We start from the raw sequence: 55694 nt of genomic DNA, 5'->3' as shown, positions 1-55694 counted from the left end.
AAGAAACCACTTCTGTTTCTGGCCGATACAAACCGGCTTTGTGTCCCAACGCACCAAACGTTTCGGTAACTTGTAACGCAACCAGTTGCGGGTCGAAGCCAGGATGCGAACATCTTTTCGGCTTAAACCAACCTCTTCAAACAGCTCCCGGTACATCGCTTGTTCTGGGGACTCTCCGGGATTGATCCCGCCTTGCGGGAACTGCCAGGAGTGCTGACCATATCGCCGGGCCCACATCACCTGGCCCTGACGATTACAAATTACTATTCCTACGTTTGGGCGGTAGCCATCGTCATCAATCACCGGACTACCCCAAACTAAATCTGATATATGAATGATTGTTTCACACTACAGGGAGGCGGTAAACCACTCTCTTACAGGCCTGCAACCTAATAACATTTGAATAACTCACAATTTAGTGCGGAGTTATAAACAGATGCGGGCGACAGATACCATTTTTATTCACCTTTTCTGTGGATATAGTTGTGAAGAAGTGCGGAATTACCGATGAACAACCTTGTAGCCCGACGAGCCGCCAATTTACCCCGCTTATAATAAATCATTTAAATTCATATGATTATATTGAAATTAAAGGTATCCAGGGCGATAAACGTGACGATCATCACATCAAAGATCCTCCTGCTGATGAAAGATCGAACAGCGTCGGTTTTATCCACAGTTTGTGCCAATAAGTTAGGCACAATTTGTGTGAAAATTCGATTTTCATCGCACGTCAAGGCTGTAAATTGAAACAGTAGTGGCAGTTATTCCCAGTTATCCCATTTTTCTGTGGATAACATGGTGTAAGATCCTGTTTATTGTCAGTGACCAGAATTGCACAACCTGTTTTTTAGCCGCCGCGGGACGGATTATATTCTAAAAAAGATGATATAAATCATCCACATGGAATAGGTGCACAGAAAAAGGTAAACTCTGTCCACAAGGGATAAAATATCAGCTCATTTTTTAATCAAAAGGTCGTTAGCATGCATTCTCTCGCCCCACTGCTCTCTCCTCCCGTCAGTGAAGCCCAGTTGCTCCAGCAGGCGCAACGCCTGGCAGGCTATTCACTGGGCGAGCTGGCCGTGATGGCGGGGTTGACGATACCTAACGATCTAAAGCGTGATAAGGGCTGGATCGGCGTGTTGCTGGAACGCTGGCTGGGCGCAAGCGCGGGCAGTAAACCCGAGCAAGATTTTGCGGCGCTGGGGGTGGAACTGAAGACGATCCCCATCGATAGCCAGGGACGGCCGCTGGAAACCACCTTTGTCTGCGTTGCGCCGCTCACAGGTAACAGCGGAGTGACCTGGGAAACCAGCCACGTCAGGCATAAGCTGAAGCGGGTGTTGTGGGTACCCGTTGAGGGCGACAGGCAGATCCCGCTGGCTGAGCGTCGCGTTGGCGCCCCGCTGCTCTGGAGCCCGAATGAAGAAGAGGAGAGACAGCTTTCCCAGGACTGGGAAGAGCTGATGGACATGATTGTGCTGGGACAGGTTGAGCGTATCACCGCCCGGCATGGCGAAGTGCTGCAACTTCGTCCCAAAGCCGCCAACAGCAAAGCGCTCACTGAAGCGGTAGGCGCACAGGGCGAACCGATCCTGACGCTGCCGCGCGGTTTCTATCTTAAAAAGAATTTCACCGGGGCGCTGCTGGCACGCCACTTCCTGTTGAAAACATAGTTTTTTACCAATTTTGCGCTCCGGCTAACATAATCTCCTCCTTTTTAAGATTTCCCCCCTTTCACCTGTCGTAATATCAGGTTATTACTACACTATGATTTGATACGAGCCAGGTGAGGATGAGAACGATGAAAAAATGGGCAGTAATTATCTCAGCAGTCGGTTTAGCGTTTGCGGTATCGGGTTGCAGCAGCGACTATGTCATGTCAACGAAAGATGGTCGTATGATCCTGACCGATGGCAAACCCGAAGTCGACGACGATACCGGTCTGGTGAGTTACCGCGATCGCGAAGGCAATCAAATGCAGATTAATCGCGACGAAGTCTCCCAGATCATCGAGCGTTAAACAGATAAAGGTCAGTAGCTTGCTGGCCTTTTTGATTTTTTCCTTCCCCTTTTGCCTTCCCTCTGCCATGTTTATATTCCTTTGTCGGGAGGTTCCTGACGCAGTCTGTATGTCTAAAAAAGGAAACCGGCTATGCATTATCATCGTATCCCCCACAGCGCTCTGGAGATCAGCCAACTGGGGTTGGGCACCATGACATTTGGTGAACAAAACAGCGAAGCCGATGCCCATGCACAACTCGATTACGCCGTCAGCCAGGGCATTAACCTGATTGACGTTGCGGAGATGTACCCCGTTCCTCCCCGCCCGGAAACACAAGGTCTTACTGAAACGTATGTCGGCAACTGGCTGGCGAAACGCGGCAATCGCGAAAAGCTGGTCATCGCCTCCAAAGCCAGCGGCCCTTCCCGTAATAACGATGCCGGGATCCGCCCTAACCAGATCCTCGATCGCAAGAATATCCGTGCCGCGCTGGATGCCAGCCTCAAGCGCCTGCAAACCGACTATCTCGATCTTTATCAGGTGCACTGGCCGCAGCGTCCGACGAACTGCTTCGGTAAGCTTGGCTACACCTGGAACGAAAGTGCTCCGGCCGTTACCCTGCTGGAAACGCTGGAAGCGCTCACGGAGTGCCAGCGGGCGGGTAAGATCCGCTACATTGGCGTTTCCAACGAGACGGCGTTTGGCGTGATGCGCTATCTGCATTTGGCCGATAAACACGATCTGCCGCGCATCGTGACCATTCAGAACCCGTACAGCCTGCTGAACCGCAGTTATGAAGTGGGTCTGGCGGAGGTGACGCAGTACGAAGAGGTGGAGCTGCTCGCCTACTCTTGCCTGGGCTTCGGTACCCTGACGGGCAAATACCTGAACGGCGCGAAACCGGCTGGCGCGCGTAACACCCTTTTCAGCCGCTTCACCCGCTATAGTGGCGAGCAGACGCAAAAAGCCGTTGCGGCCTACGTGGATATCGCGAAACGTCACGGACTCGATCCGGCGCAGATGGCGCTGGCCTTCGTGCGTCGTCAGCCGTTTGTGGCGAGTACCCTGCTCGGCGCAACGACGATGGATCAGTTGAAAACCAATATTGAGAGTTTCCATCTGAACCTGAGTGAAGAGGTATTAGCGGAGATTGAAGCGGTGCATCAGGTTTATACCTACCCGGCACCGTAATAAAAGCAAAACGGCAACGTGCGTTGCCGTTTTTAGGGTTTTCACCCTCTCCCCGTGGGAGAGGGCCGGGGTGAGGGCATCAGGCCGCACAATTCAACGACGACGCTGCCAGACCCACAGCCCGCTAATCGCCAGCGCGAACAGCGCGCCGAATCCTACCCCGATTGCCACGACCGGCGCACCTGCTTTTACCGCCAGCGAGTAAATCCCCAGCATCAGTAACATCGCCATGTTTTCACCAAGGTTTTGTACCGCAATGGCGTTACCCGCCCCAACGGTCTGCTTGCCGCGCTCCTGCAACAGCGCGTTTAGCGGCACCACAAAGAAACCGCCTAACATGCCGATCAGCAACAGCAGGGCATAGGCAGGCAATAGGGCATGTTGCAGGGAGAAGAACAGAACGCCGACGCCAATCAGGATCCCCGCAGGCATGCAGCGCGCGACGGTTTCCAGCGTCACCAGTTTTGCCGCAGCCCCGGCCCCGACAACAATCCCGACGGCGACCATGGCATTCAGATAAGTCGGCGTGGCGTTGTCAGTAATGCCCAGCGCCACCGGCACCCACAGCACCAGCAGGAAACGCAGCGTAACGCCGGCCCCCCAGAACATGCTGGTGCCCATCAGCGAGAAGCGTGTTTCACCGTTACGCCACAGTACGCGGCAGGCGTTGAAGAAGCTGCCGGTCATTGGCCCGAAGCGCCAGGATTGCCCCGGACGCGCCACGGCCAGTTTGGGGATAAACAGGTTGGCGATCACCGCGCCACCGTACATCAGGGCGCAGATGCCAAGCGCGGCGAGCACATGCCAGTCTGCCAGTACGCCACCCGCCACCGAACCCAGCAGAATAGCCGCAATGGTGGAGGACTCCATCAGGCCGTTGGCCTTCACCAGCTTATCACCGGTGGTGAGCTCACCCAGAATACCGTACTTCGCCGGGGAGTAGGCTGCCGCACCAATGCCCACCAGCGTGTAGCCGACAAACGGGTTGATACCAAAGCAGATACTTGCCGCGCCCAGGAGCTTAAGGCTGTTGGCAAACATCATGACCCGACCTTTCGGGAAGCTGTCCGCCACCTGGCCGACAAACGGCGCAAATACGATGTAAGCACCCACAAACACCATCTGTAGGATCGGCTGGCTCCAGTCGGGATAAAACTCAGCTTTCAGCAATGCCAGCGTGGCAAACAGCAACGCGTTATCGCCGAACGCGGAAAGAAACTGGGCGGCGATAACCGCCATCATGCCTTTCGACCAGATTGAAGTGTTAGTGTGCACTGACTCACGCATTTTGCTGTTCTGCCTCTTCAACCATGCCCTTCAGGGTCACGAAATCGGGTTTACCGCTGCCCAGCACCGGTAACTGTTTGAGGTAACGAATATCGCGGGGGACCGCCAGCTCGGGGATACCGTGTTCGCGTGCATACCTGAGCAGCGCATCACGCTTCAGTTCACCGTCTGTCGTGAAGAGCACCAGCGCCTCGCCTTTACTGGCATCACTTTTCACCACGGTCGCATGCATTTTCTCCGCCGAGACTGCGGTCGCCAGCGTTTCGACCATTTCAAGAGAGACCATTTCCCCGGCGATTTTGGCGAAGCGTTTTGCACGTCCCTGGATCTGCACGAAGCCCTGATCGTCGAAGCGCACGATATCGCCCGTGTCGTACCAGCCCGTTTCAACCTCGCCATTGACGTTCTCGGCCGTCGGCGCCTCAAGCACGCCCGGGTTTTCCACACGCAGATAGCCGTTCATGACGTTCGGCCCTTTCAGCTGAAGACGTCCGCCGTCTTCAATACCCGGCACCGCCAGCAGACGCGCATCCAGCCCCGGCAGAATGCGGCCAACCGTTCCCGGTTTTGCCGCCATCGGAACGTTGATGGAGACCACCGGCGCGCACTCCGTCACGCCATAGCCTTCCAGAATGCGCAGGCCAAACTTGTCCTGCCAGATCTGGCGCGTGCTGTCCTGGAGTTTTTCCGCGCCCGCCACCACGTAGCGTACGCGGAAGAAATCATACGGGTTGGCGAAGCGCGCGTAGTTACCGAGGAAGGTGGACGTCCCGAACAGCACCGTGCAGTTACGGTCATAAACCAGTTCCGGCACAATGCGGTAGTGCAGCGGGCTTGGGTAGAGGAACACCTCGGCACCGGTCAGCAGCGGCGTAAAGAGACCCACGGTCAGACCAAATGAGTGGAACAGCGGCAGCGCTGACATAAAGCGATCGTTGGCGGTAAAGTCAGCAATAGTTTTAATCTGTTCGACGTTCGCCAGAATGCTTTTGTGGCTGTGAACCACACCTTTCGGGTTACCTTCAGAGCCAGAGGTAAAGAGGATAATGGCATCATCTTCCGGCTGCTGCTTAACCTGCGCCAGACGCGGCATCAGCAGGTGCGCGAAAATCCACAGCTTGTCAGCGGTCGTGACGTCTGCTTTCAGATCTTCCAGGAACACCCAGCGCACCTGCGTCAGCTGTTCCGGCAGGTGCCACAGCTTGCCTTTATCCAGGAACTGGCGGGAGGTAAAGATGGTGTTGATTTGTGCTGCGGTAATCGCGCTGGAGAGCCCTTTCACGCCCGCCGTGTAGTTCATCATCGCCGGAATGCGGCCCCGGGAGACGGCACCAAAGATTACCGCCGCGCTGATACCCGCGTTTGGCAGCATCAGGCCGATCTTTTCGCCCTGTTTACTGTACTTTTCCAGGATACGCCCGACAAACAGCGTTTTGGTCAACAGCTTACGGTAGGTATCCGGCGTAAAATTGATGTCTTCGATGCAGTTTTTCTTCGCACCGTAGCGATACTGCGCCGACAGCAACGATTCATACAGCGTTTCGCGCGGGCGAACGGCCATGCGCGCTTCCATCATAATCTGGTGCAGCATTTCCCCGGCGATTTTACGGCGGTCGCGCGCGCGCGGCGCCTCGGGCATCGGCAGTGACGTCGGCGGTAATATATGCAGGGTAATTTTCGGGAACAGACGCTGCTTCACCAGCCCTTTCAGACGGCTGAAAAAGGTCAGCTCAGCCCCGTCGATGCGTAGCGGCACGACGGTGGCCTGAGACTTCGCCGCGACAAAACCGGCCCCGTCGTAAATTTTCATCAGGGAGCCCGTCACTGAAATACGCCCTTCCGGGAAGATAACCACCGGGCGCCCCTGCCCAACCAGACGCACCAGATGTTTAATCATCATCGGTTTGGTTGGGTCGAGCGGGACAAAATCAATCAGCGGTTTGAGCCAGCGCATGTACCATTTTTCACTGATGGAGCTGTAAACCGCGAAGACGGGCCGCACGGGCAAAAACAGCGCCAGCAATACGCCATCAAGAAAAGAGACGTGATTCGGTGTGATAAGCACACGCTCGCCATAGAGTGCCTGCGTATCGCCAGTCACGCGGATGCGAAACAGGACACGAAACAGTGTGCGGAAGAACCCAAAAAGCATTTCAACTCCCTTTGCCAGCCAGTGTGAAAGGTATAAATGGTGGCAGATTACACGAGAAGTAGTGAGGGAGCGATAGCAAAAACAGAGGCGAAAAAAAACCTGCGCATCCGCGCAGGTTGGTGCAAGAGAAGAGTACGAAAACGTACCAGGAATTCTCACCAATCAATACCTCTGGGATCTTGATTGTGGCCTCCGGCGACAGGCTTCGCCAGCGGGAAAACGCAAGGGAATGAGCCGAAGTGCAACCAGGTGTGAATATTCTCTTTTGCTGTTACAGGTTGAACTTACAGGCAAAAAAAAACCTGCGTAAAACGCAGGTTGGTGTAAATCGTGTTAATCAACCGAAGTTGATTCCACCTATCAATACCTCTGGGATCTCGACTCTAGCAATTCACTACGCATCGTTGCTAACGGACAATCGCAACAGCCTGAGGCAAAGTGTAACTAAAGGTTCAGATTGACATTATTCAGACATGACTGGCTGTGTAACGATTACACCGCGAGGGATGTTCTGCTTCACGTTTGCAGAGGACGCTCACCCGCTCCCCTTGAATGCGCGCCGCTTTTCCGCAACACTAGTTAGTGTGTAAACGCTTACCCCAATAAGAAGGTATTGAATGGCGACAATTAAGGATGTGGCTCGTCTGGCCGGTGTTTCCGTCGCGACCGTCTCCCGCGTGATCAACAACTCCCCTAAAGCGAGTGATGCATCGCGCCAGGCCGTGCAGGACGCCATGGAAAACCTGAATTATCACCCTAACGCCAACGCGCGCGCCCTTGCCCAGCAGTCGACAGAAACCATCGGGCTGGTGGTCGGGGATGTATCCGATCCGTTTTTCGGTGCAATGGTCAAAGCCGTAGAACAAGCCTCTTATCACACCGGTAATTTCCTGCTGATTGGTAATGGCTACCACAATGAACAGAAAGAGCGCCAGGCCATTGAGCAACTGATCCGTCATCGCTGTGCGGCGCTGGTGGTCCATGCCAAAATGATCCCCGACGCCGAGCTGATCCATCTGATGAAACAGATGCCGGGGATGGTGATTATCAACCGTATTATTCCCGGTTTTGAAACCCGCTGCGTGGCGCTCGACGACCGTTACGGCGCATGGCTCGCAACCCGTCATCTGATCCAGCAGGGCCATACCCGAATTGGTTATCTGTGCTCCAACCACCCAATTTCCGATGCGGAAGATCGCCTTCAGGGCTATTACGACGCGCTGCGCGAAGCCGGTCTGCCGTGCAACGATCGTCTTGTGGCGTACGGAGAACCGGATGAGAGTGGCGGCGAGCAGGCGATGACGGAGCTGCTGGGCCGCGGGCGGAATTTCACCGCCGTGGCCAGCTATAACGACTCCATGGCCGCCGGCGCAATGGGCGTGCTGAATGATAACGGGATTGACGTCCCGGCAGAAATTTCGCTGATTGGCTTTGATGATGTGCTGGTGTCGCGCTACGTGCGCCCTCGCCTGACCACCGTGCGCTACCCGATTGTGACCATGGCAACGCAGGCGGCAGAACTGGCGTTAGCGCTGGCCGAGCATCGCCCGCCACCGGAAATTACCCACCTGTTCAGCCCAACCTTAGTGCGCCGTCACTCGGTGGTATCGCCCGCGGAAGCCGTGAGCGAACAGCGATAGAGATGGACGGTTTTATCCGGGTATTCCAGCGCATCGCCAATGTAGTGCCAGCCGTAACGTTCGTAGAAGTCGCGGCAGGCAGACCAGAGATGAAGCTCGTGATACCCGGCGCGTCGCGCGTAGCCGATAACATGCTGCTGAAGTTTTCCCGCCAGCCCGTTTCCCCGGGCGGCTTCATCGACATACAGCGCAGCCAGCCAGGGGTAGAGATCCTGCCGGGAAATTAAATCGCAACGCCACAACCCAACGGTGCCCAGCAGCTGGTCATCCTCAACGGCAATAAAGGTGAGCGGTAACTCGCCCGGCGTCAGGCTGTGCTCAACAATGCTCTGGAAAAAGGCACGCGGCATACCTTCACCAAACGCGTTCCAGATCCAGTCGATCACCCGCTGTGTAAACTGCGGCGCAGCGTGAAGCGGCAGTATATTCACACCAGCTTCCCCTGGAAAAGGGGGACCGATTCAAAGAGATAGCCGTCAAAATCGGGCGCGTCTTCGTCTGACAGCTCAAGCAAGCTCTTTTTGACGTTTTCAAGATGCTGGAACATCGCCTGCCACGCCCCCATCACGTCGCGGCGGCGGAGCGCAGCGAGGATGGTTTGCCTGTCGCCGAGCCATTTCAGCCGCCAGGCGCGGCTGGCGATGTGGCCATTAAACTGCTGCCACAGTGGGCTGCTGTCCATGTGATGCCAGACGCTTTCAACGGTCGCCAGCAGCATCTGGTTTTGTGTGGCCCCCGCCAGCACCAGGTGGAACATTTTGTTGTTGTCCTGGCTGCGATCGTCGGCGGCAATTGCCCGTTGCTCCTGCTCGATGATACGGCGCAGGTTGTCAATATCCGCCCGCGTCGCCATTTTTGCGGCAAAGGCGGCAATGTTGCTTTCAAGCAGCTGGCGCGCCTGAAGAATTTCAAACGGACCCACGTCACTGTTCAGAAAACGTTCTTCCTCGTTTTCATGCTCCTCCGGAATGCGCATCACGTACACGCCAGACCCCTGGCGAATATCCACCGTCCCCTGTAGCTCAAGCATCAGCAGCGCCTCGCGCACGATAGTGCGGCTCACGCCATACGTCTCGGCGATGTTGCGCTCCGGCGGCAGACGCGATCCCACGGGATAATGCCCCTGGATAATCTGCGCCCGTAAATCCTCGCCAATCTCCTGGTACTGTTTTTTTTCCGGCAGGATGACAGCCTTATCCACGTTTTCACCTGTGTTTTTCAGTTAATGCGCGGGCCGGACGTCCTCCCGGCCAGTTTGTGCGCTATTTTACCAGAAGGCTTACTTCCATTCATCGTCAACCCTGAGCGTCAGCACACGCTCATCGCGCAGCTGGCGAAACCAGGATGCCGATTTCTTTGCCCGCCGTGCGCGATGGTTTTCAAGGTCGATCTCAATAAGCCCGTAGCGGTTTTTAAACGCGTTCATCGGGGAGACGTTGTCGGTGAAGGCCCACAGCATATAGCCGTGGCAGTTAGCCCCCGCCTCCCGCGCCAGCAGCGTGTAATAAAGATGTTCGCTGAGAAACGCAATGCGGTATGCGTCATCGATAATGCCGTCGCGATTGCGAAACTGCGCTTCGTTCTCCACGCCCATCCCGCTTTCCGCCACAAACCATTCAATGTTGCGATAGTCGTTTTTAATCCGCATCGCCATGTCGTAAATAATGCGCGGGAGGATCTCCCAGCCGCGGGAGGTGTTCATCCTCCGCCCCGGCAGCTCGAACGGCTCGTAGTAGTACGCCGGGTGGAACGGCGTCTCCGGGTGCCAGGCGCGGGACGGGGCTTTGACGCGATGCGGGTAATAGAGGTTAATGCCCAGCTCGTCGACGGTGTTGTCGGCAATCAGCGCCAGCTCGTCAGCCGTGTATTCCCACTGCACCTGATGCTGCGCCAGCAGGGTAAAAAGCGCCTGCGGATAGCGCCCGTGCACCAGCGGGTCAAGAAAGACGCGGTTATAGAACAGATCGTACATCTCTGCCGCCCGCACGTCATGCGGCGCGCGCGAGCGCGGGTAGGTCACCTCCGGGTTGAGAATACAACCCACCGTGCCGTCATACCCTTTCTCGCGAAACAGCTTCACCACTTTCGCCGTCGCCAGCACCTTATGGTGGTTCCACTGCATCCAGGTGCTGGTGTTCTGCTCATAGGGCCAGCGCAGCGCGTCGAGGTAGACGCGCGTCTGGACCACAATCGGCTCGTTGAAGGTAAACCAGCGGGTGACTTTGCCGTGAAAGCGCTCAAACACCTTTTCCGCATAGCGAACGAACAGCTCGACGACGTGCTTCGACGCCCAGCCGCCGTAGGTCTCCAGCAGCACGCCCGGCAATTCGTAGTGTTCCAGGCAGATCATCGGCTCAATGCCCTGACGGTGCATTTCATCGAACAGCGCGTCGTAATAAGCGGCGTACTCTTCATCTACGGTGGCGTTTTCATAGTCGGTCAAAAAGCGCGACCAGTTGATCGAGGTGCGATAGTGGGTCAGTCCCGCCTGCTTCATCAGCGCCACGTCTTCGCGAAAGCGATTGATAAAGTCGGTTGCCACCGCCGGGCCGTAGCCGTTGTGCCAGACGTGACGATCGTTCTTGTACCAGAGATCGATCCACGAATCCTGCCCCGACTTTTTGCCGCTCCAGCCCTCGGTCTGCCAGGCCGATGCCGCCGCGCCCAGCATAAAATCTGGCGGTATGGTTATCTGTTTTATGCTCATCCTGTCCTCATGCGTTATCGGTGGCTTGTTGCAGTGCGGCCTGATCTGCGCGGCGTGAGGCAATTTTCACAAACGGCAGATAGATAATCACCGCGGTCACGATGCAGATAAACTGGGTGATCACCGCCCCCATGGAGCCCGCGGTTGACAGCCAGGCGTTGATCAGCGGCGGCGTGGTCCAGGGCACCATCACCACGGCTTTCCCGGCAAATCCGGTCACGGTGGCAAAGTAGCCAATCGAGCCCGTCACCAGCGGCGTGATGATGAACGGGATAGCCAGGATCGGGTTGAGCATGACTGGCATCCCGAAGATCACCGGCTCGTTGATGTTAAAAATACCCGGGCCGATGGAGAGCTTAGCGATCTCCTTCATCTCTTTACGTTTGGTGGCAATCATGACGGCTATCAGCAGGCCGATGGTCAGGCCGGAGCCGCCGATGCTCATATAGACGTCCCAGAACGGCATGGTGATGATGTTTGGCACCTCTTTGCCCTGCTCGAACGCGCTCATGTTAACGGTGATTGCCCCCAGCAGCAGCGGCTCGCGGATCGGCTTGATCATCTGGTTGCCGTGAATACCAATCACCCAGAACAGCTGGGCGACAAACATCAGCAGCAGGATCCCCGGCAGGCTTTGCACCACGCGCTCCAGCGGCTGTTGCACCACCTGGTAAACCGCGTCGTAGAGATACATTCCGGTAACCCGATGAAACACGAAGCCAAAGGTGGCGATGGCGGTGGTGGTGATAATGGCCGGGATCAGCGCAGAGAACGACGCGGCGACGTTCGGCGGCACCGTGTCTGGCATCCTGATTTTCAGCCCCTTGCGGTTTTCCAGCCAGCAGTAAATCTCCACTGACAGGATGGCGATAAACATGCCGAGGAACAGGCTGCGGGTATCCGAGAACTGGCGCAGCAGCACGTCTTTCACCACGTGCATCTCGCCGTCCACCAGCATTTCCACCGTGGTCGGCGTCACGCAGATAAAGCAGATCACCGCCAGCAGGCCGGGGAACAGGGACTTAATGCCGTTAATACGCCCCAGCTCAATGCCGATTAAAAACACCGCGCCGATGTTGAGAAAGTTGAGCGTGGCATAGTTCAGCGCGCTGGTGATCGGCTTTAACGCCGCCAGAAACGACAGCGACTGAAAGCTCGCCAGGCCGTTTTTCGGATCCAGCACCATATTGGAGATCAGTACCGAGAACGCCCCCACAATGATGACCGGCATTAAGGTAATAAACGCAGACTTGATCGCCTGGATATAGCGATAGCTGTTGAAGGTGGTGGCAAAACTGCCCAGAGCGTCGATCAGTTTTTCCTGAAATGCCATAGGGTAATACCTCAGTAAAAGGGCTTTTATTGAATAAGATGGACAGCCGGATACTATTGGTATGCCAAAAATAGCGTCCACAGGCGCTTTGTTCTGTGATTAAGCTCTCAATGAGGTAAGAGGTATTCCAGATTGCGATTTATCACCATTTTGGCATGCCAATGACAGGCATTTATCCCGCGGGCGAGGATCGTTACCGAAAAGCGTGATCGTTATGGGGTTTTGCCCTTCCCACGTCGCTTATGCGCCGGATGGTCTGTGTTAAACTGCAAACCATTACGTGGAAACAGGAATTTCGAATGGCAACAATGCTGGATGTCTCACTGCGTGCGGGCGTGTCGAAGGCCACCGTTTCGCGCGTGCTGAACGGCACAGGTCAGGTTAAAGAGAGCACGCGTCAGCAGGTATTTCGCGCGATGGAGGAGCTGGGCTATCGTCCGAACTTTCTCGCGCGTTCGCTGGCTAACCAGACCAGCAACAGCATTGGTCTGGTCGTCTCGACGTTCGACGGTTTTTACTTTGGTCGTTTGCTACAGCAGGCGTCACGGCAGACCGAAAAGCACGGAAAACAGCTGATTGTTACCGACGGTCACGACGCCCCTGAGCAGGAAGAACAGGCGGTGCAGATGCTCGCCGATCGCAAGTGCGACGCCATCGTGCTGTATACGCGTTACATGAGCGAAAAGACGATCCTGAAGCTGATCAACAGCGTGCAGACGCCGCTGGTGATCATTAACCGTGAAGTGAGCCAGGCGGCGGATCGCTGCGTCTTCTTTGAACAGCAGGACGCAGCCTTCAAAGCGGTGGATTACCTGATAAGCCAGGGCCACCGGGAGATCGCCTGTATCACCGTCCCGATCCACACGCCAACGGGTAAAGCGCGACTGATGGGCTACCGTAAGGCGCTGGAGAAGCACGGTATTCGTCTCGACGAGCGGCGGATTAAATACGGCGATGCAGGCATGACGCGGGGTTACGAGCTGTGCAAGGAGCTGATTGCGGAAAAGACATCGTTCAGCGCCCTGTTTGCCTGTAACGATGATATGGCCCTGGGCGCCTCCAAAGCATTACACCAGGCCGGGCTGAAGATCCCGCAGGATATTTCGCTGTTTGGTTTTGACGATGCCCCCAGCGCAAAGTGGCTGGAGCCTGCCCTGTCGTCGGTGTATCTGCCGATCGACAACATGATCGTCACGGCGATCGACCAGGCGATCCGGCTGGCAAAAAACCAGCCGGTTGAAGCGATCCCGCCGTTCACCGGCACCCTGGTGTTACGCGATTCGGTGACGACGGGGCCCTGGTTTAATCAGACCAGCTCTAACGCCAGCAGCTCCTGAATGGTCTGGCGACGGCGAATCAGCCGCGCCACGCCGTTATCAAACAGCACTTCCGGCAGCAGCGGGCGGCTATTGTAGTTGGAAGACATAGACGCCCCGTATGCACCGGTATCATGCAGCACCAGATAATCTCCCGGTTTTACCTCTGGCAGCGAACGGGTTTCGACTTTCCCGCCTTCCTGCTGAGTAAAGACGTCACCGGATTCACACAGCGGGCCGGCAACAACGGTCTCGATGCGCGGGGCGTTAACCAGATCGCGGCCATCGGCGGCAAGCGCGGTGATGTGATGATAGCTGCCGTACATGGACGGGCGCATCAGATCGTTGAAGCCAGCATCAATCAGCACAAAGTGACGGCTTCCCATCTCCTTCACGCTCCGCACCTGCGCCACCAGCACGCCGGCCTCGGCAACCAGGAAACGACCCGGCTCAATCTCCAGCTTCACCGCATGGCCCAGATGGGCGGCGATGCTGTCACGCGCGGCGCTCCACAGGCCGTAATAGTGATCCGTGTCGATCGCCTCTTCCCCTTCGCGGTAAGGAATCGAAAGCCCTCCCCCGGCGGAGATCGCCTCCAGATCCTGACCAAAATCGATAACCTGACGCACCATGGCGCCACAGACCTGCTCAAGATGGCCGTAATCCACGCCGGACCCGATATGCATGTGAATGCCCACCAGCTTGAGGTTGTAGCGTTGTAAAACCTCCAGCGCCGCAGGCATATCGGCATACCAGATCCCGTGCTTGCTGTTTTCGCCCCCGGTGTTGGTTTTCTGACTGTGACCGTGACCAAAGCCCGGGTTGATGCGCAGCCAGACGCGATGGCCAGGAGAGACCTGCCCAAGCTGTTCCAGCATATCCACCGAACCGGCATTGACCGGGATTTGCAGCTCATGCACGCGCGCCAGCGTGGCGTCGTCTATCAGGTCAGCGGTAAAGACGATCGCGTCGCTGTCGGCTTTCGGATCAAACCCGGCCGCCAGCGCACGTTCGATTTCACCCAGCGATACGGAGTCAACCTTCACGCCCTGCTCGCGCATCAGGCGCAGAATATGAATATTGGAGCAGGCCTTCTGCGCAAAACGCACCACGTCAAACTGATGCAGCGCGGCGATCTTCTCGCGGACAATCTGTGCATCGTAGACCCACACCGGACAGCCGAATTCGGCAGGCAGGCGCAGCAGGTTATCGGCGTTTAAATCGGTCTCAGTCTGGTTGAGTGGGCGTGGCATGGTCGTCTCCGGAAATCTGTTTTTTATCATTACGCCATAGCCTGAAGAGAATAAAAAATATCGTTTTATCTTGAGTCTATGCAAAAATGATATGGACTACGCTCAGCCATCAGGTGCCCTATGCCCGCCGTTAACCTACGCCATATCGAGATTTTTCATGCGGTAATGACCACCGGCAATCTCACTGAAGCCGCGCACATGCTGCACACTTCGCAGCCGACGGTCAGCCGCGAGCTGGCGCGTTTTGAGAAAGTGCTGGGGCTGAAGCTGTTTGAACGCACCCGCGGCAGGCTGCATCCAACGGTGCAGGGTTTACGTCTGTTTGAGGAGGTTCAGCGCTCCTGGTACGGGCTGGACAGGATCGTGAGCGCGGCAGAGAGCCTGAGGGAGTTCCGCCAGGGCGAGCTGTCCATCGTCTGCCTGCCGGTCTTTTCCCAGTCATTCCTGCCGGTACTGTTACAGCCGTTTCTGGCCCGCTATCCGGAGGTCAGCCTGACCATCGTGCCGCAGGAGTCGCCGCTGCTGGAGGAGTGGCTTTCGGCCCAGCGCCACGATCTGGGTCTGACCGAAACCCTCGTCACGCCAGCGGGAACGGAACGCACGGAGCTGCTGTCGCTGGATGAGGTCTGCGTGCTACCTGCCAGCCACCCGCTTGCCCACAAAGCGGAGCTGACGCCGGCGGATTTTCACGGTGAGAACTATATCAGCCTGTCGCAGACCGACAGCTACCGGCAGCTTCTGGATGGCCTGTTTGCCGAACATCAGGTGAAGCGGCGGATGGTGATGGAAACGCACAGTGCGGCGTCTATTTGCGCGATGGTGCGCGCGGGCGTGGGTATTTCGGTGGTGAACCCGCTCACGGCCATGGACTACGCCAGCAGCGGCGTGGTTCTGCGCCGTTTTAGCGTTTCCGTTCCCTTTACCGTGAGCCTGATCCGCCCGCTGCACCGGCCCGCCTCAGCGCTGGTTGATGCCTTTAGTGAACACCTGATTGCGCACGCGCGTCAGGTGGCGCTTCGCTTACCTGACCTGCAAAAACCACTATGACAGCATGAACTCCACCGCATCCGCGGCATGGATGGCGGCGGTATCGAAGACCGTTATCGGGCTTTGGTCTGCCGGCACCAGCAGGCCAATTTCGGTACAGCCGAAGATAACCCCTTCCGCCCCCTGCTGCGCCAGTTTCTCAATCACGCTGACGTACCATGCGCGCGACGTTTCGCTGAAGGTGCCCAGACACAGCTCATCAAAAATAATCTGGTTAATGCGCGCCCGGTCAGCCTCTTCAGGGATCAGGCTTTCAATCCCGAACTGGCTGCTCAGCCGCCCGCGGTAAAAATCCTGCTCCATGGTGTAGCGCGTCCCCAGCAGCGCCACGCGCGTCATGCCGGCGGCACGTATGGCACGCCCGGTGGCATCCGCGATATGTAAGAACGGCAGCGAACAGCGGTCTTCAATGTGCGACGCCACCTTATGCATGGTGTTGGTACACAGCAGAATACCCTGCGCGCCCGCACGCTCCAGCCCAAGCGCGGCGTCCGCCAGCATCTGCCCCGCTTTGTCCCACTCCCCGCTCGACTGGCAGGCTTCTATTTCATGGAAATCCACGCTGTGCAGCAGCAGGCTGGCCGAATGCAGACCGCCCAAACGCTGTTTGACGCCTTCATTAATCAGGCGGTAGTACGGGATCGTTGATTCCCAGCTCATGCCCCCTAACAGACCGATCGTTTTCATCTTTCCTCCTGTGCGTTTCACCCAGTGAAGCAAACTTGTGATCGCCTTTCCAGTTATTTGGCTAAACGTTTCCTTTTCGCCGCGGGTGCGATAAGTTAAATGAAACAATGTTTCATTACATAACAGGGCGAAAATATGTTTATTTTCCATAAAGAGACCACGCTTGAGGATCTGGGCAACGGCGTGACGCGTCGTATTCTGGCGCACGACGGCAGGATGATGGCGGTGGAAGTGAATTTCGAGCAAGGCGCGATTGGCCCGATGCATAACCACCCGCATGAGCAGCTCACCTACGTTCTCTCGGGGGAGTTTGAGTTCACCATCGGCGAGGAGAAGCATGTGGTGACCGCGGGCGACACCCTTTATAAAGCGCCGCACGTGATGCACGGCTGCGTTTGCCTGAAACCCGGCACCCTGCTGGATACCTTTACGCCGGTTCGCGAAGATTTCCTGAAATAAAAAAGGCGCTCAGTTGAGCGCCTTTTTTGATGTTATTCCGTAACCGGCTCAGGAAGTTGTTCCGGCAGCGGGTTGCGGGTGCTCATTGCCTCGCGCAGCAGCACGCTGCCACAGGCGAACAGTCCACCCAGAATACACGCCAGCAGCACGATCAGGGCTTTGCCCGGGCCATCTTTTTTCACCGGCATAGAAGGTGAAAGCTGGTATTTGAACGGCTCCAGGCTCACATCTTCGAAGGAAAGTTTTTGCAGCTGTGCCAGATAGTATTCGCGGTTCTGGAAATCGGCGTTCAGCTCAGAAACGTCCTTCAGATTTTTTTCAATCTGCAATTTCTGCGCAATCCCGTCCGCACCGAGGGCGACGGAATAATCCGGATCGTCTTTCACCGCCTGTCCATTGCTGTAGACCGGCTTTTTGATCCCTGCCGCGTTCGCCACTTCCAGCGAGTAGTTCAGGCGTTGCAGGTTGGTATTATGGATATTTGTCAGACGGACCCGATCCAGCTCCAGCTGCTGCTGAACCGTTTTGGTTCTCAGGATAAGCTGATCGCGAATGTTTTGCATGGTCTCCTGCTCGACGATGCGGGAGATGTACTGAATGTAACCCTTCAACACTTTCTGCGCGTCCTCTGCCGTTGGGGCAGTGAAGCTTAACGTCCAGGAGAGGTACGGTGCTTTATCGGCATTTTTTTCCTGCGTGTTATCAACGGCTTTCATCTTTTCGGCAATATTGACCACCGCGCGGTGCAGCTCCAGCGGGTCAACCTGAGCGCCATCGAGCTGAGCCATCACGTAAGGTGAGCTCTTCATGTACTCTTCAAGCAGAGACTGGGACTGAAACTTTTTGATAAACAGATTAAACACATCCGCACGGGTAATTTTCACGTCGACATCAAGCACCTGGAGCGCCACCATCATCTGGCGTAGCGAACTCCACTGCGTCTGTTCCGCGGGCGTAATGACCGCTTTACTGGTCCATTTTTGCGGTATCAGAAAGGCGATTGCCAGGCCGACCAGTGCAAATGCAAAGACAATGGTGATGATGCGTTTTTTTGCTGCCAGCAGGACGTCCAGCAGACCCAGAAGATCTATTTCTTTAGCGCTGACCGCCGGGGGAGCATAGTGAGGAAAGTTGAGATCCGTATGTTTTTTGAAATCCATCGCTGACATAACTGTTCTTCTTTTAAGGATGCAGTGAAATTCTGCCTGACTGGTTCCGGTGTAACAAATCATACAAGAATGTAAGAATTATCTGAATGACGAATTGGTACATCTGTAGACCTGCTATCAGATCTGGTAGTTAGCCACGCTGCGTGACTATTCTTATTCCCGCTCCCTTTTTGCTTCGTTATCTCTTCCTCATGGCCGGCGGCAAAGGTTCGTGAAAAGTCAAAAATGCCACCTCCCTCACTATATTGAAACAGCGTTTCGACGCCGATCACATTTCCACCATTAAGCGAATGACGCAGAAATAAATCGCAATAATATAAAATAAAACGATGTTTTAGTATCCAAGAACACCGGTTCAGCTCTTTTGAAACCAGAAACGCTTACAGCACAAAGAAAGACAAAAAAGCGTTAAAAAACAAACGTAGATTTCGCCGTTGCCAGACGTTGCACCCTGAATTTCAGCTCTCATGCCGCGCATCGCAGGCCTGGGAAAATGTAACAAAGCAGATTTCGTATTAAACCATTGATTGCCAGGTAGGTATGTATGAATGAAAACAAGCTGCTGGGGCTCGCATGGATATCACCCTACATCATCGGGCTGATACTCTTTACGGCATTCCCCTTCGTCTCATCGTTTTTCCTCAGCTTTACGGATTACGATTTGATGAGTCCGCCGGTGTTTAACGGCATTGAAAACTATCGCTACATGTTTACCGAAGACACGCTCTTCTGGAAATCCATGGGCGTGACCTTTGCCTATGTATTTTTAACCATCCCGTTAAAGCTCGCCTTTGCATTAGGAATTGCCTTTGTCCTGAACTTTAAATTACGCGGCATCGGCTTTTTCCGAACGGCCTACTATATTCCGTCGATCCTCGGCAGTTCCGTCGCCATTGCCGTATTGTGGCGCGCCTTATTTGCCATTGATGGTCTGCTGAACAGCTTTATCGGCGTATTTGGCTTTGATCCGGTGAACTGGCTGGGCGAGCCGTCGCTGGCGCTGATGTCCGTTACCCTGCTACGTGTCTGGCAGTTCGGTTCCGCGATGGTCATCTTCCTGGCCGCGCTGCAAAACGTTCCGCAGTCCCAGTATGAAGCGGCAATGATCGATGGCGCATCGAAATGGCAGATGTTCATGAAGGTGACCGTGCCGCTGATTACGCCGGTGATCTTCTTCAACTTCATCATGCAGACCACGCAGGCGTTCCAGGAATTTACCGGGCCGTACGTCATTACCGGCGGCGGGCCAACCTATTCGACCTATCTGTTCTCGCTCTACATCTACGACACCGCGTTCAAGTATTTCGATATGGGCTATGGCGCGGCGCTGGCGTGGGTCCTGTTCCTGGTGGTGGCCGTCTTCGCCGGTATCGCCTTTAAGTCGTCGAAATACTGGGTGTTCTACTCCGCCGATAAAGGAGGCAAAAATGGCTGATATTCAACAACTCTCCACGGCAAGAAGCGTCGCCGAACGCGAAGTGGCCCGCACGCTGCGCAGAGAGAAAATCAACGCCACCGTTCGCTATGTGATCCTGCTGGCTGTCGGCCTGCTGATGCTTTACCCGCTGGTGTGGATGTTCTCCGCGTCGTTCAAACCGAACCACGAGATCTTCACCACCCTGAGCCTATGGCCAGCCCACGCCACCTGGGATGGTTTCGTGAACGGCTGGAAAACCGGCACCGAGTACAACTTCGGCCATTACATGCTGAATACCTTTAAGTATGTGATCCCGAAAGTGATCCTGACCATTATCTCCTCCACCATCGTGGCGTACGGCTTTGCCCGCTTCGAGATCCCGTGGAAGAAGTTCTGGTTCGCCACGCTCATCACCACCATGCTGCTGCCCAGCACCGTGCTGCTGATCCCGCAGTACCTGATGTTCCGTGAAATGGGCATGCTCAACAGCTATATGCCGCTGTACCTGCCGCTGGCCTTCGCCACTCAGGGGTTCTTCGTCTTCATGCTGATCCAGTTCCTGCGCGGCGTCCCGCGTGACATGGAAGAGGCGGCGCAGATAGACGGCTGTAACTCCATTCAGGTGCTGTGGTACGTGGTGGTGCCGATCCTGAAACCGGCCATTATCTCCGTCGCCCTGTTCCAGTTCATGTGGTCCATGAACGACTTTATCGGGCCGCTGATTTACGTCTACAGCGTGGATAAATACCCCATCGCACTGGCGCTGAAAATGTCCATCGACGTCACCGAAGGCGCGCCGTGGAACGAAATTCTGGCAATGGCGAGCATCTCCATTCTGCCATCCATCATTGTCTTCTTCCTGGCACAGCGCTACTTCGTACAGGGCGTCACCAGCAGCGGAATTAAAGGTTAAGAGGGAAATACCATGGCTGAAGTTATTTTCAACAAGCTGGAAAAGGTCTACTCCAACGGCTTTAAAGCGGTACACGCTATCGATCTTAAAATTGCTGAAGGGGAATTCATGGTGATCGTCGGCCCATCCGGCTGCGCCAAATCCACGACCCTGCGCATGCTGGCGGGGCTGGAAACCATCAGCGGCGGCGAGGTGCGCATTGGCGACAAGATCGTGAACAACCTCGCGCCGAAAGAGCGCGGTATTGCAATGGTGTTCCAGAACTACGCCCTCTATCCGCACATGACGGTGCGCGAGAATCTGGCCTTTGGTCTCAAGCTGAGCAAACTGCCGAAAGATCAGATTGAGTCTCAGGTGAATGAAGCCGCCAAAATTCTTGAGCTGGAAGAGCTGCTCGACCGCCTGCCGCGCCAGCTTTCCGGCGGCCAGGCGCAGCGCGTGGCGGTAGGCCGTGCGATTGTGAAAAAGCCGGATGTGTTCCTGTTCGATGAGCCGCTTTCAAACCTCGACGCCAAACTGCGCGCTTCGATGCGTATCCGTATTTCTGACCTGCACAAGCAGTTGAAGAAGTCAGGAAAACCGGCGACCACCGTTTACGTGACCCACGACCAGACCGAAGCGATGACCATGGGCGACCGCATCTGCGTGATGAAGCTCGGCCATATTATGCAGGTGGACACGCCGGACAACCTCTACCACAAGCCGAAGAACATGTTCGTGGCGGGCTTTATCGGCGCGCCGGAGATGAATATACGCAAAAGCGTGCTGGTCGAAAAAGCGGGCCAGCTGCACATCGCCATTGGCGATGAAACCATGCCGCTGAACGCGGAGAAGCAGGAGAAAGTCGCGGCTTACGCGGGTCAGGAGATCTTCTACGGCGTGCGCCCGGAATTTGTGTCGCTCTCTGATGAGCCCTTCCCGAATGGCGGCTGTAGCGGGGAGATGGTGCGCGTGGAGAACATGGGCCACGAATTCTTTGTGTACCTGAAGGTCGCGGACTACGAACTGACCGCCCGAATCCCGTCCGATGAAGCTAAGCCAATGATTGATAAAGGGCTTTATCGTAAGGTGTATTTCACGTTTGAGATGAACAAGTGTCATATTTTTGACGCAAAAACTGAACAGAACCTCTCTCTCTGATGGAGTGATAAAAATGAAAAAAGTGCTTTTAAGCGCAGCAATCTCCGCGACCCTCGGCCTTACCGCTTTGCCATCGATGGCGCAGAATGTGGATTTACGGATGTCCTGGTGGGGCGGCAATGGCCGTCACCAGGTCACTCTGAAAGCGCTGGAAGAGTTCCATAAGCAGAACCCGGACATCAACGTGAAAGCGGAATACACCGGCTGGGACGGTCACCTCTCCCGTCTGACCACCCAGATTGCGGGCGGCACCGAGCCGGACGTGATGCAGACCAACTGGAACTGGCTGCCGATCTTCTCCAAAACCGGTGATGGCTTCTACGATCTGAACAAGATGAAGGACGTGATCGACCTGTCGCAGTTCGATCCCAAAGAGCTGCAAACCACCACCGTGGACGGCAAGCTGAACGGCATTCCGATCTCGGTGACGGCGCGCGTGTTCTACTTCAATGACGAAACCTGGAAAAAAGCGGGTATTGCGTACCCGAAAACCTGGGACGAGCTGATGGCGGCCGGTAAAACCTTCGAGAGCAAGCTCGGCAAGCAATACTATCCGGTGATCCTGGAGCACCAGGATACGCTGGCGCTGCTGAATTCGTACATGATCCAGAAGTACAACATTCCTGCGGTGGATGAGAAAACCAAAAAGTTCAGCTACACAAAGGAACAGTGGGTGGAGTTTTTCCAGACCTACAAAAAGCTGATCGACAGCCACGTCATGCCGGACACCAAATACTATGCCTCGTTCGGTAAGAGCAACATGTATGAGATGAAGCCGTGGATCCAGGGTGAATGGGGCGGCACCTACATGTGGAACTCCACCATCAACAAATATTCCGACAACCTGAAGCCACCGGCGAAACTGGAGCTCGGCAGCTACCCAATGCTGCCGGGAGCCACCGACGCGGGTCTGTTCTTCAAACCGGCGCAGATGCTGTCGATTGGTAAGACAACCAAAAACCCGGAAGCGGCAGCGAAGCTGATTAACTTCCTGCTCAACAGCAAAGAAGGGGTTGATACGCTGGGTCTTGAGCGCGGCGTGCCGTTGAGCAAAGTGGCGGTGCAGTATCTGACCGAAGACGGCACCATTAAAGAGGACGATCCATCCGTGGCGGGCCTGCGCCTGGCGCAGTCGCTGCCGGCGAAACTCACCGTCTCGCCATACTTTGACGACCCACAGATTGTGGCGCAGTTCGGTACTTCTTTGCAGTATATCGACTACGGGCAGAAAACCGTGGAAGAGACGGCCGCTGACTTCCAGCGTCAGGCGGAGCGTATTTTGAGACGTGCGATGCGGTAAATACAAAGCCGGGTGGCGGCTACGCCTTACCCGGCCTACAGGCTATCGTAGGCCCGGTAAGCGAAGCGCCACCGGGCAATGACATTACACGCCGATATTACGTAGTTTCTCCCCTCTCATCAGCTTGCGTTCAATATGCTCCAGGGTCACGCCTTTGGTTTCCGGAATCAGCCAGAAGGTCACGCCGATAAATGCCACGTTCAGCACTGTATAGAGCCAGAAGGTGCCTGCCGCGCCAATCGCATCCAGCAGCGTCAGGAAGGTCGCGCCAATGATCATGTTCGACACCCAGTTGGTGGTGGTGGAACAGGTGATACCAAAGTCACGGCATTTCAGCGGCTGAATTTCAGAGCACAGGATCCACACCACCGGCGCGGCGCTCATCGCGTAACCGGCGATGCACATCATGGTCATGCCGACGGAGAGCCAGGAGAGGCCGCTTGACGCCGTGCCGTTATCGAACTGCATCAGGCAGTAGCCGAGTATTAAGGTGCCGAGCGCCATCACGCTAAAGCCAATTTTCAGGGCCGGTTTACGTCCGGCCTTATCAACGGTGAACACCGCGATAAAGGTGGCGAACATAAAGGTCAGCCCTACCACCAGCGTGGCGATCATCTGCTGTTCGGTGGTGGTAAAACCGGCCATTTTAAAGATGCGTGGGGCGTAATACATGATGATGTTCATCCCCGTGAACTGCTGCATCGCCTGTAACAGCATGCCGAGGAACACCGCGCGGCGCACGTTGCGGTTTGCCTTAAACAGCGACCAGCCGCCCTGCTTCAGCTTCAGGCTCTCGCGGATTTCGTTCAGCTCTTCACGCGCTTTTTCAGACGTGTCGCGCAGCATGCGCAGCACCTCTTCCGCCTCCACGTGACGCCCTTTTTGCGCCAGCCAGCGCGGGCTGTTCGGCAGGAAAATGACTAACACAATCAGCAGCACCGCAGGCAGCGCCAACACGCCAAGCATTGCCCGCCAGTTGCCGCTGTAGCTGAAGTATGTATCCGACAGGAACGCCAGCACGATACCGAGCGTCACCATCAGCTGGTACATGCTGATCATCTTCCCGCGCACGTTTTCGCTCGCCATTTCGGAGAGGTAAAGCGGCGCGGTGTAGGACGCGATACCCACCGCCACGCCCAGCAGCACGCGGGAGAGCAGCAGCACCTCAACGTTGATGGCAAACGCCGAGCCAATGGAACCGGCAACAAACAGGATCGCCCCGACCATCAGGCTGTATTTGCGCCCGAGACGGAACGACAGCCAGCCGTTAAAGAGCGCGCCGATGGCCGCGCCGAGCATCATGCTGCTCACCACCCACTCTTGCAGGCGGTTGCTTAACGTAAAGTGGTCGGTAATAAAGGGCAGTGCGCCAGCGATAACGCCGATATCCAGACCAAACAGTAAACCGGCTACGGCGGCCGCAACAGAAACAAACTGGTTCATGCGTCGGGTATCGCGCAGCGCAGCGGGCATAAGGGTAGAGTCATTTACAGATGTCATAGTTTCCTGCCTCAACAGCGAAATTCGTTAAGTGAAATTACGAGATACCGGAAGAAAGTGTCAGGCCGGAACTGGTGAAGATATGGATTATTTCGCTACGACATACCGATCTGTGATGGACATTACAATTTAAAATCAGGGTGGTTTAAACTTATTTTTTATTAATTAGTTAATATTTAAGCAATAAATGTGTGACACCCGTCATTCATTCCTTTTCAGTATGGATTTTTCATCTTTAAGGATATGGATAAAGCCAATTTTGGCGCAAAAAAAACCTCCACCCGAGGGCAGAGGTTCTTTATTCGGGGTGAATTATCGTGCCAGCCAGCCGCCGTCAACGGCAACGGTGTAGCCGTTGATATAGTCAGAAGCCGGGGATGCCAGGAACACGATCGGCCCCATCAGATCGCTCGGCAGACCCCAGCGGCCCGCTGGAATACGCTCCAGGATAGCTGCACTGCGCTCTTCATCCGCACGCAGCTGCTGGGTATTGTTGGTGGCCATGTAGCCCGGCGCAATCGCGTTGACGTTGATGTTGTGCTGCGCCCACTCGTTCGCCAGCAGACGGGTCACGCCCATCACGGCGCTCTTCGATGCGGTGTAAGACGGCACGCGGATGCCGCCCTGGAAAGAGAGCATGGAGGCAATATTGATGATCTTGCCGCCTTTCCCTTGGGCGATGAAGTGCTTCGCAGCCGCCTGGGACATAAAGAACACGCTCTTGATGTTCAGGTTCATCACGTCGTCCCAGTCCGTTTCGCTGAAGTTAATCGCGTCTTCACGACGGATCAGGCCGGCGTTGTTGACCAGAATATCGATATGCCCAAACTCCGCCACCGCGCGATCCAGCAGCTCAGGGATCGCATCGATTTTGCGCAGGTCCGCGGTCAGGCTCAGGAAACGGCGGCCCAGTGCGGTAACGCGCTCGATGGTTTCCGTTGGCTCAACGATGTTAATCCCGACGATATCGCAGCCCGCTTCAGCCAGACCTAACGCCATACCCTGCCCCAGCCCGGTGTCACAACCGGAAACCACAGCCACTTTACCTTGCAGAGAAAATGCATCCAGAATCATGTTTATTCCTTAATCGTTCAGCGCCTGTCAGCAACAGGCAGATATATACTTAACTGCCTGCGACTAGCGCAGATCCTTAACAGCGACGTGGTCCATGTCATCGAAGACCTGGTTTTCACCGACCATACCCCAGATAAAGGTATAGGCTTTCGTTCCCACGCCAGAGTGGATGGACCAGCTCGGCGAAATGACCGCCTGCTCGTTGTGCATAACGATATGGCGCGTCTCCTGCGGCTGTCCCATCATGTGGAACACGCAGGCGTCTTCATCCATGTTGAAATAGAAGTAGACCTCCATGCGGCGCTCGTGGGTATGGCACGGCATGGTGTTCCACAGGTTGCCCGGCGCAAGTTCGGTCAGCCCCATGCTGAGCTGACAGGTTTCCAGCACATCCGGAACAAAGTATTTGTTGATGGTGCGACGGTTGCTGGTGAGGTTATCGCCAAGGGTCACCGGGGCAACATCCGCTGGCGTGACTTTTTTGGTAGGGTAAGTCGTATGAGCCGGGGCGCAGTTGTAGTAAAACTTCGCCGGTTTGCTGCCATCAATGCTGGCGAACACCACTTCTTTCGCCCCTTTGCCGACGTACAGCGCGTCGCGGTGACCAATTTCGTAGCACTGGCCATCAACGGTAATGGTGCCCGGCCCGCCGATGTTAATCACGCCCAGTTCACGGCGTTCGAGGAAGTAGCTCACGCCCAGCTGTTTGCCCACTTCACCGCCCACGGAGACGGTTTTCGCCACCGGCATAATCCCGCCCACAATAATGCGGTCAATATGGCTGTAGAGCATGGTGTACTTGTCGGCTTCGAACACTTGCTCAACTAAAAACTCACTGCGCAGCCCCTGAGTATCCAGCGTTTTAGCGTGCGCACTGTGGATGCTTTGTCTGACGTCCACGTAAACCTCCAGAATTGATCGTGCCCGAAGGCAAAGATAATTAACGAAACAACGTTCCGTTTTCGTGATGAACACATATTATCCCCTGATCACGGGGTTTTCAATTGCATTTAAAACAACGTTTCATTTTTTCTGCTTGTTTATGCCAGAAATGGTGTTTCGATCACGATAAATCTTTAAGACCCTCAATCTGGTTAATGAAACTGAGAAAGTGCGCTGTCAGTCACACATAATGAAACAACGTTTTGATAATTTATCACCTAGTTTTCAACCTACATTACGCGTTCAAAGGAGTGCATTATGGCTAAAGGTATGCGGGTCAAGCTGAACTATGAGGTCAGCCGCGATCCGGATACAGGCGTGGAAGTCACCCGCCTGACCCCACCGGAAGTAACCTGTCATCGCAACTACTTTTACCAGAAGTGCTTCTTTAACGATGGCAGCCACCTGCTGTTCGCCGGGGAGTTCGACGGTCACTGGAACTATTACCTGTTGGATCTGAAAAAAGCCGAAGCGGTACAGTTGACCGAAGGCGCGGGCGATAACACCTTTGGCGGTTTCCTCTCTCCGGATGATAAATCCCTCTACTATGTGAAGAACGATCGCACCCTGCTGGAGGTGAATTTACAGACGCTGGCAGAGCGCGAAGTGTACCGCGTCCCGGAAGAGTGGGTCGGCTACGGCACCTGGGTCGCGAACAGCGACTGCACCAAACTGGTGGGTATTGAGATTGCCAGACGTGACTGGACGCCACTCAACGACTGGAAAATTTTCCACGACTTCTTCCACAAAGGGCCGCACTGCCGCCTGCTGCGCGTTGATCTGAAAACGGGTGAAAGCACCACCATTCATGACGAGAAGATCTGGCTGGGACATCCGATATATCGCCCGTTCGATGACAATACCGTGGCCTTCTGTCATGAAGGGCCGCACGACCTGGTCGACGCCCGCATGTGGCTGGTCAACGAAGATGGCAGCAACGTGCGGAAAGTGAAAACGCACGCGGAAGGTGAAAGCTGTACACATGAATTTTGGGTGCCGGACGGGTCCGCGCTGATCTACGTTTCTTACCTGAAAGGTCAGCAAGGGCGCACCATCTCCCGCTTCAACCCGGACACCGGCGTGAATGAAGCGGTAATGAATATGCCCGCCTGTTCGCACCTGATGAGCAACGTCGACGGCACCTTGTTGGTTGGCGACGGCTCCGGTACGCCTGTCGATGTGAAAGACACCGGCGGCTACACCATTGATAACGATCCTTATCTGTATGCCTTTGACGTGGCGAAGAAAGCCTGTTACCGCATCGCCCGTCATGACACCTCATGGGCTACGGTGGCGAACAGCCGCCAGGTAACCCACCCGCATCCGTCCTTCACGCCGGACGAAAAAGCGGTGCTGTACAGTTCCGATAAAGACGGCAAACCGGCCCTCTATATCGCGAAACTCCCTGAGCAACCTGAAATGTTGCATGTCTGATTTGAGTTAGTGTTTCTGTAACTGGCCTTGCCCTCCGATTCGGAGGGCTTTTTTTTGGGTGATTGCGCGACATACGAAACGACGGAGTGGAAGGAAGGTGTAGGCCGGGTAAGCGAAGCGCCACCCGGCGGTTTTAGCGAAGAAGATAAATTATCAGAAGGAGTACGCCACGCCTAAACGGAAACGGGTCTGGCGTTCGTCCGTGTCTTTAACCCCCACGTTGCCCACCTCCACATACGGCGCCCAGTTTTTATCCCATTTGTAGGCCAGCTTGGCGTTATATTCGTTGGAATAATCTTTATTGTTATTTCGGGCCACGCCTTCAGAACTTTTCGCGTAAACATAGTTCAGCTCGGTACGCCAGTCACCTAATACCCAACCGACCCACGCATCGCCACGGTTAACTTTATCATCGTCCTTATTTGAGCTTGACGGGTAGCGGGTATATTCGTAACGGTAACGCGCAGCCACGTAGAAGCCATTATCGAAGCTATATTGCACATGCAGATTCGGTTTATAAATGGTGCGACTGTCTGTGCTTTCAATCGTAAACGCAGGGGTCAGGGCGATATTGTCTGTCGCTTTCCAGCGCCAGCTAATCTGATCTTCGTGACCGTTCCCCACTACATCCGCGAATGGCTGATCTGCCTTGTCCCCGCCTGATTTCCACTTCGCCTCGACTGAAAAACCGAAGCCATTATCAAAGCGGTGCGAGACGGCAACACGGTCGGCATTCGAGCCGCTGTCAATATATTCGTGACGCAGATCGACGGTAACGGCGCTAGCCGCAAAAGAGGCACTAATAAGGGAAGCAAGGAGCAGAGATTTCTTAAACATGAAAAAACCCTCAATTAAAATAACGTTTCGTTTTTATGAAACTTGAGTTTATTTTTTATGCACCGTTATTTTAGTGACAAGGATCGAAATTATTTGTTTCATTTTTTTTGGCAAAGATTGACGTGAACCCCATCAACAAAAAAAGGGTATCAACCGTAAATTTCAGGCGTGAGATCACATTAAGCACTTCACAAAGCAAATAATTAACCGCGCAATAATTATTGCGGGCTTCAGAAAGAACGCATAAGTGTTAAAAAAGGATTCTGCGGACACAAAAAAACCTCCCGTGGGAGGTTTTCTGTGCGCAGAGGGAGAAATTACCGTTCGATAGCCAGGGCCACCCCCTGCCCCCCGCCAATACAGAGCGTTGCGATCCCTTTTCGGGCGTTACGCTTTTTCATTTCGTGGACCAGCGACACCAGAATGCGGCAGCCGGAGGCGCCAATGGGATGGCCCAGCGCGATGGCTCCGCCGTTGACGTTGACCCGCAGCGGATCCCATTCCAGCATTTTCCCGACCGAGATCGCCTGTGCAGCAAAAGCTTCGTTGACCTCAATCAGATCCACATCGTTCAGCTCCCAGCCCGCCCGCTCCAGGCAGCGGCGCGTGGCATAGACCGGGGCGATCCCCATTAATGCGGGATCAACGCCCACGCTGGCAAACGCTTTAATCCGCGCCAGCACCGGCAGCGCCAGCTCCTGGGCTTTGCTTTCACTCATCATCATCACCGCCGCCGCACCGTCGTTAATGGATGAGGCGTTGCCTGCCGTTACGGAACCGAGCGTTTCAAAGGCCGGATCGAGTTTTGCCAGCCCTTCTGCGCTGGCATCGGTGCGCGGCTGCTCGTCGGTATCGACGATGAGCGCTTCACCGTTCTGGCGCTGGGTACTGACCGGGACAATTTCATCGTGAAAACGCCCGGAGTCGATCGCTGCACGCGCTTTTTGCTGTGAGCTGAGGGCATATGCATCCTGAAGCTCGCGGCTGATACCGTATTCCCGCGCCAGGTTTTCCGCCGTTACGCCCATATGGTAGTCGTTGAAGGCGTCCCACAGCCCGTCGTGAACCAGGCTGTCAAGCAGCTGACTGTTCCCGAGCTGCGCGCCGGTCCGGCTGTCGGTCAGGACATGCGGGGCGCGGCTCATATTCTCCTGCCCGCCGGCAATGACCACATCCGCTTCACCACACTGGATGGCCTGCGTTGCAAGATGGAGCGCTTTCAAACCTGAACCACAGACGTCGTTGATGGTAATTGCCGAAACGGTATTAGGCAGGCCGCCCTTCAGCGCCGCCTGGCGCGCAGGGTTTTGTCCCGCGCCAGCGGTCAGCACCTGGCCCAGGATCACCTCATCAATTTCATGTGCGGCAATCCCGCTGCGTTCCACCAGCGCTCTTACCACCACGCTGCCAAGATCAACCGCAGAGTGACGCGCAAGCGCTCCCTGAAAACAGCCGATAGCCGTACGTAACGCACCCACTATAACGACATCTTTCATCACGACCTCTGTGCAAAATGACATGACGATAGTAGAGGATTGTTATCAACAATTGACGCAAATGTTTAAAATTAGTGAGTTTAGTCACAGGATTATCGTGCGTCCTGCAAGTACTGGCGCAGCCAGCTTCCGGCGACGCCGGGCGGGGTTCGTTTGTTCCATACCAGATCGATGGCAATCGACCTCGGCCAGCCCGGCACGTTCAGCTGCACCAGCGATTTCGACGCGGCAAATTCGTCGACCAGCGCGCAGGGTAACGCGCACCAGCCAAAGCCCTGTACTGCCATGCTCAGCAGTAACAGGTAATTCGGCGCAGACCAGACCGGCCCGCGCGAAAGGGGCGCTTCCCGTTCAAGATAGGTGCTCAACCGCAGCTCGCGCCAGCCATGCAGCTCGTCCGCCTGCGTCTCATGTTGCCCTGCCAGAGGATGTCCGGCAGAAACGTAGATGGCCATCCGCGTCTGCATGGGCAGACGGGTCGCGCCAATATCGGTCGGGTAGCTGTCGCGCGCTTCCGTCAGGCCAATTTGCGCCCGCTCCTTTTGCAGCAGATCGATCACGTCCTCCTCTTCCCCAATCAGGCACTCGAATTCCGTGTGCGGAAAACGCTGGTCGAACTGGCTCATCATCTCTTCCAGCACGGCCGGGTTAAGCGTATCGGAGAGAACAAAGGTAAAACGCGCCTCCGTTTGCGCCGTTAAAGATACGGCCAGCTCATCCAGGCGCGCGCTGGCGGCGAGTATCGACTGGACATAGCCCAGCACCTGTTCACCCTGGGCGGTTAATACCGGGTGACGCGCCGAGCGATCGAACAGCTCAAAGCCAAGGTCAGCTTCAAGGTTGGCAATGGAGGTGCTGATGGTGGACTGGCTTTTACGCAGCCGTCGTGCCGCAGCTGAAAACGAACCTGCGGCGACAGTTTCAACAAACGCGGTCAGTGCTTCGGGAGAGTAACGCATGATGTATCTACTTTATCGATGGATACCATCTTTTATATATCACCTTAAACGATAAGAATAGGCCGTATCAACGCCCATACTGGCGTCAATATGAGGTAAATATGCAACATCAGGATGCACTCCAACGTAAATTGCCGGAGCGGATCTTCCATGCCGTCTGTTTTGAAGGCATTGCTACGGCGATCCTCGCCCCGACGGCCGCGTGGCTAATGCAGCGCTCGGTGGTTGAAATGGGGGGTCTCACCATTATTCTGGCGACCACGGCAATGCTCTGGAACATTATCTATAACTTTGGCTTCGACCGTTTCTGGCCCGTCCAGCGGGTGAAGCGCACGGCGAAAGTGCGCGCCCTGCATGCGCTGGGTTTTGAATGCGGCTTTATTGTGATTGGCGTAACCATCGTTGCCGCCGTGCTGGGCGTGACGCTGCTCCAGGCTTTTACCCTGGAAATTGGTTTCTTCCTGTTCTTCCTGCCGTACACCATGCTCTACAACTGGGCGTACGACACCCTGCGGGAGAAAATCATCAAGCGCCGCCAGCAACGACGCGCCCTGGCAAGCGAATAACCTTCCGGCCGGAGACCTGCTCCGGCCCACCCCCTGCGAAGCAACGGCGACCTCAACGCATAATTATGGTAAATTGCACTCCTTTTTGTTCGTTTTATAGTTGATACGTTGCTCTAATGTCGAAAATTTGGTCAAAAGAAGAGACTCTCTGGAGTTTCGCCCTCTACGGCACTGCCGTGGGCGCAGGAACCCTGTTCTTGCCCATTCAGCTCGGCTCTGCTGGCGCGATTGTCCTGCTGATCACCGCCCTTGTGGCGTATCCCTTAACCTACTGGCCGCATAAAGCGCTGGCGCAATTTATTCTGTCGTCGAAGACGAAAGGCAACGAAGGGATCACCGGTGCCGTTTCCCATTACTACGGCAAAAAGATCGGCAACCTGATCACCACGCTCTATTTTGTGGCCTTCTTTGTGGTAGTTCTGATTTACGCGGTGGCGATAACCAACTCACTCACTGAACAGCTGGCGAAACGGATGACGGTGGATACCGGCATGCGGATGCTGGTGAGCTTTGGCGTGGTGCTGATTTTGAATCTGATCTTCCTGATGGGGCGGCACATCACCATTAAGGTGATGGGTTTCCTTGTCTTTCCGCTGATCGCCTATTTCCTGTTTGTCTCGCTGTATCTGACGGGCAGCTGGCAGCCGTCGCTGCTGACCAGCCAGATGGCCTTCGACCAGCATACGCTGCACCAGGTGTGGATTTCGATCCCGGTGATGGTTTTCGCTTTTAGCCATACTCCGATCATCTCGACCTTCGCCGTAGACCGTCGCGAGAAATACGGTGAAGAGGCGATGGGTAAATGCAAAAAAATCATGAAAGTGGCGTACCTGATCATCTGCCTCAGCGTGCTGTTCTTTGTGTTCAGCTGCCTGCTTTCGATTCCACCGTCGTATATCGTGGCGGCAAAAGAGGAAGGGGTGACGATCCTGTCCGCGCTGTCAATGATGCCTTCGTCCCCGGCATGGCTGGGCATTTCCGGCATTATCGTGGCGATTATTGCGATGTCGAAATCGTTCCTCGGCACCTATTTTGGCGTGATTGAAGGGGCAACGGAAATTGTGAAATCGTCGCTGAATCAGGTGGGTGTGAAGAAAAGCCGCGCCTTTAACCGCGCGGTTTCGATTCTCGGCGTGTCGCTGATTACCTTTGCGGTCTGCTGCATCAACCCGAATGCGATCTCAATGATTTATGCCATCAGCGGTCCGCTTATCGCCATGATCCTGTTCATCATGCCGACGCTGTCGACGTACCTGATCCCGTCATTAAAACCGTACCGCTCCATCGGTAACCTGCTGACGCTGATTGTGGGTGTGCTGTGTGTGTCGGTGATGTTTGTGGGTTGAGTATGCTGCCCGGCGCAATGCCGGGCATCTGTTTTACGCCCGAATATCGTCATACTCCCGCGTATTATCAAACTCATGCTTCGCAAATGGACACAGCGGGATAATTTTACGATTCTCACCGCGCATCTTCTCTACCACCTTCGCCACCAGCTGTTTACCCACACCCTGCCCTTTCAGGCTCGGATCCACATCGGTGTGCTCGATGATGCTCAGATGCTCGCCGGTCGGGACAAAGACGATCTCCGCTACCTGATTGCCTTCGGCGTCGTTGACGTAAAACTTGTTATGGCCTTCAAGAATTTCCATGGTTCCTCGCTTATTTTTGGCGGTACTTCAGCGCACCGCTCGGGCAGGTATCAATTACGCGCATAACCGTTTCTGCATCTACTTCATCCGGCGCGATCCATGGTTTACGCTTCAGATCGAACAGCTTCGCGCTGCCGCGCACGCAGTTGCCCGAGTGTTTGCAGATCCCGGTGTTGAAGTAGACATCGATTTTTTCACCGGTATAGGCCCGGTACCCCGCATCCAGTAGCTCCTGATCCATGACATTGCCTCTGTAATTATTGTGGTGACAAAAGAAGCATACCCTCACCCGATCCGCCTGACCACGTCAAAAACGAGGTTTAGCCACACTCTTTTCAGCGCATGACTTCTTCACGTTCATAGGATTATTCCGAATACAAGAACACCCGTTGCGAAGATATATTTTTGCGCTGTGTCAATTCTTGTAATAATTCACGCCACGTTCACATTAGGATTATTAGCTAAGCGCAATCTTAACCTCCGGATTTATTTTCATCTAACTGATGGATTTCCCATCCGTTTTTAAAACTCGTAACGAAGCGGTATTTCTTCACTCCCTGCAAAATTACCGCAAAACAACCCAGACAAGAAATTTGACTCTTCTCACATAACGACTAATGTTAATTTCTGAACGACAACTGATACGAATTACTTATCGTATCTCCTGACATAAACGCAACATGAGGGTTGATATATGGCAGAGCAACATCGTGGTGGTTCCGGTAATTTCGCTGAAGACCGTGAAAAGGCATCAGAAGCTGGACGTAAAGGCGGCCAGCACAGCGGCGGTAATTTCAAAAACGATCCGCAACGCGCATCTGAAGCGGGTAAGAAAGGGGGTCAGAGCAGTCATGGCGGAGGCCGTAAATCTGATAACTCCTGATCTTATTTAAAGCTCTTATAAATATACCGAGAGCATGCTGCGGGCCCGTCGGCTCGCAGTACCTTCCCTTTATTTCACTGGAGCGAAAATATGAATATGAAAACTGTTGAAGATGTATTTATTCACCTGTTATCCGACACCTACAGCGCTGAGAAGCAGCTGACCCGCGCGCTAAGCAAATTAGCTCGCGCCGCATCCAGCGAGAAGCTGAGTGCCGCGTTCACGGCTCACCTCGAAGAGACGCAGGGACAGATCGAACGTATCGATCAGATTATTGAGCAGGAATCCGGTCTCAAACTGAAGCGCATGAAATGCGTTGCGATGGAAGGCTTAATTGAAGAAGCCAACGAAGTTATTGAGAGCACTGAGAAAAATGAAGTGCGTGACGCTGCATTAATTGCCGCAGCTCAGAAAGTTGAACATTACGAAATTGCCAGCTACGGCACCCTGGCCACCCTGGCTGAACAATTAGGCTATAAAAAAGCCGTTAAACTTCTTGCCGAAACGCTGGAAGAAGAAAAAGAAACCGATCTCAAATTAACCGATCTGGCTGTCGGTAATATTAATCAAAAAGCCCAGAAAGGATAATTAATATCTGATGAGCATCAGCACCAAAAATTAACCAGAAAATAAATCACAGGAGTTAATTATGAATCATGTAGAACACTACCATGATTGGCTACGCGATGCCCATGCGATGGAAAAGCAAGCCGAATCCATGCTGGAATCAATGGCCAGCCGTATTGATAATTATCCCGACTTACGTGCACGAATTGAACAACACGTTAATGAAACTAAACACCAAATTACCGTGCTGGAAGAAATTCTCGACCGCAATGATATTTCCCGTTCGGTCATAAAAGATTCCATGAGTAAAATGGCGGCGCTCGGCCAGTCCATTGGCGGCATGTTCCCTTCCGACGAAATTGTTAAAGGCTCTATCAGCGGCTACGTTTTTGAGCAGTTTGAAATTGCCTGCTACACCTCTCTGCTGGCTGCGGCCAAACAAGCGGGCGATACCGCCTCCATTCCAGCCCTTGAATCCATTCTGGAAGAAGAGCGCCAGATGGCAGACTGGCTGCTCCAGCATATTCCACAGACGACGGAACAGTTCCTGCTGCGCTCCGACGCGGATGGCGTTGAAGCTAAAAAATAACAAAAGAGGGAGAATGTATGTTTCGACACGTAAAACAGCTGCAATACACGGTACGCGTAGCCGAACCGAATCCGGGCCTGGCCAATCTTCTGCTTGAGCAGTTTGGCGGGCCACAGGGCGAACTTGCCGCGGCATGTCGTTACTTTACGCAAGGATTGAGCGACGACGATCCCGGTCGTAAAGATATGCTGATGGATATCGCGACCGAGGAGTTAAGTCACCTGGAAATTATCGGCACCCTGGTGGGTATGCTGAATAAGGGTGCGAAAGGCGAACTGGCGGAAGGCGTTGAAAATGAAGCGGAACTGTACCGCTCCATGACCGAGAACGGCAACGACAGTCATATCACCTCGCTGCTCTACGGCGGCGGTACTCCGCTTACTAACTCCGCAGGCGTACCGTGGACGGCGGCGTACGTGGATACCATTGGCGAACCGACCGCGGATCTGCGCTCTAACATAGCGGCCGAGGCGCGCGCCAAAATTATCTACGAACGGCTTATTAACGTAACGGACGATCCGGGTGTTAAAGATGCGCTGGCGTTTTTAATGACGCGTGAGGCAGCACACCAGCTCTCGTTTGAGAAGGCGCTACAGTCGATCCGTAACAATTTCCCACCGGGTAAATTGCCGCCAATCGAAGAGTACACCAACAAGTACTACAATATGTCTGAGGGGGGAGAAGTTCGCGGCAGCTGGAACAGCGATAAGCACTTCGACTACGTGGAATCTCCTCAGCCAGCGGTCGATGGCGGTGACGGCGGCGCAAGCGTAACGCTCACTACAGAGCAGGAAACGCTGGTCAAAGCGATGTGCGCACGCACGAAATCCGACCCCAATGCCGATCCGCTTACCGGTGCCGAGCTTGGTGCAGGTAAGAAAAAACCGTAACCGGTTTTGCCAGGCAGCCTGAGGCTGTCTGGCAATGCCTTGTGCGCTATCAGTTCCAGAGGTACGGAGCATGTTCGAGCTTGATGCGTTTCATCTGGCCAGGATACAGTTCGCCTTTACCGTCTCTTTTCATATTCTCTTCCCGGCGATCACCATCGGGCTTGCGAGCTATCTGGTGGTTCTCGAAGGCATGTGGCTTCGCACCAAAAATGATGTCTGGCGCTCGCTATACCATTTCTGGCTGAAAATTTTCGCCGTCAACTTTGGTATGGGCGTGGTTTCCGGGCTGGTCATGGCTTACCAGTTTGGGACTAACTGGAGCGGCTTTTCCCAGTTCGCAGGCAGCATAACCGGCCCTCTGCTCACCTATGAAGTCTTAACCGCCTTCTTCCTGGAAGCTGGTTTCTTAGGCGTGATGCTGTTCGGCTGGAACAAGGTCGGCCCCGGCCTGCACTTCTTTGCCACCTGCATGGTGGCGCTGGGCACGCTGATGTCCACCTTCTGGATCCTCGCCTCCAACAGCTGGATGCACACCCCGCAGGGCTTCAGTATTCAGAACGGTCAGGTCATTCCCGAAGACTGGCTGGCCATTATCTTTAACCCCTCATTCCCTTACCGCCTGATCCATATGTCCATCGCCGCCTTCCTGTGCAGCGCCTTGTTTGTGGGCGCATCCGGGGCATGGCATCTGCTGCGCGGTAACGATACGCCCGCTGTTCGCACAATGTTCTCCATGGCTATGTGGATGGCGCTGCTGGTCGCGCCCATTCAGGCCGTGGTCGGGGATATGCACGGCCTGAATACGCTTGAGCACCAGCCTGCCAAAATCGCCGCGATTGAAGGCCACTGGGAAAACCCGCCCGGCGAGGCCACCCCACTGCTGCTGTTTGGCGTACCGGATATGGACGAGGAGCGCACCAAATACGGGCTTGAAATTCCCGCGCTCGGCAGCCTGATCCTGACGCACAGCCTGGATAAACAGGTCCCGGCGCTGAAGGATTTCCCGAAAGAGGACCGCCCTAACTCGCTCATCGTCTTCTGGTCCTTCCGCATTATGGTCGGCATGGGGCTGCTGATGATTACCCTTGGCGTGTTGAGCGTCTGGCTGCGCTATCGCCGTCGACTCTATCACTCGCGGCCATTCCACTGGTTTGCCCTCTGTATGGGGCCTGCCGGACTGCTCGCGCTGCTCGCCGGGTGGGTCACCACCGAAGTGGGCCGCCAGCCGTGGGTCGTTTACGGCTATCTGCGCACGATAGATGCGGTGTCTCTGCACAGCACGTTGCAGATGAGCATCAGCCTGCTGGCCTTTATCGTGGTCTACTGTTCGGTGTTTGGCGTGGGTTATGTGTATCTCGCCCGGTTGATTAAGAAAGGTCCGCAGCCTGTGGGCACGCTAACGTCTAATACGTCGGGCACCCCTGCCCGTCCGCTGTCCGCCGCCGAGTCTGTTCCGGAAGAGGAGAAGATCTGATGGGCGTCGATATCCCGGTCATCTGGTTTGCCATTATTGTCTTCGCCACGCTGATGTACATCATCATGGACGGTTTCGATCTCGGTATCGGCATGCTGTTCAGCTTTGTGGGCGATGCCAAAGAGCGCGACGTGATGGTGAACAGCGTCGCCCCGGTCTGGGACGGAAATGAAACCTGGCTGGTCCTCGGCGGCGCAGGGTTGTTCGGCGCGTTTCCGCTGGCCTACGCGGTAATAATCGATGCCCTGACCATCCCGCTGACGGCCATGCTGATCGGGCTTATTTTCCGCGGCGTGGCGTTTGAGTTTCGCTTTAAGGCGACCCCTTCACACCGCAAATTCTGGGACTACTCCTTTGCCGGCGGTTCCCTGCTGGCAACCTTCAGCCAGGGGATCGTGGTTGGCGCGATGATCAACGGCTTTGACGTGGAAGGGCGTCGCTTTGTGGGCTCCTCGCTGGACTGGTTCACCCCGTTTAATCTGTTCTGCGGGCTGGGCTTAATTGTCGCCTATACCCTGCTGGCTACCACGTGGCTGATCATGAAAAGCGAAGGCGCGCTGCAAAACCGGATGCGCGAGCTGACCCGCCACGTGCTGCTGGCGCTGATTGCCGTTATTGCGGTGGTAAGTATCTGGACCCCGCTCGGCTGGCAGTTTGTCGCCGAGCGCTGGTTTACTCTGCCTAACTTCTTCTGGTTCCTGCCAGTTCCGGTTCTGGTGGCGGTATTCAGCCTGTGGATCTGGCGGCTGACGCGCAATCCCGACAGCCATGCCCGTCCGTTCCTGTTAACGCTGGGCCTGATCTTCCTCGGCTTTAGCGGCCTGGGCATCAGCCTGTGGCCACACATTATTCCGCCGCACATCACCCTGTGGGAAGCCGCCGCGCCGCCTGCCAGCCAGCTGTTTATGCTGATTGGTACACTGTTAATCATCCCGGTGATCCTGGTTTATACCGCCTGGAGCTACTACGTCTTCCGGGGCAAAGTGTCTGATACCGAAGGTTATCATTAAGGATTGCTATGGCAGGCTGGCATACACGCGCCATTATTTACCAGATTGATACCGCCCTGTTTTACGATCTTAACGGCGATGGCTGTGGCGACATCGCCGGAATCACCGCGAAGCTGCGCTACATCCGCCGGATGGGCGCGACGGTTATCTGGATCACCCCGTTTTACCTCACGCCTTTTCTCGATGAAGGTTATGACGTGAGCGACCATTTGCAGGTCGATCCCCGCTTCGGCAAGCTCAACGATATCATCGCCTTTATTGAACAGGCGCGGGAGCTGGGGATGCAGGTCATTATTGAGCTGCTGATCCAGCATACCTCGGATGCGCATCCCTGGTTTCAACAGGCCCGCCGCAACCCCCAGTCACCCTACCGTGACTATTACCTGTGGTCCGACACGGACGACGACGATACGCCACCGATGTTCCCCGGCGTGGAGAAGAGCATCTGGACATGGGACGACGAGGCGGGGCAATACTACCGGCATATGTTTTATCACCACGAGCCGGATCTCAATCTGGCCTCCCCTGCGGTGCTAAAGGAGATTGAGAACATCATCATCTTCTGGCTAAAGCTCGGGGTGTCGGGCTTTCGCCTGGATGCGGCATCGCACCTGACAAAACAGGCCGGACGTGGGGATGAAAAACGCGGCCTGTGGATCCTGGAGCATCTGCGCCGTCTTATCGGGCAGCGTAACCCGGACGCGATCCTGCTCGGCGAAGTCGACGTGGAGGTCGAGGCCTACAAAGATTATTTTGGTCAGAACGACCGGCTCAACCTGGTGCTGAATTTCTGGCTCAATAAGTACTTTTACGTCAGCCTGGCAGAGAAGAGCGCACGACCGCTGCGCAACGCGGTGAAGAAGATGATTGTGCCGCCGGACTCCTGCTGCTTCGCCAACTGGCTGCGCAATCATGATGAGCTGGATCTGGAAGGGATAGGAAAAAAAGCGAAGCAGACCGTCATCGATACCTTTGCCCCTGACGAAGAGATGAGTGTGTATCAGCGAGGTATCCGCCGCCGTCTGGCGCCGATGCTTAATGGCGATCGAAAGCGGCTGGCCTTTTGCCATGCGGTCTTGTTTTCGCTACCGGGCGTACCGGTCATGCGCTACGGGGATGAGATTGGCATGGGGGATGATTTGGATCTTGAGGAGCGTTACGCCGTACGCACCCCGATGCAGTGGGCCGGATCGCAAGGCGGCGGTTTCTCAGATGCCGACCCGGAAACTTTTGTCGCCCCGATGATTGACCACGGCCCGTACCGCTATCAAAAAATCAACGTGGCGGATTCGCTGTTGCACCGCAACTCACTCCTGCACTGCATTATCGATATCGCCAATACGCGCTCGGAGTTCCCTGAGATCGGCGTCGCGCCGTTTCGTCTTATTAATATCGACAGCGATGCGGTACTGGGGATCTATTACGAAACCGACACGCGCAGCATTCTGACCTTCGTTAACTTCAGCGATAAGCCCGTTAATTTTACCGCCAGAGGGATCCGGCATGCGACCTGGACCGCCTGCCTGGCGGACAAACGCTACGACGACGCGCTGGTGTGCGGCAAAACCGTCGCGCTTAACCTCAGCGGCTATGGCTACCGCTGGTTCTGGACCGATCGTACCGCACTGCGCTGATTATCGTCTCCGCGAGAGCAGCAGACGGGCCACGATCGCGCCCGTGACGGCAAGGGAGCCGAGCAGCACTTTCCCCGGCATGCCGGAGGTGACGCTGATAGCGCGCTCTTTTGCTTCGTCGGTGAAGTTCCCGTGGATTTTATGCAGGTCGTTGACCGGCTGATCCAGATAGTCCTGACGGTCATCCGCATTTAACGTATCGGTCATCTGCCCTTCCCAGGCCTTTTTAACCATCAGCCGATCCAGAAAGCCGGGGAAAAGAAATTGCCCGACAATCGACTGGACGGTGCTGCTGCCCACCCACAGTTCCCGCACCGGTTTCTGCGCCACCTTAAAAATAGCGCTGGCAGCTACTTCCGGCTGAAAAACGGGAGGAACCGGGCGCATCGCCCAGGCAAATTTATTCCTCGCCCACTCGAACTGCGGCGTATTGAGGCCCGGCATCTGTACCATTGCGATCTGCACCCGGCTGTTTTCATGCATCAGTTCGGTGCGCACAGCATCGGTAAATCCGCGGATTGCGGCTTTCGCCCCGCAGTAGGCTGACTGCAAGGGAATGGAACGGTAGGCCAGCGCGGAGCCAACCTGAATAATCGTTCCACGATCGCGTGGGGTCATTAACTCCAGCGCGGCGCGGGTGCCGTTAACATAGCCCAGATAGGTCACCTCGGTGACGCGGCGAAACTCCTCAGGCGACATGGTGCGAAACGGCGCCAGCATCCCGCCCATGGCGTTATTCACCCAGACATCGATGGCCCCAAGCCGGTATTCAATCTCGTTAGCAGCCTCGGTCACCGCCTTGCTGTCCGCCACGTCGGCCTGAACGGCGCAGGCGTTGATCCCGAAACGGCGCAACTCCTCTTCTGTGGAGCGCAGGCTCTGCTCGTCGCGGGCAATGATGCCCACATCGTAGCCCGCTTTGGCAAAGTGCAGCGCCGTGGCTTTCCCCACGCCCGCCGTACCGCCGGTAATAGCGATGACAGCCATAGCCTTTCCCCTTATTTCAGACGTTATCCCAGCCGGAGAGTATTTCGATCAGTTCAGACAGGGAATAACGCACCGCTTTATCCACCACATCCTGACATTCACCGGAAAACAGCACGGTGCGGGTTTCCGTCTGTCCGCGAATATTCCAGCCGAAGCAGACCGTACCGGCTGCGGTGCCATCGTCGCCGCCTTCCGGTCCCGCATAGCCGCTGATGGCAAGGCCGATATCCGCCTCGGCAATTTCGCGAATTTTAGCGGCCATCTCGGTCACCGTTTGTTCACTGACGGCGGTGAAGCGCTCAATGGTTTCGTGCCGCACGCCGAGGATCCTCTCCTTCGCCGCATCGCTGAACACCACCATGCCAACGTCATAAAATTCCGCCGTGTTCTCTTCGGCACAAAGCGCAACCGCGAGATTGCCGCCGGTACAGGACTCTGCGGTGGTTAACCGCAAATCTCTGTCCGTAAGCTGAGTGGCGAGCTTTTTCGTCAGCTCGCTGATGGTGCTGTTGCTGTCGTGAATAAGGTTGCTCATCGCGTTGCCCCTTAATTTTCGTCAGGAATAATAGAAATATGACCATTACGCTCAAGAATAGCGTATTTAATCTCCTTCAATTCTGTAATACCGTGATTCTGGCGGGCTGATACCAATATATCATCACAGGATACATCGACCTTTTTCAGTTTATCGGCAAGGGGAACACCGTTCTCCACCAATATCACCGGCGTGCCATCAAGAATATTCTCGACAGTGGAAAAATATTTTTTCAGCAGGCCAAAAATAATATCCACAACCACCAGCGTCGTTATTGTAATCATCGCGCCGGTGACGGAGAAATCTTCGCCAAGCAGCGCCTGTTGTGTCGCCTCACTGATAATTAAGAGCAAAATAAGGTCAAAACTGGTCATTTGTAGCAGAGCGCGTCGCCCGGCAACTTTAAACACAATGACCAGAAACAGGTAAATTGCCAGGGCACGAAAAACCATGTCCATATTTGACTCCTAGGGGTAAATAAACTGCCAGAAACGGATATCTGGCTCGTTGTTTACGCGGATGCTGTTTGTCCACTTCCCTGCTTTTGACGGCGTGATGAATAACAAAACGGTAAATTTATCGGTCTGTTGTAAACGATCGTAGACGAGAAACAGGGTATTCCCCCGGCTGTACATGCTGTCCGGCTGTGGCCAGACGCTGCCGGGCTCATATGCGTCGCTGCTTTCGCTGGTCATGCTGAGGGTATATTTCCCTTCAGACGTCACCGGAAACGTCAGTGCCATCCGCGATTCGGTCTGGCGGCGACCGAAGCGCTCATAGCTCAGGGTCAGGGATTTTGCTTCGTTTGTTTTCTCCACGTCGCTGACCGCACCGCTGGAAAACAGGCCGGCTATCGCGGCCACGATAATAGCTAACAGCACAATAAAACCCACCTGGCGAAATGCATACTCAAACGTCAGTAAACGGCTACTCTCTTTTATCCCAGGCACTTTTTCATTTTTTGGTTCCATGGCTGTGGTCACCGTTTCGCTTAATTGCCGAAATTTTTGATTTTTCTGTGCAAATGCTTTTAAGACTTATCACATTTGCCACATAAAGGAATAGCAACAATACTTAATAAGTCAAGACATCCAAAATGAAGGGTATCAGATGAAATTATCAGTGATTTCAGCCTTGTTTATATTAATTATCCCTACTGCATGGGCAGATAATAACGGCGGGTTACAAAAGGGTGATGCGCCGCCACCGCCGCATGCGCTGGACAGCGGTTATCGTGGTACCGATGATGCGCGCATTATGACTATTACTCAGGCGAAAGAGATGCATGATGGTGCCTCTATTTCATTGCGCGGCAATCTTATTGATGGCAATGGCGATAAATACGTATTCCAGGATAAAACCGGGAAAATCGACGTTATTATCCCGAAAGCCGTATTTGACGACAGAACCGTGGAACCTGACAACATGATCAGTATTAGCGGCTCGCTCGATAAAAAATCATCCCCACCCGTAGTGCGGGTCAGCCACTTGCAAAAATAATTCAGCGAAGCGTTAACGCTGTAACTATCCATCAAATCTCACCCCTAACAAGGAGTTAGCTATGAGTGATAATGAACAACGTACGAACGCTTACCCAACGCCACCTTTCCCGGAGCAGCCCCAGACGCCACCGGGCCTGGCCTCAGAGATGGAACCCGTACCCGACCACGGCGAGAAGAGCTACAAAGGGCATGGTCGTCTTGCCGGTAAGAAGGCGCTGATTACCGGGGGCGATTCCGGCATCGGACGCGCGGTAGCCATTGCCTATGCCCGCGAAGGGGCAGATGTCGCGATTAACTATTTGCCGGAAGAGGAAGAAGACGCAGCGGAAGTCATCGCCCTGATTAAAGCGGAAGGACGGAATGCCGTCGCGCTTCCGGGCGATGTGCGGGACGAAACTTTTTGTCAGAACCTGGTGGAGCAGGCCGTCTCAAAACTGGGCGGGCTGGATATCCTGGTGAATAACGCAGGCCGCCAGCAGTACCGTGAGTCGCTGGAAGAACTGACCACGGAAGATTTTGACGCGACCTTTAAGACCAACGTCTATGCGCCTTTCTGGATCACAAAGGCGGCGTTGCGCCATATGAAAGCCCCTGCTTCCATCATTAACACCTCCTCCGTTCAGGCGGTGAAACCGAGCGCCGTACTGCTTGACTATGCGCAGACCAAAGCCTGTCTCGCGGTGTTCACCAAAGCGCTGGCGAAACAGCTGGGACCGAAGGGGATCCGCGTGAACGCGGTAGCGCCGGGACCCTACTGGACCGTGCTTCAGCCCAGCGGTGGGCAGCCACAGGAAAAAGTGAAACATTTTGGCGAGAGTACCCCTCTGGGACGCCCGGGACAGCCCGTGGAGATCGCACCGCTGTATGTCACCCTGGCCTCGGATGAGTGTTCATACACCTCCGGGCAGGTGTGGTGTTCAGACGGCGGGGATGGCGTCATCTAGCGCTCAAGGCGCGCAGAGTGTAGGCCGGTTAAGGCGAAGCCGCCACCCGGCAAATTGTTGCAGGCGAATGCTAAAGGGCTGCGAAAGCAGCCTTTTTTACGTTTAAGGGGTGACGACAGGAAACCAGAAGCTGAAGCTCTCCATGCAGCGCAGCATTTCGTTTAGCTTCGCGGCATTGCCGACGATCGTCACCTCTCCTGCCTGTTGCGCCTTTTTCAACGTGGTCTCTTTGAGGATGATTTTATTCAGCGTTTCGCGGCTGAGCGTGATGGTTGCATCCGGATCTTCTGCCTGAGCGTTGGCGATATGGTTCAGCACGCCATTCTCCAGCTCCAGCTTGTACCTGCCGCCCTCGCGGCCCAGATCAACGTTAAAAATCCCTCTGGCATTCGCAGCTCTGACGCCGTTAAGGTGAACGCCGAAGTAGTCAAAAATCATCTCAGTCGAAATGGCACGGACCGCATCCGGGCTGGCGGTATTGGGCGTCGGCATCCTCTCCACGCCGTTACGCAACTCCTGCGCACCGGTGAGGTAGGCGTTACGCCAGGGTCCTGACTCGGCCTGGTATCCCAGCTGTTCAACCGCGTCCGCTTCCAGTTCGCGCGCCGCCTTATTATTTGGATCGGCAAAAACGACTTTATTCATCACCTGCGCCACCCAGCGGTAATTTCCCCGGGCATAATCAACCCGGGCTTTTTCAAGGATCGCGCGGGCTCCGCCCATGTAATCGACATATTTTTTCGCTGCCTCGACCGGAGGCAGTTCATTGAGCGTCGCCGGATTTCCGTCGAACCAGCCAAGATAGTAGACATAGGTGGCTTTGACATTGTTGCTTACCGAGCCGTAATAGCCACGGCCTGCCCAGGATTTTGCCAGCCCGTAAGGCAGGGCGAAATTAGCGGCTATCTCATCCCTCGTCAGCCCTTTATTCGCCAGCCTCAGCGTCTGGTCGTTGATATAGCGGTAGATATCACGCTGGCTTTTCATCAGCTTCACCACTTTCTTATTACCCCATGTGGGCCAGTGGTGCTGCGCGATAATAATTTCCGCTTTATCCCCCCAACGATCGAGGGCGTTATTGATGTATTTTGACCATGCCAGCGGATCGTGTATTTTCGCCCCGCGCAGCGAGTAAGTATTGTGCAGAGTGTGAGTGACGTTCTCTGCTGCTTCAATCAGCTTTTTCTCTTCCACATACCAGAGCATTTCAGACGGCGCTTCCGACCCCGGCGCCAGCATAAAATCATAGGTGAGACCGTCGATGATCTCTTTCTGCCCGTCTTCGGTAATGGCGTGAGTGGGCGCGATAAGCGTGACCGTCCCGGCTGAGGTGGTAGTCCCCATACCCGCCCCTACCTGACCTTTTACATTGGCCTTTAACAGGTTTCCGTAGATATAACTGGCACGGCGGCTCATGGCATTTCCGGCCATGATATTTTCCGATACCGCCTCTTCCATAAAACCTGCTGGAGCATAGACTTTCACTTTGCCGGTTATCACTCCCGCTTCATCGACTACGCCACGCACGCCGCCATAATGATCGACATGACTATGGGTATAAATAACGGCAACAACCGGGCGTTTGCCACGATGTTGAACGTAAAGATCCATGCCCGCTTTGGCCGTTTCCGCAGACACCAGCGGATCGATAACCGTGATCCCCTCTTTGCCCTCTATAATCGTCATATTCGACAGATCGAGGTTACGGATCTGGTAGACGCCTTCCGTGACCTCAAACAGACCGCCAATATTATTCAGCTGCGCCTGACGCCACAGGCTCGGGTTGACGGTATCCGGCGCTTTTTGCCCTTCTTTGATAAAAGCGTATTTCTGGGGGTTCCAGATAACGGCGCCTTTTTCGCCTTTAATCACCGCGGGTGGCAGCGGGGCAATAAAGCCTTTGTGCGCATTTCGGAAATCCGTCTTATCAAAGAAGGGCAGTTGACCATAAAGTGCATCATTCATCTCTTTCGTATGGACAGTGGCTCCCTTCCCTTCCTTTTGTGCCAGGACAGGCAATGAGGTCAACGACACTAATAGCAGACCAGCAACGGCTATCGCACTAACGAGAGTTTTAAATTTCATACTTCCTCGAGGAGTTATATTCACGCTGGCGGTACATGGGGGGAAAGGAGGCTATCACCAGGCTTATCTTTAACCTATGGAAATAACGTTTATAAATAAATTAGTTTATTCTTTCGTCGCTGCGTCCTTAAGGGATAATGCTGAGTCCAGTTATTTCCCCGGAGTGATTCGATGAAGAGCCTGCCGTTCTTTTTCGCTGTATTAACCCTCAGCACATTAACAGCCTGTAGTTCTCCCCAACCAGACAATGTTGAAAAAATTAATCATCTGCAAATTCCACTGGTGTTGCCGGGGGAAAAACCGCCGCAGGCACAGATATCGCATATCGCGTCTCTTTATCAGGAAAATAAACAGCAGATCGAGACCTTAACGCGCAGCGTAAAATCACAGTATCTACAGGACACCACCGCAAAAGAAATTTTTGTTGCGGACAGTGACGTTCAACGCGTCTATGCCTCGCTGACCAAACTGGAACAGTTAGATATGGTTAATCAGCAATACCTGAAAGATAATAATGTCACGGGCCTGCAAAATATTCATATCATTCTTGAACCGTTATTCACCAGCTGAAAATAAAAAACCCGGCAACATAAGCAGCCGGGTTTTTATTAATGGGCATATCACGGGCATCAGTCGTACTGACCAAAGCGATAGCTAAGCCCTGCGGTGACGGAACTCAGGTCGCTGCTCACGCCGATCTGGTTAACATTGCCCACGTTGCTTACCCACTGATATTCCAGGCGGCCCGCCCAATTTTTATTGAAAGCGTATTCAGTACCCACGGCTGCAAGCGGGCGCACACCGGTTTCAAAACGATTGTGACCACTTACATCGGATTCAGCGCGATAGCCCATTGCGCCGGCACGGCCGTAAATATCCCAGTCACTGGTCAGGGCATAACTGGCCTTCAGAGACATTTGCAGCCCCTGCGTCTTCATTTGCGCCCCGGCGCCATGCTGACCTTTAATCTGCATGTTACCTAAATAATCATAACCACCTTCTACCGCAAGCCATGGGGTAATCTGATAACCCGTATAAACACCCCCGCCGACATTGTCATGGTTAAAATCGAAGTGATCGGAATGTGTGTTCTCAAACGCTTTTGAACCCATATTGGTATCAAAATAGTGAGACCAGCCGAATTTCGCCCCGCCATACCAGGTGCCCGCATCAGCGGCGGCGAACGCGGAAGTGGCGGTAAATGCATTAGCCATAATCAATGCGATAACTGTCTTTTTCATAAATATACCGTTTACTTGATAATGTTAAATCTGAGAAAGCAAACGATATAGAAAATTAACGGTAGCGTTAATTGCATTTCTGTTTAATTTTAAACTTCCGCTAGAATGACTCGGGTAAATGTCTGACCTCAAGCAGATATCCACCGCGCTTAAAGGCGATATATTCCCCCTGCTTAAGGGCAGATAATACATTGAGTATACTGCTGCGAGAGAGCAGCGTACGATCCTGGATATATTCCAGAATCGTGGTACGCAAACGCGTCTCTTCCGGGAGCAAAATCATTTCCTGAAGGTGGTTACGAATAACGGAATAGGTACGCTGCTGGAGTACCTGGGCATCACGGAATATTAAATAGGCCGTATGGTATGAGAGCAGCGCGGCGACATCCTCCCAGACGCCCTCGGCACGAAACAACTCAGCCGCCTTGTCCGCATCGAGACGTAAAATAGTCGACTCTCTTTCAGCACGGAGAAGGTGCCCCTGCGTAGGCTGGATCATCTCTGCAATACCAAACAAATGCGGCTCGTAAACGGTCACTACCACCAGTCCATCCGAAGCCCGCAGCAGGGACAGCTCTCCTTCCAGAAAGAGGTACATCTGCTGTTTCCCCTTCCGTAACCAGGTGAGTCGCTTACGCGGAACAACGTGCACTTTCTCCGCTATCGGCTCAAGGATGGCGGTCAGTCGTTCGATGGATCTTTCGGGTCGAACAGGCGGTAAAATATGCATGGTACAACCTTCTGACATTCAATATCTGCCATTATAGACCATATATTTTAAGCGGTTAGCCGATCAAAACTGATAGCTGTAGTTGACGCTGGCAAACCAAAGATAAGGATGATCGTAACTTCCGGCAAACGCCGTCGGGGATTTCACATGCGACGACTGCATATGAAGATACGACACGGCAATACCAATATTGCTGGCCGGGGTGATCTGATACTGGGCTCCCGTGCCAAATCGCCACTCATCCCCGGTGGGTAAAGTTAAGGCCACATCACTCTGACTCTCATACGGAGAGCTGTCGAACGCCACACCGGTATTCAGTCGCCACTGAGGTGTTGGACGATACTGCACGCCCACCGCGCCGTGCCACGTATCCTTCAGGCGGCTGACGTTGTTCAGTTGCCGATCCCCAACGACGATTTGCGGGGCACCGAACTGGCTCCAGTCCTGCCAGCCGAGATCGCCCATAACCGACCACCGAGGGTTAATATCATGCACAAGACTGAGCATGATTTGCTGCGGCGCGCTGATTTGTGCCGACACCGGGAGGTCGTAGGCACCATTCTGTACTCGAGCTTTGCCGTTAACAGAGTAGCGATAGTTCGTCTCGCTGTTCCATGTAATACCGGCTCGCGTCTGGTCGGTCAGTTGCATGAGTAGCCCAAGCCGATAGCTCATGGCCCAGTCCTCATCATGCTGCCGATAGTCATTATCATTAACGTTGCGGGTCAGCGAGAAATAACCGTAATTAACGTTGGCGGACGCCCCTATTGAGAGTCGGTCGTTGAGCTTGTATGCCAGTGACGGACTGAGCGTCATTGCAACCAGGGTACTCTTTTTAATCAGCCTGTCGCCCGCCCAGCTACCGTAATCGATCCCCAGACCGTAATTACCGTAAAGCCCGATCCCGGCATAAAGATCATCGTTTATCTTCTGGCTATAAAAGGCGCTGGCATTCGGGATGGTTTTCATCACGTCGCCGGGGCTTTGATGGGCATCGTTATCCAGCTGGTTATCGATGGAGCCATCCATAACCTGTAACCCACCGGTGACCATATGATCCGGCAGGCGCGTCATGCCAGCAGGGTTGGTCATGATTGTCGAGGCATCCTGCGCACGAGCCGCCTGCCCTGCTCCGGCAAGCGCGGTATCTTCGGTGCCGGCTTCATAAAAATAGAGGGCGCTGGCATGGGCACTGGAGGCGGCAAATAAGCCCGCGCACAGGAGGAGTCGTGTTTTCATCTGCGATCCGGGAAATAAAAAATTTGCCGACAGATATAACAGGGGCGCCTGATGACGTAAAAAGGAAGAGGGTTTAATTTTAAATTATGCGCGGTTCAGCCCCTCTTAATATCTCTGACAATTCAGCGACGTCCGGAATAAGGCGCCGCTACGTCCTGCACCTGTAATACGTTCAGGTACAGGACGATAAAATCCAGGAATTTTGTTCAGGTTTATCCGGCCTTACTTATAATGCTCCAGATTGGTTTCCGGGCCCGTTCTGGCAATTTCCTGAGCTTTGCCGAAACTTTCAATCAGGCACTTATATTCCGGACAGACATGCTCTGCCAGGATCTCAGCAAAGCGAGAACCTTCCTCGCGGTTCCAGGTTCTCATTAATTCAGCGACAATGGCAAACGTATCGGTAGGGATCGCCCCCGCCTGAGCCACGCGCGCGATGGTGGTATCGGTCGCGATTTTGGACCAGTTCCCCGAGGCATCCACAACACAGTAAACCTTATACCCCTCCTGGACAGCGCTAACCGCAGGGAACGCCATGCAGACGCTGGTGAGCGTGCCGGCAATAATCAGGGTCTTTCTGCCCGTCTTTTCCACTTCCTTCACAAACGCCGGATTATCCCAGGTATTAATCTGCCCCTGTGCGTGGAACATACACGGCATGGGGTGCATATTTGTGAATTTCCGGGATGAGCGGGCCATTGGGACCGTCAGGAACAGAGGCCGTGGTGATCACCGGGATATTTAAAAGCGTGGCAACTTTGGCTATCGCTGTCACATAATTACGAAGGTCTGGTACAGGCACATCACGTACCGTGTTGAATAAGCCACTCTGATGGTCGATGAGTAAAATTACAGCGTCATCAGTATCAATCATACCGTTTGTAGCAGCCATATTTCTTTCTTCATGATTTCTTTTACATTGCCGTCAACTCTCCCGGCTCCGCGATTTTACATGCACATGGTCAGGGTATAATGCATTGATAAATCATAATGAATAGTAGTTCGATCCGGTCTGAATACCGCATCATTTCAGGACAATTTCTGGCACGGTACGCTGAGCCATCGACGCTGACGGAAAGCCCTCGTGAGGAGAAAAGATCTTTACAATGCCGTTACGCGGCCATTCGTATTCGCTCGGCTGAAGGCAAGCGTTACTCACTACTGGGATCGCCCTTATCCTCCCGCATGGATTCGATAAACTCCCGTTGCTCCTCTGTGAGTTCAAGCTCATCCAGCAAGCGATCTAACTCTTCTTCAGGTGATTCCTTTAGGTTCTTTCTCTTCCCGGTAGCCATACTCACCCTTGAGTTATTAGGATTAATCTCAGGGTATCCAGGGTACAGGAAATGTGCAACTTAGCGTGTTATGCCATGGGTGATTCGTCGTTTAGCAGAAGAAGATTAAAAGCATAGCAAATCACCCTTTACGCATAAAAATTCAGTGTTAGCATGGAGGTGCTTAATTTTTTCCGGAGATAGCTATGCTGGACATAACTCATTTTGGGCTTTTCGCCCTGTCTGTATTTCTCCTTTCCGTTACACCTGGGCCTGATATAGCATACGTGGTAGGTCAAAGCGTGGTTAATGGAAGACGAGCGGGAATTATCTCTGCCGCTGGAGTAGCATTAGGTAGTTGCACACATGCAATTGCAAGCGCTGTGGGATTAACCGCGTTGATAACAGCATCTCCGATGATGTTCACCATCATTAAGTCTCTCGGTGCGGCTTATCTGATGTATCTCGGTAGTAAGATGATTTGGGGAACGCTGACAAAGCAAACCACTAATCACAACGAAGCTGAAAGCGTTAAGGCAAAAGCGACACTGACGAGTCTACTTACTAAAGGTTTCATAACTACCTTAACCAACCCGAAGGTACTGTTATTCTTCATCTCCTTTTTCCCTCAATTCGTTGCGCCTGGAAGCGAGCACCAGACAGCTTCTTTTCTACTCCTGGGTATGACCTACGCATTGATCGCTTTTATGACTGATTTAACGTTCGCCGTACTTGCAGGTAGTGCAGCTGGAACCGTTTCGCAAAACAGAAGGTTGCAGAAAATACTGGATAGAATTGTTGGTGTAACATTCATTGGATTAGGGCTCAGGTTGGCGTTTACACGCCGTTAAGAATATGGGGCGTTCAGCCCCTTATTCTTTGGGATAAGAAAATTCAGCAGTGACTAAATGTGACCCTGATTTATCAGATTGGACGTCATACGCGAAGTTATACCGCTCTCCAGGTGTAAACTTAAATCCGAACACAGGAAGACACCCGCCCTTTTGAACATACACGGGCTTATCATCAAAAATCTTGTGAAGAGAGTCGCTATTATCACTGTTGATTTGGATAGCAGTGATCCGTTCCTGTGGCTCCAGTGGTGACACCACACAAACTTGATTATCTTTGATAAATGCCGTTGTAGATTCACGATCTACCATTCGATCACCAGGCCCAGGGCATCCCGTCAAGAGGAATACAACACCCAGCAACATTTTGTTCTTCATGTTTAACACCCCTTCCCTGTTACGATTTTTTGGTAAAGCGAAGGGACATCCTGCAACTTATCTACGCCTCTGTACATCCCCATGCGCCCAGGCCTTTGATAATAAGACCACTTACTAATCCCATAAACCAGCAGTAACCAGTAATCAGCTAAAATAGAGGCTTGCTGCTCAAGAGAGTAATCAGTGAGCTTTTCTTTATCCAGCCTGTAGGTATATTCAGCAGCCCAGCTAAACGCACCCCGCATTCTCACCCATTGCCCGTGTTGGTGTTGCCAGACATGCCCCAATTCATGGATGAAAACATATTTATCTTCAACAAAAACCGAGTTTGCGGAAAAGTCTTCCCTGTACATCTGTTTTCTGTACCACAACTCCCCGTTGGGAGTCATCGCGTAGTTCTGTTTCTGGAGGCCGAACGGTAAATAGCTGTCGCAATGAATCCAGACACGGCTATACACTATCGAATCACCGAACACTCTGCGAGCCATTGCAATCTCGCCTAAGGTCATCCGGCGCAATGTTCCTTCCTCTGCATATGCGCTCATAAACTATCCTCCTTGTATGATTTATCTACATCGTAAAAACATAAGTCGAAATAGTCTATACGCGAACATTAGCCATTTATTAAACACAGTGACGGTGCAAACACTACTCCCCGTTGGTGATACAGCAACAAGCGGAGCCGTTAGACGACAACATCAGACCGTCAGAGGGATCACACCTTATCAGGATAACCGTGTACCCTTGCGGGAGCGTGGCTGAAACGTTGATAAAGCCTACAGGTCGTTTGCAGTTATGGTTATTACGTGGCTCATAAGGCCGCACATCGGGCTTAAATGCGTCTGAGCAGTCTGTCGATGACATAACAATACCAGGGTGGCTTTTTCTTCACGTTTTGCTATCGCGATGTGAGGATGCAACTGACACCAACGCTGAGTTATCTTGTCTTCTCACCATGTAACTTAGCGTGACAGTTACCAAGGGCGGATCACGATGGCATAACTCATAGGCGGCTAAAACAGATAATTATTTAAGCTGCTGATAGAGAATGATTTTAAGGCGTTCGTACGAGGGGAGAGATCTGGAGCGGGCGAAGGGAATCGAACCCTCGTATAGAGCTTGGGAAGCTCTCGTTCTACCATTGAACTACGCCCGCTTTGAGGTGCGTAAGGCATTATAGACCTTACGCCTCTTCATACAAGCCTTTACCCCACTAAGTGGCGATTAAATAATCACTTAACACTTCGGCTTACTGCCCTGCGCCGGAAGATAACGCTGCGGATCGATGGCTGTAGCCTTATAGCGGATCTGGAAGTGCAGCTTCACCGTATCCGTCCCGGTACTGCCCATGGTCGCAATCTTCTGCCCCGCCTTCACGTTCTGCCCGTTATTGACCAGCATCGTGTCGTTATGCGCATACGCCGTAATGTAGTCCTCACCATGCTTAATCATGATCAGGTTACCGTATCCACGAAGCTGGTTACCGACATAGACCACCTTCCCGGCCCCTGAAGCGTAAACCGGTGTGCCGCGTGCGGCAGCGATATCAATACCTTTATTGCCACCTTCCGAGAGCGAGTACGGCGCAACCACTTTTCCGCTTGCAGGCCAGATCCAGCAGCGCTGACCGACCGGCGGCCAGGATGATTTAGGCACCTGATAGGATGGCGTGACTTTGGCTGTTTTACGCGTTGAGGACTTTTTCCCTGAGGAGGAACCGCCGTTAACCTTGAGCTTCTGCCCTACCTCAATAGTATAAGGTGGAGAGATATTATTCAGGCGCGCCAGCTCCTTCACGCTGGTTCCCGTGGCGCGTGAGATGCGGTAGAGCGTGTCCCCGCGCTTAACGGTATAGACTGCACCGGAATAACTGCCCATATCCGAAGATTTACTCCCCGAGCATCCTGCTACAAGTAGCGTCAGCGTCAGGCAGAAAACGGCAATGATCGGGTTTCTCGTCAGGCTTCCTGCAAACAAAACAGCTCCTCGGTCAGCGTGAATGGCGCACTATGATAGCAGCCCAAACTGATGCGGGTCATGCCCTTTTCCGCTCTGTGGGCCAAACCGTTCGCATAAGAATGCAGTATAATAATTCCGCTGATGGTGCTGAACCATTAAGCATTTTGGCACTGGAGCATCAATGAGTATTCAAGAACACGTTATTTTGGTAAATGACCAGGGAAAGGTGATTGGCACTCAGGAGAAGTACGCCGCGCACACGTCACACACCCCGCTACACCTGGCCTTCTCTTCATGGCTGTTTAACGCTAATGGAGAATGTCTGATCACCCGGCGCGCATTAAGTAAAAAAGCCTGGCCCGGCGTATGGACCAACTCCGTTTGCGGTCATCCACAGGCCGACGAAGCGACAGAGCAGGCGATTATCCGCCGCTGTCGCTTTGAAGTCGGCGCCGAAATCACAGACATCACCCCCATTGCCCCGGAGTTCCGCTACCGTGAAGCCGACCCGTCAGGGATCGTTGAAAACGAAATCTGCCCGGTCTATGCCGCCCGCGTAACGAATACCCTCGCAATCAATGACGATGAAGTGATGGAGTATCAGTGGGTGGAGCTGGACGCGCTATTCCGCGCGCTGGACGCCACACCGTGGGCATTTAGCCCGTGGATGGTGCAGGAAGCGAACACCGCGCGTGAAAAACTCAGCGCCTTCGCGGCGCAATAAAAAAGCCCCGGCGATAAACGCACGGGGCTTTTTTTACGTCTTAACGGCTTATTTCACCGGACGCATCGCCGGGAACAGGATCACGTCGCGGATGGTGTGGCTGTTGGTGAACAGCATCACCATACGGTCGATACCAATACCCAGGCCAGCCGTCGGCGGCAGACCGTGCTCCAGCGCGGTCACGTAGTCTTCGTCGAAGAACATCGCTTCGTCGTCACCTGCCGCTTTCGCGTTAACCTGATCCTGGAAGCGCTGCGCCTGATCTTCTGCATCGTTCAGCTCGCTAAAGCCGTTACCGATTTCGCGGCCACCGATGAAGAATTCGAAGCGGTCAGTGATTTCCGGGTTCTCGTCATTACGACGCGCCAGGGGAGACACCTCCGCCGGGTATTCGGTGATGAAGGTCGGCTGAATCAGGTGCGCTTCGGCCACTTCTTCGAAGATCTCGGTCACGATACGACCCAGGCCCCAGCTCTTCTCAACCTTAATACCGATGCTTTCAGCGATCGCTTTCGCAGAGTCGAAGTTATCCAGATCCGCCATGTTGGTTTCCGGACGGTATTTCTTGATCGCTTCGCGCATGGTCAGTTTTTCGAACGGCTTGCCGAAGTCGAACACCTCTTCACCGTAAGGCACCTGGGTGGTGCCCAGAATGTCCTGCGCCAGGGTGCGGAACAGGGATTCGGTCAGCTCGATCAGATCTTTGTAATCCGCATACG

57 protein-coding genes, 1 tRNA gene and 1 pseudogene (2 of these 59 cut by a window edge) are annotated in these 55694 nt (G+C 54.2%); 26 read left to right on the top strand and 33 right to left on the bottom strand.

Translation table 11 applies throughout. The features are described 5' to 3' along the window. A protein-coding gene (gene rppH / locus ACOTWU_RS06290; protein WP_003862791.1) for an RNA pyrophosphohydrolase crosses the window boundary here: on the bottom strand, positions 1-303 show its 5' portion. It extends 228 nt beyond the left edge of the window; 303 of the gene's 531 nt are visible here — the first part of the coding sequence; its start codon is at positions 301-303; its stop codon lies beyond the left edge, outside the window. A gap of 683 nt (positions 304-986) precedes the next feature. Here rppH and mutH point away from each other — a divergent pair. From mutH to ACOTWU_RS06275, 3 genes are all read left to right on the top strand, one after another. Beyond that, positions 987-1679, top strand: a complete 693-nt coding sequence (mutH, locus tag ACOTWU_RS06285) for a DNA mismatch repair endonuclease MutH (RefSeq protein ID WP_017692735.1) — start codon at positions 987-989, stop codon at positions 1677-1679. Positions 1680-1807: 128 nt separating this feature from the next. Continuing rightward, on the top strand, positions 1808-2026 hold the full coding sequence (locus ACOTWU_RS06280; protein ID WP_003862794.1) for a YgdI/YgdR family lipoprotein: 219 nt from the start codon (positions 1808-1810) through the stop codon (positions 2024-2026). A 132-nt stretch (positions 2027-2158) separates the two neighbouring features. Continuing rightward, positions 2159-3199, top strand: a complete 1041-nt coding sequence (locus tag ACOTWU_RS06275) for an NADP(H)-dependent aldo-keto reductase (protein WP_126498795.1) — start codon at positions 2159-2161, stop codon at positions 3197-3199. A gap of 93 nt (positions 3200-3292) precedes the next feature. On the opposite strand, the gene lplT is transcribed toward ACOTWU_RS06275, so the two are convergent. Both lplT and aas read right to left on the bottom strand, forming a co-directional pair. After that, positions 3293-4486 carry a lysophospholipid transporter LplT gene (lplT, locus tag ACOTWU_RS06270; RefSeq protein WP_003862801.1) on the bottom strand — a complete coding sequence of 398 codons (1194 nt, stop codon included), beginning with the start codon at positions 4484-4486 and terminating at the stop codon, positions 3293-3295. Then, positions 4479-6638, bottom strand: a complete 2160-nt coding sequence (gene aas, locus ACOTWU_RS06265; RefSeq protein ID WP_032102920.1) for a bifunctional acyl-ACP--phospholipid O-acyltransferase/long-chain-fatty-acid--ACP ligase — start codon at positions 6636-6638, stop codon at positions 4479-4481. Before aas ends, lplT begins: the two co-directional genes overlap by 8 nt. Before the next feature lie 617 nt (positions 6639-7255). Here aas and galR point away from each other — a divergent pair. Continuing rightward, positions 7256-8278, top strand: a complete 1023-nt coding sequence (gene galR, locus ACOTWU_RS06260) for an HTH-type transcriptional regulator GalR (RefSeq protein WP_252049353.1) — start codon at positions 7256-7258, stop codon at positions 8276-8278. Here galR and ACOTWU_RS06255 read toward each other — a convergent pair. The 4 genes from ACOTWU_RS06255 to ACOTWU_RS06240 form a co-directional block, all read right to left on the bottom strand. Then, the gene (locus ACOTWU_RS06255) at positions 8233-8709 is read right to left on the bottom strand and encodes a GNAT family N-acetyltransferase (RefSeq protein ID WP_017692731.1); all 477 of its coding nucleotides are present in this window, start codon (positions 8707-8709) and stop codon (positions 8233-8235) included. The two genes, galR and ACOTWU_RS06255, sit on opposite strands and share 46 nt — an antisense overlap. Next, positions 8706-9479: a GntR family transcriptional regulator gene (locus tag ACOTWU_RS06250; protein ID WP_003862809.1), complete on the bottom strand. Its 774-nt coding sequence runs from the start codon at positions 9477-9479 to the stop codon at positions 8706-8708. The genes ACOTWU_RS06255 and ACOTWU_RS06250 overlap by 4 nt, the downstream gene beginning before the upstream one ends. A gap of 78 nt (positions 9480-9557) precedes the next feature. Next, positions 9558-10985, bottom strand: a complete 1428-nt coding sequence (locus ACOTWU_RS06245; protein WP_126498794.1) for a glycoside hydrolase family 1 protein — start codon at positions 10983-10985, stop codon at positions 9558-9560. Between the two features lie 7 nt (positions 10986-10992). Next, positions 10993-12318, bottom strand: coding sequence for a PTS sugar transporter subunit IIC (locus ACOTWU_RS06240; protein WP_032649375.1), 1326 nt, complete (start codon positions 12316-12318; stop codon positions 10993-10995). Between the two features lie 299 nt (positions 12319-12617). Between ACOTWU_RS06240 and ACOTWU_RS06235 the strand changes: the two genes are divergently transcribed. Then, the gene (locus ACOTWU_RS06235) at positions 12618-13655 is read left to right on the top strand and encodes a LacI family DNA-binding transcriptional regulator (protein ID WP_003862814.1); all 1038 of its coding nucleotides are present in this window, start codon (positions 12618-12620) and stop codon (positions 13653-13655) included. Here the strand turns inward: ACOTWU_RS06235 and lysA are convergent. Further along, the gene (lysA, locus tag ACOTWU_RS06230; protein ID WP_017692727.1) at positions 13625-14887 is read right to left on the bottom strand and encodes a diaminopimelate decarboxylase; all 1263 of its coding nucleotides are present in this window, start codon (positions 14885-14887) and stop codon (positions 13625-13627) included. The genes ACOTWU_RS06235 and lysA overlap by 31 nt on opposite strands. A 120-nt stretch (positions 14888-15007) precedes the next feature. Here lysA and ACOTWU_RS06225 point away from each other — a divergent pair, with 120 nt between their 5' ends. Next, positions 15008-15934, top strand: a complete 927-nt coding sequence (locus tag ACOTWU_RS06225) for a LysR family transcriptional regulator (protein ID WP_017692726.1) — start codon at positions 15008-15010, stop codon at positions 15932-15934. Here the strand turns inward: ACOTWU_RS06225 and ACOTWU_RS06220 are convergent. Then, entirely contained in the window at positions 15929-16621 is a 693-nt protein-coding gene (locus tag ACOTWU_RS06220) for an aspartate/glutamate racemase (protein ID WP_109937814.1), read from the bottom strand. The two genes, ACOTWU_RS06225 and ACOTWU_RS06220, sit on opposite strands and share 6 nt — an antisense overlap. Positions 16622-16756: 135 nt before the next feature. Between ACOTWU_RS06220 and ACOTWU_RS06215 the strand changes: the two genes are divergently transcribed. After that, positions 16757-17080, top strand: a complete 324-nt coding sequence (locus ACOTWU_RS06215; RefSeq protein WP_039269867.1) for a cupin domain-containing protein — start codon at positions 16757-16759, stop codon at positions 17078-17080. A gap of 32 nt (positions 17081-17112) precedes the next feature. Here ACOTWU_RS06215 and wzz(fepE) read toward each other — a convergent pair whose 3' ends face one another. Then, positions 17113-18249 carry an LPS O-antigen length regulator Wzz(fepE) gene (gene wzz(fepE), locus ACOTWU_RS06210; RefSeq protein ID WP_017692725.1) on the bottom strand — a complete coding sequence of 379 codons (1137 nt, stop codon included), beginning with the start codon at positions 18247-18249 and terminating at the stop codon, positions 17113-17115. A gap of 544 nt (positions 18250-18793) precedes the next feature. Here wzz(fepE) and ACOTWU_RS06205 point away from each other — a divergent pair. The 4 genes from ACOTWU_RS06205 to ACOTWU_RS06190 are packed head-to-tail and all read left to right on the top strand — an operon-like array spanning position 18794 to position 23019. Next, the gene (locus ACOTWU_RS06205) at positions 18794-19684 is read left to right on the top strand and encodes a carbohydrate ABC transporter permease (protein ID WP_006811834.1); all 891 of its coding nucleotides are present in this window, start codon (positions 18794-18796) and stop codon (positions 19682-19684) included. Continuing rightward, positions 19677-20579, top strand: coding sequence for a carbohydrate ABC transporter permease (locus ACOTWU_RS06200; protein WP_032649385.1), 903 nt, complete (start codon positions 19677-19679; stop codon positions 20577-20579). Before ACOTWU_RS06205 ends, ACOTWU_RS06200 begins: the two co-directional genes overlap by 8 nt. A 12-nt stretch (positions 20580-20591) precedes the next feature. Continuing rightward, positions 20592-21719: an ABC transporter ATP-binding protein gene (locus tag ACOTWU_RS06195; RefSeq protein ID WP_063158028.1), complete on the top strand. Its 1128-nt coding sequence runs from the start codon at positions 20592-20594 to the stop codon at positions 21717-21719. Positions 21720-21732: 13 nt separating this feature from the next. Beyond that, the gene (locus tag ACOTWU_RS06190) at positions 21733-23019 is read left to right on the top strand and encodes an ABC transporter substrate-binding protein (RefSeq protein WP_017382862.1); all 1287 of its coding nucleotides are present in this window, start codon (positions 21733-21735) and stop codon (positions 23017-23019) included. 84 nt (positions 23020-23103) lie between these two features. On the opposite strand, the gene ACOTWU_RS06185 is transcribed toward ACOTWU_RS06190, so the two are convergent. The 3 genes from ACOTWU_RS06185 to kduI all read right to left on the bottom strand — a co-directional run bounded on the left by ACOTWU_RS06185 (position 23104) and on the right by kduI (position 26493). After that, on the bottom strand, positions 23104-24519 hold the full coding sequence (locus ACOTWU_RS06185; protein ID WP_023295370.1) for a sugar porter family MFS transporter: 1416 nt from the start codon (positions 24517-24519) through the stop codon (positions 23104-23106). A gap of 312 nt (positions 24520-24831) precedes the next feature. Beyond that, on the bottom strand, positions 24832-25593 hold the full coding sequence (gene kduD / locus ACOTWU_RS06180) for a 2-dehydro-3-deoxy-D-gluconate 5-dehydrogenase KduD (protein WP_006811839.1): 762 nt from the start codon (positions 25591-25593) through the stop codon (positions 24832-24834). 63 nt (positions 25594-25656) lie between these two features. Then, entirely contained in the window at positions 25657-26493 is an 837-nt protein-coding gene (gene kduI / locus ACOTWU_RS06175) for a 5-dehydro-4-deoxy-D-glucuronate isomerase (protein ID WP_023304358.1), read from the bottom strand. A gap of 300 nt (positions 26494-26793) precedes the next feature. On the opposite strand from kduI, the gene ACOTWU_RS06170 reads away from it, so the two are divergent. Continuing rightward, positions 26794-27969 carry an oligogalacturonate lyase family protein gene (locus ACOTWU_RS06170; RefSeq protein WP_023304359.1) on the top strand — a complete coding sequence of 392 codons (1176 nt, stop codon included), beginning with the start codon at positions 26794-26796 and terminating at the stop codon, positions 27967-27969. A 153-nt stretch (positions 27970-28122) separates the two neighbouring features. Here ACOTWU_RS06170 and ACOTWU_RS06165 read toward each other — a convergent pair whose 3' ends face one another. From ACOTWU_RS06165 to ACOTWU_RS06155, 3 genes are all read right to left on the bottom strand, one after another. After that, positions 28123-28806, bottom strand: coding sequence for an oligogalacturonate-specific porin KdgM family protein (locus ACOTWU_RS06165; RefSeq protein WP_003862842.1), 684 nt, complete (start codon positions 28804-28806; stop codon positions 28123-28125). A gap of 317 nt (positions 28807-29123) precedes the next feature. Beyond that, positions 29124-30302, bottom strand: a complete 1179-nt coding sequence (locus ACOTWU_RS06160; protein ID WP_252049352.1) for an acetyl-CoA C-acyltransferase — start codon at positions 30300-30302, stop codon at positions 29124-29126. Positions 30303-30394: 92 nt separating this feature from the next. Beyond that, positions 30395-31261 (bottom strand): LysR family transcriptional regulator, encoded by an 867-nt coding sequence (locus tag ACOTWU_RS06155; protein WP_015571771.1) that lies wholly within the window; start codon positions 31259-31261, stop codon positions 30395-30397. Positions 31262-31362: 101 nt separating this feature from the next. On the opposite strand from ACOTWU_RS06155, the gene ACOTWU_RS06150 reads away from it, so the two are divergent. Both ACOTWU_RS06150 and ACOTWU_RS06145 read left to right on the top strand, forming a co-directional pair. Beyond that, positions 31363-31827, top strand: a complete 465-nt coding sequence (locus ACOTWU_RS06150; RefSeq protein WP_022651793.1) for a multidrug/biocide efflux PACE transporter — start codon at positions 31363-31365, stop codon at positions 31825-31827. Positions 31828-31943: 116 nt separating this feature from the next. Next, positions 31944-33173, top strand: coding sequence for an amino acid permease (locus ACOTWU_RS06145; RefSeq protein WP_003862847.1), 1230 nt, complete (start codon positions 31944-31946; stop codon positions 33171-33173). A gap of 33 nt (positions 33174-33206) precedes the next feature. On the opposite strand, the gene ACOTWU_RS06140 is transcribed toward ACOTWU_RS06145, so the two are convergent. Then, positions 33207-33479 (bottom strand): GNAT family N-acetyltransferase, encoded by a 273-nt coding sequence (locus ACOTWU_RS06140; RefSeq protein ID WP_003862848.1) that lies wholly within the window; start codon positions 33477-33479, stop codon positions 33207-33209. A gap of 10 nt (positions 33480-33489) precedes the next feature. Then, positions 33490-33720 (bottom strand): 4Fe-4S mono-cluster protein YjdI, encoded by a 231-nt coding sequence (gene yjdI, locus ACOTWU_RS06135; RefSeq protein ID WP_015571774.1) that lies wholly within the window; start codon positions 33718-33720, stop codon positions 33490-33492. Positions 33721-34173: 453 nt separating this feature from the next. Between yjdI and ACOTWU_RS06130 the strand changes: the two genes are divergently transcribed. From ACOTWU_RS06130 to ACOTWU_RS06100, 7 genes are all read left to right on the top strand, one after another. Beyond that, entirely contained in the window at positions 34174-34362 is a 189-nt protein-coding gene (locus ACOTWU_RS06130) for a general stress protein (RefSeq protein WP_015571775.1), read from the top strand. 90 nt (positions 34363-34452) lie between these two features. Next, positions 34453-34950, top strand: a complete 498-nt coding sequence (locus ACOTWU_RS06125) for a ferritin-like domain-containing protein (RefSeq protein WP_003862851.1) — start codon at positions 34453-34455, stop codon at positions 34948-34950. Positions 34951-35011: 61 nt separating this feature from the next. After that, positions 35012-35518 (top strand): ferritin-like domain-containing protein, encoded by a 507-nt coding sequence (locus tag ACOTWU_RS06120; protein WP_017382870.1) that lies wholly within the window; start codon positions 35012-35014, stop codon positions 35516-35518. Positions 35519-35535: 17 nt separating this feature from the next. Continuing rightward, a complete protein-coding gene (locus tag ACOTWU_RS06115; RefSeq protein ID WP_015571777.1) occupies positions 35536-36408 on the top strand; it encodes a manganese catalase family protein in 873 nt (290 codons plus the stop codon). Positions 36409-36478: 70 nt separating this feature from the next. Then, positions 36479-37882 (top strand): cytochrome ubiquinol oxidase subunit I, encoded by a 1404-nt coding sequence (locus ACOTWU_RS06110; protein WP_126498792.1) that lies wholly within the window; start codon positions 36479-36481, stop codon positions 37880-37882. Continuing rightward, a complete protein-coding gene (gene cydB / locus ACOTWU_RS06105) occupies positions 37882-38892 on the top strand; it encodes a cytochrome d ubiquinol oxidase subunit II (protein WP_015571779.1) in 1011 nt (336 codons plus the stop codon). Before ACOTWU_RS06110 ends, cydB begins: the two co-directional genes overlap by 1 nt. An 8-nt stretch (positions 38893-38900) precedes the next feature. Continuing rightward, positions 38901-40526, top strand: coding sequence for an alpha-amylase family protein (locus tag ACOTWU_RS06100; RefSeq protein WP_017382873.1), 1626 nt, complete (start codon positions 38901-38903; stop codon positions 40524-40526). Here the strand turns inward: ACOTWU_RS06100 and ACOTWU_RS06095 are convergent, their stop codons facing one another. Genes ACOTWU_RS06095 through ACOTWU_RS06080 form a run of 4 tightly spaced genes read right to left on the bottom strand, consistent with a single transcriptional unit; the run spans position 40527 to position 43019 of the window. Then, complete coding sequence (locus ACOTWU_RS06095) at positions 40527-41513, bottom strand: SDR family oxidoreductase (RefSeq protein ID WP_126498791.1); 987 nt, start codon at positions 41511-41513, stop codon at positions 40527-40529. Between the two features lie 16 nt (positions 41514-41529). After that, complete coding sequence (locus ACOTWU_RS06090) at positions 41530-42048, bottom strand: 2-oxo-tetronate isomerase (protein WP_063623832.1); 519 nt, start codon at positions 42046-42048, stop codon at positions 41530-41532. Positions 42049-42059: 11 nt separating this feature from the next. Continuing rightward, the gene (locus ACOTWU_RS06085; RefSeq protein WP_006811854.1) at positions 42060-42506 is read right to left on the bottom strand and encodes a DUF421 domain-containing protein; all 447 of its coding nucleotides are present in this window, start codon (positions 42504-42506) and stop codon (positions 42060-42062) included. Between the two features lie 9 nt (positions 42507-42515). Next, the gene (locus tag ACOTWU_RS06080) at positions 42516-43019 is read right to left on the bottom strand and encodes a hypothetical protein (RefSeq protein WP_045141952.1); all 504 of its coding nucleotides are present in this window, start codon (positions 43017-43019) and stop codon (positions 42516-42518) included. A 139-nt stretch (positions 43020-43158) separates the two neighbouring features. On the opposite strand from ACOTWU_RS06080, the gene ACOTWU_RS06075 reads away from it, so the two are divergent. Together ACOTWU_RS06075 and ACOTWU_RS06070 are read left to right on the top strand one after the other, a co-directional pair. Next, positions 43159-43548: a YdeI family stress tolerance OB fold protein gene (locus ACOTWU_RS06075; RefSeq protein WP_032649404.1), complete on the top strand. Its 390-nt coding sequence runs from the start codon at positions 43159-43161 to the stop codon at positions 43546-43548. A gap of 61 nt (positions 43549-43609) precedes the next feature. Further along, positions 43610-44494, top strand: coding sequence for an SDR family oxidoreductase (locus ACOTWU_RS06070; protein WP_032649406.1), 885 nt, complete (start codon positions 43610-43612; stop codon positions 44492-44494). 102 nt (positions 44495-44596) lie between these two features. Here ACOTWU_RS06070 and ACOTWU_RS06065 read toward each other — a convergent pair whose 3' ends face one another. Beyond that, entirely contained in the window at positions 44597-46579 is a 1983-nt protein-coding gene (locus ACOTWU_RS06065; RefSeq protein WP_126498790.1) for an alkyl/aryl-sulfatase, read from the bottom strand. Between the two features lie 171 nt (positions 46580-46750). Between ACOTWU_RS06065 and ACOTWU_RS06060 the strand changes: the two genes are divergently transcribed. Next, a complete protein-coding gene (locus ACOTWU_RS06060; protein WP_045330801.1) occupies positions 46751-47149 on the top strand; it encodes a hypothetical protein in 399 nt (132 codons plus the stop codon). Between the two features lie 59 nt (positions 47150-47208). On the opposite strand, the gene ACOTWU_RS06055 is transcribed toward ACOTWU_RS06060, so the two are convergent. From ACOTWU_RS06055 to ACOTWU_RS06035, 5 genes and pseudogenes are all read right to left on the bottom strand, one after another. Beyond that, the gene (locus tag ACOTWU_RS06055; protein ID WP_220719382.1) at positions 47209-47820 is read right to left on the bottom strand and encodes an outer membrane beta-barrel protein; all 612 of its coding nucleotides are present in this window, start codon (positions 47818-47820) and stop codon (positions 47209-47211) included. Positions 47821-47920: 100 nt separating this feature from the next. After that, positions 47921-48550, bottom strand: a complete 630-nt coding sequence (locus ACOTWU_RS06050; RefSeq protein WP_017692717.1) for a winged helix-turn-helix transcriptional regulator — start codon at positions 48548-48550, stop codon at positions 47921-47923. A gap of 63 nt (positions 48551-48613) precedes the next feature. Beyond that, on the bottom strand, positions 48614-49789 hold the full coding sequence (locus tag ACOTWU_RS06045; RefSeq protein ID WP_049134892.1) for an OmpP1/FadL family transporter: 1176 nt from the start codon (positions 49787-49789) through the stop codon (positions 48614-48616). 222 nt (positions 49790-50011) lie between these two features. Further along, positions 50012-50681 (bottom strand): annotated as a pseudogene (locus ACOTWU_RS06040) (isochorismatase family protein). A gap of 259 nt (positions 50682-50940) precedes the next feature. Continuing rightward, positions 50941-51084: a hypothetical protein gene (locus ACOTWU_RS06035; protein ID WP_252049351.1), complete on the bottom strand. Its 144-nt coding sequence runs from the start codon at positions 51082-51084 to the stop codon at positions 50941-50943. Positions 51085-51269: 185 nt separating this feature from the next. On the opposite strand from ACOTWU_RS06035, the gene ACOTWU_RS06030 reads away from it, so the two are divergent. Continuing rightward, the gene (locus ACOTWU_RS06030) at positions 51270-51914 is read left to right on the top strand and encodes a LysE family translocator (protein ID WP_033487624.1); all 645 of its coding nucleotides are present in this window, start codon (positions 51270-51272) and stop codon (positions 51912-51914) included. A 21-nt stretch (positions 51915-51935) separates the two neighbouring features. Here ACOTWU_RS06030 and ACOTWU_RS06025 read toward each other — a convergent pair whose 3' ends face one another. The 4 genes from ACOTWU_RS06025 to actS all read right to left on the bottom strand — a co-directional run bounded on the left by ACOTWU_RS06025 (position 51936) and on the right by actS (position 54269). Further along, positions 51936-52292, bottom strand: coding sequence for a putative T6SS immunity periplasmic lipoprotein (locus tag ACOTWU_RS06025; RefSeq protein ID WP_033487625.1), 357 nt, complete (start codon positions 52290-52292; stop codon positions 51936-51938). A 2-nt stretch (positions 52293-52294) separates the two neighbouring features. Further along, entirely contained in the window at positions 52295-52837 is a 543-nt protein-coding gene (locus ACOTWU_RS06020; protein WP_033487626.1) for a type IV secretion protein Rhs, read from the bottom strand. A 537-nt stretch (positions 52838-53374) separates the two neighbouring features. Continuing rightward, positions 53375-53448: transfer RNA gene (locus ACOTWU_RS06015), tRNA-Gly, on the bottom strand. Positions 53449-53528: 80 nt separating this feature from the next. Next, positions 53529-54269 carry an amidase activator ActS gene (gene actS, locus ACOTWU_RS06010; protein WP_022651807.1) on the bottom strand — a complete coding sequence of 247 codons (741 nt, stop codon included), beginning with the start codon at positions 54267-54269 and terminating at the stop codon, positions 53529-53531. A 163-nt stretch (positions 54270-54432) separates the two neighbouring features. Here actS and idi point away from each other — a divergent pair, with 163 nt between their 5' ends. Then, the gene (gene idi / locus ACOTWU_RS06005; protein ID WP_003863454.1) at positions 54433-54975 is read left to right on the top strand and encodes an isopentenyl-diphosphate Delta-isomerase; all 543 of its coding nucleotides are present in this window, start codon (positions 54433-54435) and stop codon (positions 54973-54975) included. Positions 54976-55023: 48 nt separating this feature from the next. Here the strand turns inward: idi and lysS are convergent, their stop codons facing one another. Next, a protein-coding gene (gene lysS, locus ACOTWU_RS06000; protein ID WP_003863452.1) for a lysine--tRNA ligase crosses the window boundary here: on the bottom strand, positions 55024-55694 show its end. The gene runs 847 nt beyond the window's last position; only the last 671 of its 1518 coding nucleotides appear in the window; the start codon falls outside the window, past its right edge — the gene reads right to left on this strand; its stop codon occupies positions 55024-55026.

Source organism: Enterobacter cloacae complex sp. GYL001, from assembly GCF_049237125.1.
In the GTDB taxonomy this organism is placed as follows: Bacteria; Pseudomonadota; Gammaproteobacteria; order Enterobacterales; family Enterobacteriaceae; genus Enterobacter; species Enterobacter hormaechei_C.
Note: the sequence above shows the minus strand (reverse complement) of the source record. Positions and strands in the feature narration are given on the sequence as shown.

What these genes read in the sequence shown, in the direction of transcription:
- mutH (WP_017692735.1), top strand. Translation starts at nt 987, where the DNA reads ATGCATTCTCTCGCCCCACTGCTCTCTCCTCCCGTCAGTGAAGCCCAG.
- ACOTWU_RS06280 (WP_003862794.1), top strand. Translation starts at nt 1,808, where the DNA reads ATGAAAAAATGGGCAGTAATTATCTCAGCAGTCGGTTTAGCGTTTGCG.
- ACOTWU_RS06275 (WP_126498795.1), top strand. Translation starts at nt 2,159, where the DNA reads ATGCATTATCATCGTATCCCCCACAGCGCTCTGGAGATCAGCCAACTG.
- lplT (WP_003862801.1), bottom strand. Translation starts at nt 4,486, where the DNA reads ATGCGTGAGTCAGTGCACACTAACACTTCAATCTGGTCGAAAGGCATG.
- aas (WP_032102920.1), bottom strand. Translation starts at nt 6,638, where the DNA reads ATGCTTTTTGGGTTCTTCCGCACACTGTTTCGTGTCCTGTTTCGCATC.
- galR (WP_252049353.1), top strand. Translation starts at nt 7,256, where the DNA reads ATGGCGACAATTAAGGATGTGGCTCGTCTGGCCGGTGTTTCCGTCGCG.
- ACOTWU_RS06245 (WP_126498794.1), bottom strand. Translation starts at nt 10,985, where the DNA reads ATGAGCATAAAACAGATAACCATACCGCCAGATTTTATGCTGGGCGCG.
- ACOTWU_RS06240 (WP_032649375.1), bottom strand. Translation starts at nt 12,318, where the DNA reads ATGGCATTTCAGGAAAAACTGATCGACGCTCTGGGCAGTTTTGCCACC.
- ACOTWU_RS06235 (WP_003862814.1), top strand. Translation starts at nt 12,618, where the DNA reads ATGGCAACAATGCTGGATGTCTCACTGCGTGCGGGCGTGTCGAAGGCC.
- lysA (WP_017692727.1), bottom strand. Translation starts at nt 14,887, where the DNA reads ATGCCACGCCCACTCAACCAGACTGAGACCGATTTAAACGCCGATAAC.
- ACOTWU_RS06225 (WP_017692726.1), top strand. Translation starts at nt 15,008, where the DNA reads ATGCCCGCCGTTAACCTACGCCATATCGAGATTTTTCATGCGGTAATG.
- ACOTWU_RS06220 (WP_109937814.1), bottom strand. Translation starts at nt 16,621, where the DNA reads ATGAAAACGATCGGTCTGTTAGGGGGCATGAGCTGGGAATCAACGATC.
- ACOTWU_RS06215 (WP_039269867.1), top strand. Translation starts at nt 16,757, where the DNA reads ATGTTTATTTTCCATAAAGAGACCACGCTTGAGGATCTGGGCAACGGC.
- ACOTWU_RS06205 (WP_006811834.1), top strand. Translation starts at nt 18,794, where the DNA reads ATGAATGAAAACAAGCTGCTGGGGCTCGCATGGATATCACCCTACATC.
- ACOTWU_RS06200 (WP_032649385.1), top strand. Translation starts at nt 19,677, where the DNA reads ATGGCTGATATTCAACAACTCTCCACGGCAAGAAGCGTCGCCGAACGC.
- ACOTWU_RS06195 (WP_063158028.1), top strand. Translation starts at nt 20,592, where the DNA reads ATGGCTGAAGTTATTTTCAACAAGCTGGAAAAGGTCTACTCCAACGGC.
- ACOTWU_RS06190 (WP_017382862.1), top strand. Translation starts at nt 21,733, where the DNA reads ATGAAAAAAGTGCTTTTAAGCGCAGCAATCTCCGCGACCCTCGGCCTT.
- ACOTWU_RS06185 (WP_023295370.1), bottom strand. Translation starts at nt 24,519, where the DNA reads ATGACATCTGTAAATGACTCTACCCTTATGCCCGCTGCGCTGCGCGAT.
- kduD (WP_006811839.1), bottom strand. Translation starts at nt 25,593, where the DNA reads ATGATTCTGGATGCATTTTCTCTGCAAGGTAAAGTGGCTGTGGTTTCC.
- ACOTWU_RS06170 (WP_023304359.1), top strand. Translation starts at nt 26,794, where the DNA reads ATGGCTAAAGGTATGCGGGTCAAGCTGAACTATGAGGTCAGCCGCGAT.
- ACOTWU_RS06165 (WP_003862842.1), bottom strand. Translation starts at nt 28,806, where the DNA reads ATGTTTAAGAAATCTCTGCTCCTTGCTTCCCTTATTAGTGCCTCTTTT.
- ACOTWU_RS06160 (WP_252049352.1), bottom strand. Translation starts at nt 30,302, where the DNA reads ATGAAAGATGTCGTTATAGTGGGTGCGTTACGTACGGCTATCGGCTGT.
- ACOTWU_RS06155 (WP_015571771.1), bottom strand. Translation starts at nt 31,261, where the DNA reads ATGCGTTACTCTCCCGAAGCACTGACCGCGTTTGTTGAAACTGTCGCC.
- ACOTWU_RS06150 (WP_022651793.1), top strand. Translation starts at nt 31,363, where the DNA reads ATGCAACATCAGGATGCACTCCAACGTAAATTGCCGGAGCGGATCTTC.
- ACOTWU_RS06145 (WP_003862847.1), top strand. Translation starts at nt 31,944, where the DNA reads ATGTCGAAAATTTGGTCAAAAGAAGAGACTCTCTGGAGTTTCGCCCTC.
- ACOTWU_RS06140 (WP_003862848.1), bottom strand. Translation starts at nt 33,479, where the DNA reads ATGGAAATTCTTGAAGGCCATAACAAGTTTTACGTCAACGACGCCGAA.
- yjdI (WP_015571774.1), bottom strand. Translation starts at nt 33,720, where the DNA reads ATGGATCAGGAGCTACTGGATGCGGGGTACCGGGCCTATACCGGTGAA.
- ACOTWU_RS06130 (WP_015571775.1), top strand. Translation starts at nt 34,174, where the DNA reads ATGGCAGAGCAACATCGTGGTGGTTCCGGTAATTTCGCTGAAGACCGT.
- ACOTWU_RS06125 (WP_003862851.1), top strand. Translation starts at nt 34,453, where the DNA reads ATGAATATGAAAACTGTTGAAGATGTATTTATTCACCTGTTATCCGAC.
- ACOTWU_RS06120 (WP_017382870.1), top strand. Translation starts at nt 35,012, where the DNA reads ATGAATCATGTAGAACACTACCATGATTGGCTACGCGATGCCCATGCG.
- ACOTWU_RS06115 (WP_015571777.1), top strand. Translation starts at nt 35,536, where the DNA reads ATGTTTCGACACGTAAAACAGCTGCAATACACGGTACGCGTAGCCGAA.
- ACOTWU_RS06110 (WP_126498792.1), top strand. Translation starts at nt 36,479, where the DNA reads ATGTTCGAGCTTGATGCGTTTCATCTGGCCAGGATACAGTTCGCCTTT.
- cydB (WP_015571779.1), top strand. Translation starts at nt 37,882, where the DNA reads ATGGGCGTCGATATCCCGGTCATCTGGTTTGCCATTATTGTCTTCGCC.
- ACOTWU_RS06100 (WP_017382873.1), top strand. Translation starts at nt 38,901, where the DNA reads ATGGCAGGCTGGCATACACGCGCCATTATTTACCAGATTGATACCGCC.
- ACOTWU_RS06095 (WP_126498791.1), bottom strand. Translation starts at nt 41,513, where the DNA reads ATGGCTGTCATCGCTATTACCGGCGGTACGGCGGGCGTGGGGAAAGCC.
- ACOTWU_RS06090 (WP_063623832.1), bottom strand. Translation starts at nt 42,048, where the DNA reads ATGAGCAACCTTATTCACGACAGCAACAGCACCATCAGCGAGCTGACG.
- ACOTWU_RS06085 (WP_006811854.1), bottom strand. Translation starts at nt 42,506, where the DNA reads ATGGACATGGTTTTTCGTGCCCTGGCAATTTACCTGTTTCTGGTCATT.
- ACOTWU_RS06080 (WP_045141952.1), bottom strand. Translation starts at nt 43,019, where the DNA reads ATGGAACCAAAAAATGAAAAAGTGCCTGGGATAAAAGAGAGTAGCCGT.
- ACOTWU_RS06075 (WP_032649404.1), top strand. Translation starts at nt 43,159, where the DNA reads ATGAAATTATCAGTGATTTCAGCCTTGTTTATATTAATTATCCCTACT.
- ACOTWU_RS06070 (WP_032649406.1), top strand. Translation starts at nt 43,610, where the DNA reads ATGAGTGATAATGAACAACGTACGAACGCTTACCCAACGCCACCTTTC.
- ACOTWU_RS06065 (WP_126498790.1), bottom strand. Translation starts at nt 46,579, where the DNA reads ATGAAATTTAAAACTCTCGTTAGTGCGATAGCCGTTGCTGGTCTGCTA.
- ACOTWU_RS06060 (WP_045330801.1), top strand. Translation starts at nt 46,751, where the DNA reads ATGAAGAGCCTGCCGTTCTTTTTCGCTGTATTAACCCTCAGCACATTA.
- ACOTWU_RS06055 (WP_220719382.1), bottom strand. Translation starts at nt 47,820, where the DNA reads ATGAAAAAGACAGTTATCGCATTGATTATGGCTAATGCATTTACCGCC.
- ACOTWU_RS06050 (WP_017692717.1), bottom strand. Translation starts at nt 48,550, where the DNA reads ATGCATATTTTACCGCCTGTTCGACCCGAAAGATCCATCGAACGACTG.
- ACOTWU_RS06045 (WP_049134892.1), bottom strand. Translation starts at nt 49,789, where the DNA reads ATGAAAACACGACTCCTCCTGTGCGCGGGCTTATTTGCCGCCTCCAGT.
- ACOTWU_RS06035 (WP_252049351.1), bottom strand. Translation starts at nt 51,084, where the DNA reads ATGGCTACCGGGAAGAGAAAGAACCTAAAGGAATCACCTGAAGAAGAG.
- ACOTWU_RS06030 (WP_033487624.1), top strand. Translation starts at nt 51,270, where the DNA reads ATGCTGGACATAACTCATTTTGGGCTTTTCGCCCTGTCTGTATTTCTC.
- ACOTWU_RS06025 (WP_033487625.1), bottom strand. Translation starts at nt 52,292, where the DNA reads ATGAAGAACAAAATGTTGCTGGGTGTTGTATTCCTCTTGACGGGATGC.
- ACOTWU_RS06020 (WP_033487626.1), bottom strand. Translation starts at nt 52,837, where the DNA reads ATGAGCGCATATGCAGAGGAAGGAACATTGCGCCGGATGACCTTAGGC.
- idi (WP_003863454.1), top strand. Translation starts at nt 54,433, where the DNA reads ATGAGTATTCAAGAACACGTTATTTTGGTAAATGACCAGGGAAAGGTG.